Below are 44,660 nucleotides of genomic sequence, written 5' to 3'. Positions count from 1 at the left end.
CGCAGCTTCGGGATACGAAGCTCGACTGTGCCAGCACGTGTCTCCCAGTCCCGGTCGCGATAGCCGTTGCGCTGGGCTAGTCGGAAGCCATTCTTCTCGCCATAGCCCGCGCCGGTCTTCGTGCCGACCTCCAGCATCATCAACTTCTCGGCAGCAAAGCCGATCATCTCGCGCAGCAAATCGGCGTCGGCGCTCTTCTCAACGAGTGAGCGCAGGTTCATCATGTCGTCGGTCATCGGTGGTGTCCTTCAGGTTGGTCTTGAACAACCCGACCCTACCGGAAAACACTGGTGACCACCGCTACCCTGCTACACCACGCCCTGGGACACGATCCCGCCGACGCCCACTTCAGAACTTCAAATTCTCTTGCTGAAAGATGTGGAGCAGCCGGGCTTATGCCATGGGCGGCAAGAACCATCTTGTGAATGTGATAGGCAAGTATCTGAAAGTCTCCGACGTTCTCACGACAGAAGTCCTGCCATTCGGCGGCAGGAAGATCGGAGGTGAGGGACAGCAGCGCACGTTCGCCGTGCGTGCCGCGGATCGTCATCGTCAGGCCGCGGGCGCCGATGCCGAACTCCCGCGCTTCGCCGAACATTTGACGGGCCTTGGGGTGACGGACTTCCAGGCTGTCCCAGTTCACCGGCAGCAACGCGTTGGCCGTCGATGCCACCACAGGGTCCGTCGTTACGAAATCCAGCTCCTTGTAGTGATCTACCCAGCTTTCCGGGTAGGTCACGTAGACAAAGGGCCCCTCTCTGGTCAGCTGTGGCAGGTGCAGTCCGAGATAAGCAACCTGGGAGAACCCATAGCTCTCGGCTATTGCGTGCAACGGTTCGGCGGAAAACCGCCCTGCTCTGACATCTCCGATCTTGTCGATGAGACTACCGAGCCGATCCGGATCTGATAACATTCGTGCTTTCCAGGCTTTCCCGCATCGAACGTGCGTCGATGCCGCGGCGCTTCCTCAACTCAATTGCGGCATAGCCGATCATGTTTGCCAGGTCAGGCTGCTGCGCACTCAGCGCCCATTCGCAGAACTGAAGGACGCCAACGACATAGTCTGTAGAGTCGGGGTTGGGGGTGTTCAAGCGCATTTATACTCTCCATGCATTTGTCTGCATGAATGCTGCGCCACCTGATGCCGCTATGCCATACGTCCCAAACGACTGGCCAAAAGGGCATAGCCAGAACTTGCTAACCAGGCTCAGGAATGGCGTATTCCATACAACTGAAAGGCGCATATTTCCAGTATGATCGAATGCAGGAAGCGACGTTTTCATTCAATTTCAGGGCATTAGCGGCCGTGCGGGCGCCCGATGGCGGTAGGTAGCCGGTTGAGACCGTACCGCCGGCAGCGTCACCGACAGCGTCGCGGCAACGGTGTCGGATGCCGCCCGCGACGCCCGTGCATTTTGCCAGACCACCGGCCGGCAGTCGGCCGAGGTAAACCGTCTACAAATTATATTTGCAAATGCCTCACATTCTCATATGACGCCGAGGCTACATATTTGCGACTTCACTACGGGAGGAACCCTCCATGCGTCCCCTGGCGATCCGCAAGCAGCCCATGTGGTTTGTGGCCGTCCTGGCCTCGGCGCTTCTGGCCGGACCAGCCATGGCGGCGGAGAAGTTCAAGGCCGTGACCACCTTCACGGTGATCGCCGACATCGCCCGCAACGTCGCCGGCGACGCCGCCGTCGTCGAGTCGATCACCAAGCCGGGAGCGGAGATCCACGACTACCAGCCGACGCCCGGCGATATTCGCCGGGCGCAGGATGCCCGGCTCATCCTCTGGAACGGCCTCGATCTCGAGCGCTGGTTCGAGAAGTTCTTCGCCAACCTCCGGGATGTGCCGGGCGTCGTGGTGTCGGACGGCGTCGAGCCGATCGGCATCGCCGAAGGTCCCTACGCCGGCAAGCCCAACCCGCATGCCTGGATGTCGCCGACCTCGGCGCTGATCTACGTCGATAACATCCGCGACGCCCTGGCCAAATACGACCCGGCTAACGCCGCGACCTACCGGTCCAACGCCGAAGCCTACAAGGCGAAGATCGCCGCCGCCGTCGGTCCGATCAAGGCGGACCTCGACGCCGTTCCCCCCGGCCAGCGCTGACTGGTGACCAGCGAGGGCGCCTTTTCCTATCTGGCGCGCGATTTCGGCCTCAGGGAACTCTATCTCTGGCCGATCAACGCCGACAGCCAGGGCACGCCGCAGCAGGTGCGCAAGGTGATCGACGCGGTGCGCGAGCACGGCGTCGGCGTCGTCTTCTCCAAAAGCACGGTCTCGTCCAAGCCGGCCGAGCAGGTGGCGCGCGAGACCGGCGCCCGCTACGGCGGCGTCCTCTACGTCGATTCGCTGAGCGAGGCCGACGGCCCGGTGCCGACCTATCTCGACCTCCTGACGGTCACCTCGGCAACGATCGCCAAGGGCCTGGCGGCGGGAGCCGGGCAATGACGCTGCCCGCCCCGGCTCAGGGAATCCAGGTCGAACGGGCGACGGTGAGCTACCGCAACGGCCACACCGCCATGCGCGACGCCAGCTTCGAGGTGCCGGCCGGATCGATCACCGCGCTGGTCGGCGTCAACGGCTCGGGCAAGTCGACGCTGTTCAAGGCGATCATGGGCTTCGTCCGGCTGGCCCGCGGCGGCATCACCGTGTTCGGCCTGCTGTCTTCCGAGGCGCTCAGGCGCAACCTCGTCGCCTACGTGCCGCAGAGCGAGGAGGTCGACTGGAACTTCCCCGTTCTGGTCGACGACGTGGTGATGATGGGCCGCTACGGCCGCATGGGCTTCCTGCGCATCCCGCGTCCGGCCGACCGCGAGGCGGTGACGGCGGCGCTCGTCCGCGTCGGCATGGCCGACTTCCGCCGGCGCCAGATCGGCGAATTGTCCGGCGGCCAGCGCAAGCGGGTGTTCCCGGCGCGGGCGCTCGCCCAGGACAGCCGCGTCATCCTGCTCGACGAGCCGTTTACCGGCGTCGATCTCAAGACCGAGGCGGCCATCGTCGACCTGCTGAGGGATCTGCGCGACGAGGGCCGGCTGATGCTGGTCTCCACCCACGACCTCGGCAGCGTGCCGGAGTTCTGCGACCGCACGGTGCTGGTCAAGGGCACGGTGCTGGCCCACGGTCCGACCGCCGAGGTCTTCACCCAGGAAAACCTCGAAATCGCCTTCGGCGGCGCGCTCCGGCATTTCGTCCTCAGCGGGCCGCCGAACGGCGACGCGCAGACGCTCGGCGTCGTCACCGACGACGAACGGGCGCTGGTGCTGCGTGGCGGCAAGGCGACGCGCCTGCCTCCGGCGGAAAGGCGGGTCTGATGGCGGCGCTCCTCGAACCCTTCTCCTAAGGCTACATGGTCAATGCCATGTGGGTGTCGGCGCTGGTCGGCGGCGTCTGCGCCTTCCTGTCCTGCTACCTGATGCTGAAGGGCTGGTCGCTGATCGGCGACGCGCTGTCGCACGCCGTCTTTCCCGGCGTCGTCATCGCCTATATCGCCGGCCTGCCCCATGCGGTCGGCGCTTTCGCGGCCGGCATGGCCTCGGCGCTCGCCACCGGCTTCCTCAGGGACAACAGCCGCATCAAGCAGGACACGGTGATGGGCGTGGTGTTCTCCGGCATGTTCGGCCTCGGCCTCGTCCTCTACGTCAAGATCCGGTCCGAGGTGCATCTCGACCACATCCTGTTCGGCGACATGCTCGGCGTCTCCGGCCAGGACATCGCGCTGACCGGCGCCATCGCCGCGCTGACCGCCGGCATCATCGGCCTCAAGTGGAAGGACCTGCTGCTGCACGCTTTCGATCCCGCCCAGGCAAGGGCCTGCGGGCTGCCGGTCGGCCTGATGCACTACGGCCTGCTCGCCCTGATCTCGCTGACCATCGTCGGCGCCTTGCAGGCGGCCGGCATCATCCTGTCGGTCGCCATGCTGATCGCGCCGGGTGCCATCGCCTTCCTGGTCAGCCGGCGCTTCAGCAGCATGCTTGCGGTCGCCATGGCCATCGCCGTGGCGACCTCGTTCTCGGGCGTCTACCTGTCCTTCTTCCTCGACAGCGCGCCGGCCCCGACCATCGTCCTCCTGATGGCCCTCGCCTTCGTCGTCGCCTTCGTTCTGGCGGTGCGGCGGACGGCGAAGGCGGAAGCAACGGCCTGACCGTCGTCACGGCTTATTTCTCGTTCTGTCCAATGCGCGACAGACCGCCCCGCCCCGGCGCCGCACTCTCCTGACAAAGGCTTGGGAGGGTGGAGATGTCGGACCGGACGAGCGAAATCATCCGCGACTACTACGGCAACCAGCTGGCCGGACAGTCCGCCCTCAAGACCGGCGCCTGCTGCTCCAGCGAGGCGCTGCCCGCCCGGCAGCGGGCGATCCTCGACAGCATCCACCCCGAGGTGTCGAGCCGTTTCTACGGCTGCGGCTCGCCGATCCCCGACGACGTCGAGGGACTGACGGTGCTCGACCTCGGCTGCGGCACCGGGCGCGACGTGTTCCTCGTCTCGGCGCTGGTCGGCGAGGCCGGCCGGGTGATCGGCGTCGACATGACGCCCGAGCAACTTGCCGTCGGCAGGGCCCACCAGGCCGGGCAGGCACGCGTCTTCGGCCACACCGCCTCCAACGTCAGCTTCGTGGAAGGCCGCTTTGAAGACCTCGCGGCGCTCGGCATCGCCGACGCCTCGATCGACGTGGTGATCTCCAACTGCGCCCTCAACCTCTCCATCGACAAGCACCGGGTGTTCTCGGAGATCCACCGCGTGCTGAAGCCGGGCGGCGAGTTGCTGTTTTCCGATGTGTTCGCCAGCCGCCGCCTGCCGCCCGACGTGGCGGCCGATCCGCTCTTGATCGGCGAGTGCCTGGGCGGCGCGCTCTACGTCGAGGACTTCCGCCGGCTGATGCGCGATGTCGGCTGGCCCGACTACCGCATCCTCAGGCGGCAGAAAGTCGCCATCGGCCATCCCTATGCCGAGCTGCTGGTCGGTCCGACCGTCTTCTGGTCGATGAAGGTGCGCGCCCTCAAGGTCGGCGGCCTCGAGGACGCCTGCGAGGACTACGGCCAGGTGGCGACCTATCTCGGCAGCCTGCCCGACGCCCCCAACGCCTTCCTGCTCGACGACCACCACACCTTCATCACCGGCAAGCCGATGCTGGTCTGCGGCAACACGGCGGCGCTGGTCGGCGCCGGCCGCTTCGGCCGGCATTTCCGCGTCGACGGCAACCGCTCCACCCATTTCGGCACCTTCGATTGCTCGGGCGCGGCGCCGGCGACGACGGACGCCGGCGGTTGCTGCTGCTGAGCGGCCGCCCCCCAGCGAGGAGGCACTTCAAATGATTCCCTTCAAGGTGACCGACGGCATCGACTGTTTCAGGGCGATCGACTGGGACCGCGAACTGTTCGACGAACTGGTGCCGCTGCCCGAGGGCACCACCTACAACGCCTATCTGGTGACCGGCAGCGACAAGACGGCGCTGATCGACACCGTCTATCCGCCGAAGACCGACGAATTCATCGCGGCGCTCCGGAGGGCCGGCGTCAGGCGCATCGACTACATCGTCGCCAACCACGCCGAACAGGACCATTCGGGATCGATCCCGGCCGTCCTCGAGCTGTTTCCCGACGCCAGGGTGGTGACCAACGCCAAGTGCAAGCGGTTCATCATGGACACGCTGCCGGTGGCGCGCGACGCCTTCATCACCGTCGGCGAAGGACACAGCCTGCCGCTCGGCGGCCGGACGCTGCAATTCCTGATGACGCCCTGGGTGCACTGGCCGGACACCATGACCACCTGCGTTCCGGAAGCGAAGATCGCCTTCACCTGCGACTTCCTCGGCGCCCATCTTGCCACCACCGAGGCGTTCGCCGACGACGAGGCGCGGGTCGAGACGGCCGCCAAGCGCTACTATGCCGAGATCATGATGCCCTACCGCGGCTTCTCCAGGGAGGCGGTGGACAAGGTCGGCGCGCTCGATCTCGACTTCATCGCCCCCAGCCACGGACCGGTCTACGCCAGGCCATCGTTCATCCTCGATCTCTACCGCGCCTGGACGGCCGACGAGCCGAAGCCCTACGTGGTCATTCCCTACGTGTCGATGTACGAGAGCACCGCGCGGATGGTCGCCTACCTCACCGACCGCCTGATCGAGCGGGGGCTCGGCGTCCGGCCGATCAACGTCGTCGGCCTCGACACCGGCGACTACGCAATGAGCCTCGTCGATGCCTCGACGATTGTCTTCGCCTCGCCGACCGTGCTGTCGGGGCCGCATCCGGACGTCGCCTACGCGGCGCTGCTCGCCAACGTTCTCAATCCCAAGGCGAAATACGCCGCCGTCGTCGGCTCCTTCGGCTGGGAGGGCAACCTGCCGGAGATCGTCAGGGACATGCTGCCGAAGCTCGGCGCCCGCTTCTTCGAGCCGGTGATGGTCAAGGGCCTGCCGCGCGAGGCCGCCTTCGCCGATCTCGACCGGCTGGCCGACGACATCGCCGCGGCGCACGCCGCAGGGTGACGCCGGGACGGCTGTCACCCGGGCGACAGGCTTTTTCTGCGATTGAGTCCTCCATCGGACAGAATTGGTGCCGGTTGAGGCCGATCGTGGCAGGCGTGGAAGGCTCAACCCCATGCCCCCGAGGAGGAGAGGCCGCGGGCACGCCTTCCGGCAGCGCCGGAGGAGAGCATGGATATCTTCAAGGAAATCGTCCGCGAGCGTGATGCCGGCCGGCCGTCGGCGCTGGTTTCCATCATCACCCAGTCCGGCTCGACGCCCTCGGCGACCGCCGCCCGGATGCTGGTGCGCGCCGACGGCTCGATCGCCGGCACCGTCGGCGGCGGCGCCGCCGAGGGTCGGGCGATCATGGTGGCGCGCGAGGTGATCGCCACCGGCCAGTCGCAGATGCTGGCCATCGACCTGCACGAGAACCCGACGCTCGATCTCGGCATGATCTGCGGCGGCCATCTGCAGTTCCATATCGAGGCGATCATGCCCAACCGCACGGTCTACATCTTCGGCGGCGGCCATGTCGGCTTCGTCACCGAGCAGCTCTGCCGGACGCTGGGCCTCGAAACCGTGGTGATCGACGACCGGCCGGAGTTCGCCAACCCCGAGCGCTTCCCGGCCGCCGTTTCCACCCATGCCGGCCCGCTCAGCGAGGCGACGGCGCCGCTTTCGCCCAATGCGTCGTCGCTGGTGTTCATCGCCATGCGCGGCCATGCCCTCGATCAGGAGGCGCTCGCCTGGGCGCTCGGCACGCCGGCCGGCTACATCGGCATGATCGGCTCCAGGCGCAAGGTGCTGACCGTCTGCAAGAACCTCACCGCGATGGGCTTCGACGCCGAAGCCTTCGCCCGCGTCCGCGCGCCGGTCGGCCTCGATATCGGGGCGGAGGGGCCGGAGGAGATCGCCGTCGCGGTGACCGCCGAAATGATCGCCCACATCAGGGGCGCCGCCGTGAGAGTCCGGCCGCTCACCCGCATCATGGGCGAGGGCGAACAACCAAAGGAGGCGGCGCTCCGGGCGGCCGCCGGCTGAGCGTGGCGTGAGGAAACGGTACAATTCCAGGAGGAAGACATGAAACGCATTTCCCTCAACGTGAATGGCGTCCAGCGCTGGGTCGTCGCCGATCCCAGGCGGTCGCTCGCCGACGTGCTGCGCGAGCAGATGATGATGACCGGCTGCAAGGTCTGCTGCGAGGACGGCCAGTGCGGCTCCTGCACCGTGGTGATCGACGGCAAGCCGGTGCGCGCCTGCGTGACGCCGCTGGAAAAGCTCGCCGCCGACGCGAAGATCACCACCATCGAAGGCATCGGCACGCCCGACAACCTGCACCCGCTGCAGATCGCCTGGATGGCGCGCGGCGGCGCCCAGTGCGGCGTCTGCACGCCCGGTTTCATCATGTCGGCCAAGGCACTGCTCGACAGGACCCTCAGCCCGACCCGCGAGGAGGTGCGCGCCTGGTTCCATCGCAACCGCAACCTCTGCCGCTGCACCGGCTACAAGCCGCTGATCGACGCGGTGATGGACGCCGCCGCCGTCATGCGCGGCGACAAGACCGTCCACGACATCATGCCAAAGCCCAAGGACGACGGCTCGATCCTCGGCACCGAATACATCCGTCCGTCGGCCGTCGCCAAGGTGACCGGCGCCTGGGACTTCGGCGCCGACGTGGCGCTGAAGATGCCCGAGGGCACGCTGCGCCTCGCGCTGGTGCAGGCCGAAGTCAGCCACGCGCTGATCAAGGGCATCGACACCTCGGAAGCCGAGGCGATGCCGGGCGTCGAGAAGGTCATCACCTGGAAGGACGTCGGCGGCAAGAACGCCATCACCGGCCTGATCACCTTCCCGACCAACAAGGGCGACGGCTGGGACCGGCCGATCCTCTGCAAGGAGAAGATCTTCCAGTTCGGCGACGCCATCGCCATCATCGCCGCCGATACCGACGAGCATGCCCGCGCCGCCGCCAGGAAGGTCAAGGTCGAGCTGGACGTGCTGCCGGCCTACATGTCCGGCTTCGCGGCGCTGGCCCCCGATGCCATGGAGATCCATCCCGGCGTGCCCAACGCCTATTACGAGCAGGGCGTCGTCAAGGGCGCCGACACCGCGCCGCTGATGGCCAGCGCCGCCGCTGTCGTCGACATCACCACCTACTGCTCGCGCCAGCCGCACCTGCACCTCGAGCCGGACTGCGGCGAGGCCTTCGTCGACGACGACGGCGTGCTGACCATCCTGTCGAAGTCGATCGGCGTGCATCTCCACCACGCCATGATCTGCCCCGGCCTCGGCATCCCGCCCGAAAAGCTCCGGCTGATCCAGAACCCGGCCGGCGGCACCTTCGGCTACAAGTTCTCGCCGACCATGGAGGCGCTGCTCGGCGTCGCCGCGCTGGTGACCAGGAAGCCGGTATCGCTGGTCTACGACCAGTACCAGAACATCACCTACACGGGGAAACGCAGCCCGGCCAACATCAACATCCGCCTCGCCTGCGACAAGACCGGCAAGCTCACCGCCATGGAAACCGACTGGTGGCTCGATCACGGCCCCTATTCGGAATTCGGCGATCTCGTGACCTTGCGCCAGGCCCAGTTCACCGGCGCCGGCTACCATCTCGAAAACATCCGCGGCCACGGCCGGACGGTGGCGACCAACCATGCCTGGGGCTCGGCTTTCCGCGCCTACGGCTCGCCGCAGTCCTTCCTCGCCTCGGAAATCGCCATCGACATGCTGGCCGAGAAGATGGGCGAGGACCCGTTCGAGTTCCGCTACAAGAACCTCTACAACGAGACCTCGACCACGCCGACCGGCCAGAAGCCGGAGGTGCTGGTGCTGCCGCAGCTGTTCGACATGCTGCGTCCCAAGTACCAGGAGGCGAAGCAGCGCTGCGCCGACTTCAACGCCGCCAACACCGAGCGCAAGCGCGGCGTCGGCCTGTCGCTCGGCATCTACGGCTGCGGCCTCGACGGCCCCGACAGCTCGGAAGCCCGCGTCGAGATGACGCCGACCGGCTTCGTCGTGCATTCGGGCTGGGAGGACCACGGCCAGGGCGCCGACCTCGGCGCGAGGACCATGGCCCACGAGGTGCTGCGCGCCGCCGGCGCCAGGCCGGAGGACATCAGGCTGGTGATGGCCGACACCTTCGGCCCGAACAGCGGCCCGGCCGGCGGCAGCCGCTCCAACGTCTTCTCCGGCAACGCCATCCGCGTCTCCGCCGAGATGATGCTCGCCGCCATGAAGAAGCCGGACGGCAGCTACCGGACCTACCAGGAGATGGTCGACGGCAATATCCCGCTCGCCTACAACGGCAAGTGGGTGGCGGCGGCCTGCACCGACTGCTCGCCCGACACCGCCCAAGGCAACCCGTTCCCGGTCTACATGTACGAGGTGTTCATGCCGGAGGTCGAGGTCGAGCTGGAAACCGGCGAGACCAGGGTGGTGAAGTTCACGACGTCGGTCGACGTCGGCACCATCATCAACAAGGCGACGGTGGACGGCCAGATCTACGGCGGCCTCGCCCAGGGCATCGGCCTTGCCCTCACCGAGGACTTCGAGGACCTGGAGCTGCACACCACCCTCAAGGACTGCGGCATCCCCTATCCGCGCGACGTGCCGGACGACATCGAGATCCTCTATCTCGAAACGCCGCGCGAACTGGGGCCGTTCGGGGCGGCCGGCGTCGGCGAGGCGCCGCTCACCGCGCCGCATCCGGCCATCCTCAACGCCGTCTACAACGCCTGCGGCGTGCGGGTGTTCCGCGTGCCCGCCCTGCCGGAGGTGATCCGCATGGGGCTGGAGGCGAAGGCTGGCACGGCCGCCGCGGCCGAACTGCAGCATAGCTGAGGCCTGACAACCGGGGAGGCTAGCCCCCTCCCCGAAACTGCGGGCGACCCGAAGCTTTCGGGCCGCCCGCGTCCTTCCGCCGGGGCGTAGCGAGGCCGACATGGACGGCGACAAGATCAAGGCCTGGGAAGCGCTCTGCATCGAGGAGCAGCCGCCGGCCTGCGCCGCCGCCTGCCCCTTGCGCGTCGACGCCCGGGCCATGGCCGAGAAGATGGCGGCCGGCGATTTCGTCGCCGCCATGGCCGTCTACGCCCGTGCGGTTCCCTTTCCGGCCATCCTCGCCCACATCTGCGAGCACCCTTGCGAGGCCGTCTGCCGGCGGGCCGAGGCCGGCGGTGCCGTCCGCATCGGCGCGCTCGAACGGGCGCTGGTCGAGGAAGCCTATCCCTCCATCCGCCGCGCCGCCCAGCGGGCGCGCAAGCCGAAGACCATCGCGGTGGTCGGCGCCGGCCTCGCCGGGCTGACCGCCGCCTTCGACCTGGTGATGAAGGGCCATGCCGTCACCGTGTTCGAGGCGGACGCCCAGCCGCTCGACCGGCTCCATCGCGACTACCTGCCGGCGGTGCTGCCGCCCTCGGCGATCGCCGCCGACGTCGGCGCGCTGATGAAGCTCGGCGTCGACATCCGCTGCCGGCAGCGGATCGATCCGCCGTCGCTCGATGCGCTGATCGCCGGCCACGACGCCGTGCTGATGGCGGTCGGGCCGGGGCCGGCGGCCGCCTTTTCCGGCACGCTCCTGCTCAACGCCGCCGGCCGCATCGACGTCGACCGCCAGACGCGCGCCACCTCGCACCCCAAGGTGTTCGCCGGCGGCCTCCACGACGGCACGGAGGAAGCCTGGTCGGCAATCGGCTCGGCGGCGGATGGCCGCCGGGCGGCCGGCTCGATCGACCGCTTCCTGCAAGGCGCCTCGCTCACCGCCAGCCGCGGCGACGAGAGGGCGGGAACCTGCCTCTACGTCAACGTCGAAAGCCACACCGCCGTGCCGCCGGTCGAAGCGGCCGATCCGGCCGCCGGCTACGGCCACGCCGAGGCGACGGCCGAGGCGGCGCGCTGCTTCCCCTGCCACTGCCTCGAATGCGTCAGGGCCTGCCCCTATCTCGCCCATTACAACACCTACCCCAAGCGGGCGGTGCGGGAGATCTACAACAACGACTCGATCGTCATGGGCAACCGCAAGTCCAACCGGATGATCGACAGCTGCACCCTGTGCGGCCTCTGCACCGAGCTTTGCCCCAACGACCTCGCCATGGGCGAGGTCTGCCTCGAAGCGCGACAGTCGATGGTGGAGCGCGGCCACATGCCGGCCTCGCACCACGATTTCGCCTTGCGCGACATGGCCTTCAGCCGTTCCGACGAAGTGGCCTTCGCCCGCCACCAGCCGGGACACGAGCGCAGCGCCGTGCTGTTCTTCCCCGGCTGCCAGTTGGCGGCATCGGCCCCCGGTCAGGTGGCGGCGGTCTATCGCCATCTCACGGAGCGTATCGGCGGCGGCGTCGGCTTCATGCTCGACTGCTGCGCCGCGCCGGCCCACTGGTCGGGGCGGACGGCGCTGCACGGAGAGGCCGTGCACCGCATCCGCACCGTCTGGGAGGAGTTCGGCCGGCCGCGCCTCGTTACCGCCTGCTCGACCTGTCTCAAGCTATTCGGCGAGTTCCTGCCGGACGTGCCGACCAGTTCGCTGTGGACCGAGCTTGAGCGGATCGGCTTGCCGGACGGCGCCAAGCGGCCGGCGCCGAAAGGCCCGCTCGCCATCCACGATCCCTGCACGGCGCGCCACGCCGTCGACGTCCAGGCGGCGGTGCGGTCGATCGCCACGTCCCTCGGCGCCGAGGTCCGCGAACTCGGCGGCGCCGAGAAGACCACCTGCTGCGGCTATGGCGGCCTCGTCTCCTTCGCCCATCCCGAGGTCGGCAACGCCTTCGCCGACCGGCGGATCACCGAAAGCGACGACGACTATCTTGCCTATTGCGCCATGTGCCGCGACAATTTCGCCCGTCGCGGCAAGCGCGCCCTGCATCTGATGGACCTGATCTTCCCCGATGCCGACGATCCGGCGGCACGCCCGGATCCGGGGTTCTCCGGGCGACGCGACAACCGCCTGCGGCTGCGTCGGCGCCTGTTGCGCGAACTCTGGGGAGAAAGCATGAGCGATCCGGTTCCGCCCGTCACCCTCGTCATCGCCGACGCCGTGCGCGCCGACATCGAACGCAAGCTGCTGCTCGTCGACGACATCGCCGAGGTGATCGCCGAGGCCGAACGGACGGGGCGCAAGCTCAAGGACCGCACGACCGGCCGCCTCACCGCCTCCGGCCGCATCGGCACGGTCACCACCTGGGTGGAATACGAGGCGGGCGCCGCCGGCTTCGTCGTCCACCGCATCTACGGCCACCGCATGCAGGTGGAGGCCAAGCCGTGAGCACCCCGTTCGGCGACCCCGACGCCTCCGACCTCGTCTGCGCCCGCTGCGACCGGCCGCTGGAAATGCTGAAGGTCGAGGCGAGCTATCTCGGCCAGACCTTTCCGGTCGAGCTGCCCGCCTGCCCGACCTGCGGCTTCGTCTACGTCTCCGAGGAAATCGCCGCCGGCCGCATGCTGAAGGTCGAGCAGGCCCTGGAGGACAAGTGATGGCCTTGCACCCCCCCGCCGGGCTCGCCGGCTGCGGCCGCCTCACCGACGCGGCGGGCGAACCGCTCAGGCCGGGCGGCGGCGCCATCGTTGCCGAGCTGATCGGGCTGGCCGGCCTCAGGACTGGCGCCCGCGTGCTCGACGTCGGCTGCGGCGGCGGCGACAGCCTCGCCTGGCTGGAGCGGCGCGGCTTCATCGGCGTCGGCGTCGACCGCGACCGGACGAGCCTGGCGCTCGCCGCGTCGAAGTCGGCATCAACGCTGCTCACCGCCGACGCGGCGCGACTGCCGCTCCCCGACGGCGAGGTGGACGCGGTACTCGCCGAGTGCAGCCTGTCGCTGATGGCCGATCGCCGCGCGGCACTCGCCGAATGGCGGCGCGTGCTGAAGCCCGGCGGCCGGCTGCTGGTCGCCGACATCGACTGGCCGGCGCCTGGCGGCGATCCCTTCCGCGACGACGTCGCGGCGGCCGGCTTTGACATTCTTGACGAGGCGGACCGGTCGGAGGTGCTCGCCGGCTTCGCCGCCCGCTTCGTCTTCCAGCACGGCTCGCTCGACGCCCTGTGGGGCGGCGGCCGCCCGAAGCAGGGGGAAAAACCCCGCTACCGCCTGCTGATCGCCGCCCCGACCAGGAGTTCCTCGCCGTGACCGACGCCACCTTCCGCATCGCCGAACTGCTGATCGAAGGACACACCTGCGGCAACGTGCTGATGCAGCTCGCCCTCGATGCCCAGGGGCGAGAGGCCCCCGATCTCGTCCGCGCCATGTCGGGCCTCGCCAACGGCATGGGCCAGGGCTTCAACTGCGGCGCGCTGTCGGCCGGCTGCTGCGTCATCGGCTACTATGCCGGCCGCGGCACCGACGCCGAGAGCCTGCATCCGGCGTTCGGCGCCATGCTCGACGACTTCTCCGGCTGGTTCAACACCGCCATGACCGGCGATTACGGCGGCATCGACTGCGCCGCCATCATGCGGTTCGACGAGGGCCTGAAGCAACGGCGCTGCCCGGTGCTGATCGCCGCGAGCTGGGAGAAGATCCGGGAGACGCTGGAAGCGCACGGCGTCGACATCGCCGCCGAGGCGCCGGCGATGGCGGGAGACGAGCCATGACGGAGGCGCCCGGCCTTCATCCCGGCGAAGTGGCGGCGGTGGTGCTGGCCGCCGGCTGGTCGTCGCGCATGGGCGCCTTCAAGCCGCTGCTGCCGTTTGCCGGCGACACGGTGGTCGGGCGGGTGATCGCCAGCCTGACGGCGGCCGGCATCGGCCGCGTGCTGGTGGTGGCCGGCCACGAGGCGGCCCGCCTTGCGCCAGCCGTCGAAGCGCGCGGCGCCACGGTGGTCGTCAACCCGGATTTCGCCGAGGGCATGATCACCAGCGTCAGGGCCGGCATCGCCGCGCTGCCGGACAGCGTGGTGGCGGCGATGATCCTGCCGGTCGACATCCCGCTGGTCCGGCCGGAAACGCTCGCCCGGCTCGCCGGCCTGTCGGCAGCGGGCGACGCCGCCGTGCTGCGCCCGACCTTTGGCGGCCGGGCCGGCCATCCGCCCGTCATTTCCCGGCGGCTGTTCGCCGAAATTCTGGCAAGTCCTGCCGATGCCAGCCTGCGCGACATTCTCGCCGGCCACCGTCGCGAGACCGTCGAGGTGCCGGTGATCGACAGCGGCATCCTCACCGACATGGACTATCCCGAGGACTACCGCCGCCTCGCCGCGGCAACAGCCCGCCGCCATCATCCCGACGAGGCCGAATGCGAGGCCATGCTGGAGGCGGCCGGCACGCCCGAACCGGTGCGGCGGCATGCCCGCGCCGTGGCGCGGCTGGCCGTAGCCCTTGCCGGGCGGCTCGCCGAAAAGGGCGTCAGCCTCGATCCCGACCTCGTGCGAGCCGGCGCCCTCCTGCACGACATCGCCAAGGGCGAGGCCGACCATGCGGCGGCCGGTGCCCGCCATGTGGCCGGCTTCGGCTTTTCCGAGGCGGCGGTCGTCGTCGCCGGCCACATGGAAGCGACTTTTGCGCCTGATGATCGGATCGACGAGCGCCTCGTGGTGTTCCTGGCCGACAAGCTGATCGCCGGCGAGCGGCAGGTCGGCTTGGCCGAGCGCTTCGCGCCGGCCTTCGCCCGCTTCGCCGGTGATCCGCCGGCGCTGGCCGGCGCGCGGCGCAAGCACGCCACGGTCGCCGCCCTGCTCACTGATGTCGAGGCACTGATCGGGCCGGTCGGCTCGGACAAGGCGGTCCCGGCGCCGTCCGCCCCGCGCCTCGCTCTCGGCCGCACCCGCAGCGTCTGCCCGGAGTGCCTCGCCACCATTCCGGCCGAGCGCTATGCCGTCGGCGACACCGTCTATCTCGACAAGACCTGTCCCGAGCATGGCCGTTTCGTCGTGCCGGTCTGGCGCGGGCTCGAAAGCTACGAGATCTGGGCGAAGAGCCTCCGCAGCCAGGCCCGTCCGACCGTCATCGCCACCGCCGTGGACAAGGGCTGTCCCCATGACTGCGGCCTCTGCCCCGACCACCGCCAGCAGAGCTGCTGCGTGCTGATCGAGGTGACGTCGCGCTGCGATCTCGTCTGCCCGCTGTGCTTCGCTTCGGCCGGTCGTTCGGGCGAGGACGTGCCACTCGCCGACATCGCGGCGACGCTCGACGTCCTGCGGCGCGGCGGCAAGGCGCATATCCAGCTGTCCGGCGGCGAGCCGACGGTACGCGACGATCTGCCGGCCATCGTGGCGCTCGCCCGCGCCAAGGGCTTCGACTTCGTCCAGCTCAACACCAACGGCCTCCGCATCGGCCGCGAGCCCGGCTATCTCCTGGCGCTCCGCGACGCCGGGCTCGACTGTGTCTTCCTGCAATTCGACGGCGTCAGCGAGGCGGCCCACCGGGCCCTGCGCGGCCGCGACCTCAGGGCCGCCAAGCGCCGCGCCATCGACAGCGCCCGCGCCGCCGGCCTCGGCGTCGTGCTGGTGCCGACGCTGGTGCCCGGCGTCAACAGCCAGGAGATCGGCGCCATCGTCGATTTCGCCATCGCCGAGATGCCGACCGTCCGGGCCGTGCATTTCCAGCCGGTGTCCTATTTCGGCCGCCATCCCGAAGCGCCCGGTGACGCCGGCCGCCTCACGCTGCCGGAGGTGATGGCGGCGCTGATCGCCCATGGCGGCGGTTCGATCCGGCTCGCCGACTTCCGGCCCGGCTCGGCCGAGAACCCGTTCTGCTCGTTCAGCGGCCGGTTCGCTGTCGATGCATCGGGACGGCTGACCTCCGATCCGGACAAGGCAGCGAACTGCTGCGGCGGACTGCCCGACGACGGCAACTGCTGTTCCCCGGCCCCCACCTCGCCGGACGTCATCCGCGCCCAGCGCTACGTGGCCGGCCAGTGGACGCGCCCGGCCGACCCGGCGCCTGTGGCCGGCCTTGAGGCGTTCGACGCCTTCCTCGACCGGCAGGCGCGGCGGCTGAGCCTCTCCGGCATGGCCTTCCAGGATGCCTGGACGCTCGACCTTGACCGGCTGCGCCAGTGCTACATCCACGTCGCGCGAGGCGACGGCCGCGTCATTCCCTTCTGCGCCTTCAACCTCACCGACCGCCACGGCCGCTCGCTCTACCGGGATCCCGTGGCATGACGGGCGCCGGCACGCTCGACGCCTGGGCCGGCCGGCGGATGGCGCTCGGCCACGCGCCGAGCCGCGCCGAGGTCGAGACCTACCGGCTCGACCGACTCAACGCCGTCATCGCCGAGGCGCGGGCGAGGAGCCCGTTCTACCGGTCGCGGCGCGACTGGCCGGCCGACGACCGTCTCGCGACGCTGGCCGACCTCGGCCGCCTGCCGTTCACCTGCCCCGACGATCTCGGCCGGGCCGACCCGACGCTGACCGCCCTGCCGCTGCGCGATGCCGCCCGGCTGGTGACCATCCCGACCTCCGGCACTTCGGGCGCGCCGAAGCGCATCTTCTTCACCGAGGCGGACATCGAGGCGACCATCGACTATTTCCGCCGGGGCATGGCGACCCTGGTGCGGCCGGGCGAGACGGTGGCCGTCGCCTTTCCGACGCGGACGCCCGGCAGCGTCGGCGACCTCCTGATGCGCGGTCTCACCCGCCTCGACGCCGAGCCGCTGGCGCTGCCGGTCGACGGCACCATCGACGCCGTCGTCGCGGCGTTGCGCGCCGCCCGCCCGACGGCGATCGCCGGCATGCCGGTGACGCTCGGCGCGGCTGTCAGGCGCTCGGCGAGCGACGGCGGCTCGCCGCTCCGGATCGAGACGGCGCTGGTCAGCGCCGATACCATCTCGCCGAGCCTGCGGCTGGCGCTGGCCGACCTCTGGGGCTGCGAGGTGTTCGATCACTGGGGGATGACCGAAACCGGCTACGGCGGGGCGCTCGCCTGCCACGCCCACGACGGCCTGCACATCCGCGAAACCGATCTGCACGTCGAGATCGTCGATCCCCTGACCGGCCGGCCCGTCCTCGACGGAACGACAGGCGAGATCGTCCTCACCACGCTGACGCGGGCCGGACAGCCGCTCATCCGCTATCGCACCGGCGACCTCGCCGCCATCGATCCGCGGCCGTGCCGCTGCGGCTCGGTGCTGCGGCGGCTGAAAAACCTCAAGGGTCATGCCGCCGGGAAGATCGTGCTGAGATCTGGCCACAGCCTCGACATCGACATCATCGACGACGCCGTGTTCTCGGCGGCCGGCGTCATCGACTTCATGGCAACAGCGACTGCCGGACCGCCGGTGAGGCTGCGCCTCGACATCGTCGCCGGCGCTCCCTCGGCCGTGCCGAAGGTGCGGGCGGCCCTGGCCGGCCGGACGGACATCGCCGCGGCGCTCGCGGCGGGCGATCTCGTCCTCGACATCGCCGAGGCGGCCGGAGCGGCCTGGCCGATCTGCCGGAAACGGCGGCTTCGGGCGCCGGGCTCGCCCTCTCCCGACGGCCCGGAACCAACAAGACCGGCAGCGTTATATAGTTGAAGGTTATATCGACTGATGGATCATAACGATTTAGCCCCGCCGGTGCCTATGATCATTTTCATAACGGGCGAGGCCAACTCTGTCCGGTGTCCGGCCTTCATCCGGCGACTGCTCGGAAATCCGTCCCGCGCGATCCGTTTTGCCGCCTTTGCCATGTCGGCAGCCCGTGCACGCCCGCCCCGGATCACGGCGATCCGGGCCATGGGGCTATGCGCAATCTATCAAATCCGGGCACTGGGGAGGGCATGACGATGGTCCTGCCGCAGCGAATTGACAGCGAGCCCTGCGCCAACCTGATCGACGGGCAGGTTCATTGCGGCCATTGCCGGCATCTGCCGGGACGGCACGAGCGAACTGCGCACCGCGGCCCCCTGCCCAACCAGGACAACATCCTGGCCCTCAGATCGAAATTCATGTCGGACGGCACCGTACCGGACGGCATTCCCCTGCCCATCCTCAGGTCCTGGCAGCGCAGCGGCCAGCATGGTCTCGCCCACAGCCTGTCGCGGGTTCGCGACAGCCGGCTGGCGGAAACCGCCCTCAAGGAACTCCTGCAACGCAACGAGGAGCTGATCGTCGCGGCCTGGGGCGAAGTGGTGTCGCTCTGCCGGGAGACGCAGGGATTCAGCGGGGTGGTGGTTCTCACCGACCCCAACGGCGTCGTGCTGCTGAGACTCGGCGACAGCGCGTTCAGCGACGAGGCCGACAAGCTCGGCCTCACCGTCGGCGGCGACTGGTCGGAGCAGTCGATCGGCACCAACGCCATCGGCACCGCCCTGTCGGAGCGTTTCGCCCTGTCGGTGATCGGCGCCGAGCATTTCTGCAACCTCAACACCACCATCAGTTGCTCGGCCGTGCCGATCGTCGATCCCTGCGGCATTCTGGTCGGTGCCCTCGATCTGTCGACCTCGGTCACCGTCGGCCACGACTATTCGCTGCCGCTCCTGAAGCGGGCGGCCAGCGAGATCGAACGCCGCCTGTTCGAGCGGCGCTACGGCCGCTGCGAGCAGATGCACCTCCATTCCAATCCGCGTCTGCTCGGCAGCCCGCACGAGGGGCTGCTCGCCTTCGACAGCGACCGGCTGGTCGGCGCCAACCGCGCCGCCATCGAGCTGATCGGCCTCAGCTGGTCGGTGATCGGCGTCATGCATTTCCGGCAGCTGTTCTCAGTGCAGCACGCCACCGTCACGCGGCAGGCTTCGGCCGACGAATGCGTGGTGCAGTCGATGCAGGGCTCGACCTTCTTCGCGCGCCTGCAGATGCCGCCGAAGCCGCTGGCCGACAGCGAGGCGAAGAGGACGCTCGACGGCGAGGCGGCACGGCCGGCGGTCGCCGAGCCGGCCGGCGCCGAGGCGCTGCCGCATGTGGTGCTCGAGACGCTGCAAGGCGACGGCGGCCCGCGGCTGTCCCGGATGAAGGCCGGCCATCTGATCTACGGCGTCAATCTGATGGACGAGACGGGCGAGGCCATCTTCATCGCCGCCTCCGGCCAGTACCGCTGCTTCGCCTCGCACGAGGGCAAGGAGCTGACGCTGTTCATGCTCGGACCGGGCGATGCCGTGCCGCTCCAGCCGGAGATGGTCGTCGAGGTGCGCAAGGAGGGCGAGGCGGCGGTGATCCCGCGCACCGTCTTCCGCCGGCTCACCCGCACCCATCCCGAATTCAGCCTGTGCATCCTGCCGGCGGTCGAGAAGATGCTGAACCGGTCGCTGACCATGGTCGGCGAGATCGCCTTCCGCAGCGTCCGCTACCGGCTGATCCGCTATCTCTGCGAGATGGCTGAGCACGACGGCCGGCCGATGCCGGACGGCGTCGTCATCGAATCGGCGCCGCACGGCGACGATCTCGCCATGGCGATCGGCGCCGCCCGCCAGTCGGTGTCGACGGTGCTCGCCGAGCTGATCCGCTCGGGCGACATCCGCAAGCCGGCGCCGCGCACCTTCGTCATCCCGGACATCGACAGCCTCAGGGAGGAACTGCGGGTGCTGCGCTGACGGCCGCTCCCGCGACGATCATGACCGCTTCCCTGACCGACGGCTTCGGCCGTTCCATCCGCTATCTTCGCCTGTCGGTGACCGACCGCTGCAATCTGCGCTGCGGCTATTGCATGACCGACGACGTCACCTTCGTCTCCCGGAAAGACCTCCTGTCCTTCGAGGAACTCGACCGGCTGTCGTCGGCCTTCGTCGCCCGCGGCATCGACAAGATCCGCATCACCGGCGGCGAGCCGCTGGTGCGCAAGGATGTGCTGAGCCTGTTCCGCCGGCTGTCGCGCCACCTCGCCGGCGGCAGGCTGCGCGAGCTGACGCTGACCACCAACGGCATCCGGCTCGCCCGCTTCGCCGAGGATCTGGCGGCGGCCGGCGTCCGCCGCGTCAACGTGTCGCTCGATACGCTCGATACCGCCCGTTACGCCGGCATCACCCGTCATGGCGCGCTGTCCGACGTCCTCGACGGCATCGCCGCCGCCGCGGCGGCCGGCCTGAAGGTCAAGCTCAACGCCGTGGCGCTGAAGGGCGTCATCGAGCCGGAGGTCGACCGGCTGATCGCCTTCGCCCATGGCCGGGGCATGGACCTGACGCTGATCGAAACCATGCCGCTCGGCCGCCTCGACGTCGAGCGGGTCGACCAGTATCTGCCGCTCGATCAGTTGCGCCGCCACATCGAGCGGCGCTGGACGCTTCTCGACACCGCCGACCGCACCGGCGGGCCGGCCCGCTACGTGCGCGTCGCCGAAACGGGCGGCCGGATCGGTTTCATCACGCCGATGAGCCACAGCTTCTGCGACGGTTGCAACCGCGTCCGCGTCAGCGCCACCGGCCTGCTCTATACCTGCCTCGGCCAGGAGCGGGGTACCGACCTCCGGGCGGCCTTGCGGGGCTCGGCCGACGACGACGGCCTCAACGCGGCCATCGACAGGGCGATCTCCCGCAAGCCGAGGGGGCACGACTTCCGCATTGTCCGCGACCTCGGCCCGGCTCTCGAACGGCCGATGTCGGTGCTGGGCGGCTGATCCACCGGTCAGAGCCGGCCGGCCAGCAACAGGCCGATCAGCTTCCGCACGCTCTGGCCGCCCTCGCCGGACATCACCAGATCGGCGGCGGCCTTCAGCTGCGGCGCCGCGTTGCCGACGGCGACGCCGAGGCCGCCGAGCCCGAACAGCGCCAGATCGTTGGCCTCGTCGCCGACGACGATCACCTGATCGCCGCGCAGCCCGAGGCGTTCAAGGGCATGGGCAAGGCCGCTGCCCTTGTCGACGCCTTCCGGCAGAACCAGCACCCGCTCGCCGCAGCCGATGATGTCGAGCCGATAGCCGCCGCGCCCCATCGCCGCCCTGATCCGGTCGGCGTGTTCGGCGCCGGTCGCCAGCATCGAGCGTCCGGTGAACAGCTCCGCTTGAGGGATTTCGCGGCAGAGTTCGGCCAGGAAGCCGGCATCGAGCGGCGGGGCGATCAGTTCCTCCCTGCCGGTCGCCGGGCAGAAGGAAACGGCGCCGTTTTCAAGGATGATCTCGTCGAACAGGTCGAGCCGGCTGCACGCCGCCCTGATCCTTTCGAGCCGCCGGCCGGACACCAGGATCAGCCGATAGCCGGCGTGCCGCAGCGCGGCGAGCGCCGCCGCCGTCTCGGCGCTCATTCGGCCGCCGTCCGTGAGGGTGCCGTCATAGTCGAAGGCCACCGCCCGATAGTCGCCCGCGCCAGGCATGTCCGTGCTCCGGGCCGCCCGTCGCGGGGCGGCTCGCCGGACCATATCATGCGGCTCCGGCCCTTCCATCCGCGCAAAACGGCCGGGACTCAGCCGAGGCGCTGCGTCGTCTCGCGGTCGAACACGTGCAGCCGCTCGCCGTCGAGCATGATGTGGAGCGGCCCGCCGACGCGGGCGGCGGCGCGGTCGAGGGTGTAGATCTTCAGGTCTTCGCCGAGCAGGCGCACGTGCACGATGGTGCCGAAGCCGGTCGGTTCGACGAGGTCGACCCGCGCCGTGTGGCTGCCCGGCTCGGCCGCGCCGACGATGCGCACGTGCTCGGGCCGGACGCCCACCGTCACCGCCTGCCCCTCGGCGGCCTTGAGGCCGGCCGGCAGCGGAATGCGGCTGCCGTCATGGGGCTCGACGGCGCCGCCGCGGCAGGCGCCGTCGATGAAGTTCATGGCCGGCGAGCCGATGAAGCCGGCAACGAACAGGTTGGCCGGCCGGTCGTAGAGGTCGAGCGGGTCGCCGACCTGCTGGATGATGCCGCCGTGCATGGCGACGATGCGGTCGGCCAGCGTCATCGCCTCGATCTGGTCGTGGGTGACATAGACCGAGGTGGCGCCGATCGCCTTGTGCAGCCGCTTGATCTCGGCGCGCATCTGCTCGCGCAGGCGGGCGTCGAGGTTGGAGAGCGGCTCGTCGAACAGGAAGGCCTTGGGGTGGCGGACGATCGCCCGCCCCATGGCGACGCGCTGGCGCTGGCCGCCGGACAGCGCCCGCGGCCGCCGTTCGAGCAGCGGGTCGAGGCCGAGCTTGCCGGCCGCCGCCCGCACCGCCTCGGCGATCCTCTCCTTGGCGGTCTTCCGGAGGCGCAGGCTGTAGCTCATGTTGTCCGCGACGCTCATGTGCGGGTAGAGCGCGTAGGACTGGAACACCATGGCGATGTCGCGGTCCTTGGGCGCCACCTCGTTGACGCGCCGGCCGTCGATGCGGATCTCGCCGCCGGTGATGTCTTCGAGGCCGGCGATCATCCTGAGCAGCGTCGACTTGCCGCAGCCGGACGGGCCGACCAGCACCACGAACTCGCCGTCGGCGATGGAAAGGTCGATGTCGCGCAGCACCGACACGGCGCCAAACGACTTGCTGACCGACTGGATGGTGATCGAGGCCATTGAAACGCTCCTCAGCCCTTCACCGCGCCGGCCGTCAGGCCCTGCACGAGATAGCGCTGGATCAGAAGGAAGAACAGGCAGGCCGGGATCAGCGCCAGCACGCCGGCGGCCATCATCTGCCCGAAGTCGACGGAGAACTTGGAGACGAAGGACAGGAGCCCGACCGGGAAGGTGGTGGCCCGGTTGTCGGAGATCAGCATCAGCGCGAACAGCAGCTCGCTCCAGGCCGCCGTGAACACGAAGCCGAGCGTCGCGGCGATGCCGGGCAGCGTCAGCGGCAGGATGATCTGGCGGAAAGCGGTGAACCGCGTCGCGCCGTCGATCATCGCCGCCTCTTCGAGGTCCTTGGGGATGCCGTCGAAGAAGGACTGCATCAGGAAGGTGGCAAACGGCACGTTGAAGGCGACGTAGACGACGATGAGGCCGGAAAGGCTGTTGGTCAGCCCAAGCGGCGACAGCATCTTGAACATCGGCGCGATCAGCATGACCAGCGGGAACATCTGGGTCAGCAGCAACAGGCCGATGATCCAGTATTTGCCGCGAAAGATGAAGCGCGACATGGCGTAGCCGGCCAGCGAGGCGACGAGGGTGACGATCACCGCCGTCGACGCCGAGACGATGGTCGAGTTGAGGAAGAAGGTCGGGAAGCTCGAATGGGTCAGCACGAAGACATAGTGTTCGATGCTGGCCCGCGACGGCCACATCCGGATGCCCTCGGTGTAGAGGAGGCTGGTCGGCGTCACCGACACCTTCAGCAGCCAGAACAGCGGGAATAGCGCGAAGGCCACGTAGGCGAGGACGGCCAGCCGGTGCAGCACGGTGAGGAGGAGGCGCTTGCGGGTCATCGGTTACTGCCTCGACATCATGGTTTGGCGCAAGGCGACGATCAGCATCGAATAGGCGAGCAGCAGCACGAGAAGCACCAGGGCGATCGCCGAGGCGTAGCCGAAGTCGAGCCGGCGGAAGGCCTGGGTGAAGATGTAGCTGGCGACGATCTGGGTGCGGTCGGCCGGGCCGCCGTTGGTCATGACGATGATCAGGTCGGCGAAATTGGCGATCCAGACGGTGCGCAGCAGGATCGAGATGGCCATGGTCGGCGCCAGAAACGGCACGGTGATCGAGCGGAAGCGCTCGACCGGCCCGGCGCCGTCGATCTCGGCCGCCTCGTAGAGATCCTTGGGGATCGCCTGCAACGCCGCCAGCATGGTGATGGCGAAGAAGGGGATGCCCCACCAGACGTTGGCGGCGATCGGCCCCCACATGGCGACGTCGGGGTCGGCGAGGATGTTGGAAGGTTCGGCCATCAGGCCGAGCGCGGTGAGCCAGTGCGGGATGGGGCCGACCACCGGGTTGAACATCCAGGCCCAGTCGAGGCCGGACAGGAAGCTCGGCACCGCCCAGGGCAGGAAGCACAGCGCCTGCGCCAGCGCCCGGCCCCGGAACGGCCGGTTGAGCAGCAGCGCCAGGATCAGGCCGAACAGGAATTGCAGGATGACCGACGAGAAGGTCCACCACAGCGTGTTGACGAGCGCGCCGCGGAAGGCGCTGTCGGCGGCAAGCTCGCGGAAATGGGCGAGGCCGACGAAGCCGCCGCTGAACGGATTGAGCAGGCGGATGTCGCGGAAGGCATAGGAGACGCCGAGCGCCAGCGGCACCAGCATGATGGCGACGATCAGGATCAGCACCGGCGCCGAATAGAGCCACGGTTCGAGGGCCGCGGCGATCTTCTGCATCGCCGTCCGGCGGTCGCCGGCGGGCGGCGCAACCGAATTGTAAAGGGTCATCGGACTGGAACTCGCTTGGATAGCCGGCAAGGGCAGCCGCGTCGGCGGATCGGAAGCGCGTCCGGCGGACTTCATGCCCGCCGGACGACCGGGGCCGCCCCGTTACTTGCTGGCGAGGAACTTCTTCTGCGCGGCCGTCAGGTAGTCGGCCCACTGCTTGGCGAGGTCCTCGGGCGAGATCTCGCCGAGCAGCGCCTTCTGGCTGGTGTTGACCACCAGCGAATCCTTGAAGAAGGCGAATTCCTCAAGATGCATCGGCATCACGGTCGGCACGATGTCCGGATCGGCCAGTTCCTCGAACCAGCCCTTGAACTGGTCGCGGGCATAGAACGGGTCCTTCTCGGCCGCCGTATGGATCGGCAGCGCGCCGATGCGCTTGTTCCACTCGATGTTGCCGTCCGGCGCGTCGAGCGTGGCGATCAGCTTCCAGGCGAGGTCCTTGTGCTCGCTGCTGGCAAACATCGACCAGCCGCCGTAGCCGATGGTCGGGAAGGCCTTGCCGGCCGGCCCCTTGGGCATCGGAGCGACGCCGTAGTCCTCCGGCTGCATGCGCTCGGCGATGGAGATCAGGGCGTCCGGGTCCTGGTCGAGGAAGGCGCAGGTGCCCGAATAGAAGCCGCCGACGATCTCGTTGAAGCCCCAGTTGACGCTGTCCTTCGGAGCGAGACCGGACCTGTAGAGGTCGACGAGATAGGCGACGCCCTTGGTCCAGCCCTCGTCGGCGAAGGTCGAGGTGCCGTCTTCCTTGAAGAAGGCGTTGTCGCCGGCCATGGCGGCGCCGAACATCACCCAGCCGTTGAGGCCGCCGGGGCCGCCGCGCAGGCAGTAGCCCGACTTGCCGGGCAGCTTCGACACCTTCTCGGCCGCCGCGCGGAAGTCGTCGAGCGTCTTCGGCGGCTCGGCGACGCCGGCCTCGGACAACAGCTTCTTGTTGTAGAACATGGCGCGGAGATAGAAGCCGTAGGGCAGCATGTAGGCGGTGTTCTTCACCGAGCGGCCCATCTCCAGGGCGCGCGAGGTGAGGCCGGAGGTGTATTCCCACTTGTCGAGATAGGGTTCGAGGCTTTCGAGCGCGCCGTTGTTGGCGTAGAGGGCGAGCCAGGTGTCGGGCATCTCGACGACGTCGGGCGTCTCGCCGGCCGACACCATGGTGGCGAACTTCTCGAAGGCCTGGCTCCACGGCAGCGACACGATCTCCACCTTGGTGCCGGGGTTGGCGTCCTCGAAGGTCTTGACGATGCCCTTCAGCGTCTCGGTCCGCTCGGGGCTGGTGATCACCTCGACGAGCTTCAGCGTCGTATCGGCCAGCGCGGTGCCGGCCATGAGCAGCGTCGAGAGCGACGCGATGGCCAAAATCCTGGTCATGGGTTCCCCTTTCCTGGTCTGGTTTCCTCAACTGCCGGACGCCGACGGCGTTGGTGTCCCGCCTTGCATCCGTTCCCTGTCCGGCCGGACGATCCGGCCGCTACCGCTCCAGCGCTCCAGGCCGGAGCGGGATTCCTAAATCCGCGCCGCCTCGATGGCGCCGCCGAGGTCGGCCCACAGCGCCTCGGCGCCTTCGAGGCCGACATGCAGGCGCACCATGCGCGGGCTGATGCCGAAATCGACCGCCGAATTGGGGCCGGCAGCCTGGTTGTGGACGACGAGTGCCGGCACGACGAGGCTCTCGTGACCACCCCAGCTGACGCCGAGCTTGAACAGCCTGAGCCGGTCGGCGAATGTCGGAATGTCGACGTCCTCGGTGAAGGTGAAGGAGAACAGGCCCGAGGTGCCCGAGAGGCCGGGCGGCAGCGTGTTGCCGAGGCCGGGGTGCAGCACCGCCTCGACGAGCGGATGGGCGGCGAGCCTGCGGGCGATATGGAGCGCCGCCGCCTCGTGCGCCTTCATGCGGGCCGGCAGCGTCCTGAGGCCGCGGATCAGCAGCCAGGCGTCGAAGGGCGACAGCTTGCCGCCGAGATAGGGATAGGTGGTGGAGCGGACGCGGCCGACCAGCGCCTTCGAGCCGGTGACCACGCCGGCCACCACGTCGGAATGGCCGCCGATATACTTGGAGGCCGAATGCAGCACGAGGTCGACGCCGAGCGACAGCGGCTGCTGGAACACCGGCGACGCCCAACTGTTGTCGATGGCCGTGACGACGCCATGCTTGCGGGCCAGCGTGGCGAGGGAAGCGACGTCGAGCGCATCCATCGACCAGCTCGTCGGGCTCTCCAGATAGAACAGCGCGGCGCCGGGCAAGGCGCGCGCCACCGCCGCCTCGTCGCGGCCGTCGACGTAGACGGTCTCGACGCCGTAGGATTTCAGCAGCGTCTCGAACAGCCTGTAGGCGTCGGGATAGACGTGGCGGACGCAGACGAGCCTGTCGCCCGGCCGCACGAAGCTCATCACCGTCGAGGAGATGGCGGCCATGCCGGAGGCGAAGCCGAGCGCGTCCTCGCCGCCTTCCAGGCGGGCGATCATCTCCTCGAAGTGGCGGACGGTCGGGTTGAGGCCGCGCGTGTAGGTCGGCCGCACCCGGTTGCCCTTGTAGGTCTCGTTCATCTCCTCGTAGGAGGGGAAGGTGAACAGCGACGTCTGGGCGATCGGCGGCACCACGGCGTCGTAGGCATTGGCCCCGTCATGGGCCACGATCAGGCTCGCCCGGGCAATCGGGTCGGCATCCTCGTTCATCTCGACATGTCCCTGATATCCTCCTCGACGATGGCGAGGATCGCGTAGGTCTTCTCGCGGGCCAGCGCGAGGTCGCGGGCGACGATCGCCTCGAACAGCTCGCGGTGGAACGGGAAGGACCGGCGGGCGAAGTCCGGCCGGTCGAACGGCTGCTCGAAGAAGCTCTCGAAGGCCTCGCGCATCTGCTCGATCAGCCGCGAGAACAGCGGGTTGTGGGTGGAATCGTAGATCGACAGGTGAAAGGCGAGGTCTTCGCGGCCGGCGGTGCCCTTGTCGATGTGGACGCGCTCCATCTCGATCAGCGCCGCCTCCATGGCCGGCACGTCCTCGGGCGTGTGCCGGAGCGCCGCCACCGCCGACGCCTCCACCTCAAGGCCGCGCCGCACCTCCAGCGTCTGCAACAAGGCGTCCCTCAGGTGCGACATGTCGAGCGACAGCGGCATGTGGACGGTGGCGGGCGAGATCGTCCGGATCAGGAAGGTACCGGAGCCGACGCGCGGCTCGGCGACGCCGAGCGCCTGCAACTGCCGGATCACCTCGCGCACCGTCGACCGCCCGACGCCGAGCGCCAGCGACAGCTCGCGCTCGGTCGGCAGCTTGTCGCCGGGCTTCATGCCGGCGCGGTCGATGTGGTCGGCCAGCGCGTTCATGACGCTGCGGACGCGATCGACGCGCGGAATGCGCTCCAGGGAAGAGATGCCGTCGGCCATCTGTCCGCCGCCTGTCTGTCCGTCGCCGGCCCGTCCCAGACGATGCCGGGCAAATTGGTCTGACATCTGACATTACGGACGCCGGCCGAAAGCTGTCAAGCGGCCGGCATGCGTCTTTGGCAGGGGGTGGAACGGCGCGGATGGCGGAGCGGAGCGGCGACGGACCAGCAGCCCGTTCACCGTAGGAGCTGTCAGCACTGACGCGGTTGTCGGAAAGCTTCTTTATCACCCCATACGCCGGCCATAGCCCGCGTGGCACGTCTGGCAAAATGCCCGCGAAGCCCGACGGGACGCCGACCCATCGGGGCCAATGCCCGGCACCGGCAAGTCCCGCTCGGCAACCGTATCCGAGTCGGCATACAAGACATTGGGGCTTGGTGCAGGTTCCGGACGGTGGCGCCGCGCGATCCGGGCGGCAACGACAATATGGGATACGATAATGAAACTCTTTATGTTTCAGGTAGGCGGCAATTTCAGGAACTCGAACGTCGAGTTGCATGACATCCGCTTCGCGATCGGCGAGACGGTGGCGGACTGCTACGCTGACCTCCGGCGGCAATGGTGGGGCGATCCGGAGAGCCTGCATCTCGACTGCTGGGGCGCGGTCGAGCAGGCAGACGGCTACGACGTCTCGCTGGTCGCCGGCGGCGGCGAATCGGCAACCGATCAGCTGTTTCTCGTCAATCTCGGCGGCTACAGCCCAGCCGAATTCACTGAACTACACCGGAACGTGCTGATCGTCGCCGAAGACGCCGCCGCCGCCAAGGCCAAGGCGTTGAGCCTGATTCAGGACTGGAGCCTGCCGCACAAGGACAGGCTATTCGAAGTGGACAAGGCCGTCGATCTCTCCGCCATGCTGCAACGCGAGGGCTACGCGATCCGCCTGAGCAAGGCCGCGGCAATCAGGCCATTCGCCTTCACCTGCAACTACGTGCCGATCGCCTGACCGCACCGTCGCGACGGCCGGATGCCGGCGGGTCCGGGCGCGTCAGCGCGGCGGCGGCTCCAGCCCGCCTTCACGGATGATGAACTCCATCACCGCGTCCACGCCGGTGCCGGCGCGGCAGTTGGCGAAGACGAAGGGACGGTCGCGGCGCATGCGGCGCGTATCGCTTTCCATCACGTCGAGGCTGGCGCCGACCAGCGGTGCCAGGTCGATCTTGTTGATCACCAGGAGGTCGGAACGGGTGATGCCGGGGCCGCCCTTGCGCGGGATCTTCTCACCGCCGGCCACGTCGATGACATAGATGGTGAGGTCGGCCAGCTCCGGCGAGAAGGTGGCGGCGAGGTTGTCGCCGCCGCTCTCGATCAGGATCAGGTCGAGGTTCGGGAAGCGCCGCCGCATCTCGTCGACCGCCGCGAGGTTCAGCGAGCAATCCTCGCGGATCGCCGTGTGCGGGCAGCCGCCGGTCTCCACACCGAGGATGCGCTCCTCGTCGAGCGCGCCAGCCACCGTCAGCAGCCGGGCGTCTTCCTTGGTGTAGATGTCGTTGGTGATGGCGCAGAGGTCGAAATCGTCGCGCATGCGCTTGCAGAGCGCTTCCATCAGCGCCGTCTTGCCCGAGCCGACGGGACCGCCGATGCCGACGCGCAGGGGACCGTTGGTTGTGGTCATGATCGGAAAAGCCTCGTGTACTGGGTTTCGTGACGCATTGATGCGATGTCGGAGCGGAAGGCGGCGCCGCCGAGATCGTCCGGCCCGAGGCGGCCGGCGGCGGCCGCAACTTCCAGCACCACCGGGATCAGCGCCGAGAGGATGCGCTGTCCGTCGGTCTGGCCGATCGGCCCGAGCCGGATCGCCGAGGAGACGAGCGAAGCGACGAAGGCCGACAGGAACGCTTGCACCGTCGGTTCGAGCGGCAGGCCGCGCTGGGCCGCCGCCGCGCCGACCGCCACCGGATAGGCGACATCCTCGCCCGGCGGCCCGTCCCAGAAGCCGGGCAGCCAGGCGGCGCGGACGATCTTGACGAAGGCGTTGCCGAGCGAAGCCGTCTCCAGCCGCCGCTCGGCCGACGGCTGCATCGCCAGCGCCAGCTCGGCGACGTCGCGAAGAGCGGCGTCGTCGCCGGCCCGTGCCGCCCGCCAGGCCGAAGAAAGCAGGATCGCGTCGTCCCGGCCCGATCCGAAGCGCAGGAGGTCGCCGATCCACTGGCGGACGCCGGCTTCGTCGGCGAGGTCGCCGCATTCGACCGCCCATTCGAGCCCGTGCGAGAAGGCGAAGCCGCCGACCGGGAAGGCCGGCGACAGCCAGGCGGTGAGCGTCAGGAGGTCGGCGCCGCCGATGCCAGTTGGCTCAGCCATCGCCGCCGCCCTGTTCCGCCGGCTCGGAACGATCGTGGCGTCGATAGGCGCCGCCTTCCGGATGGAAGGGACGGACCACCGGCCGCGTCTCGCCGCCGAGACTAGCGATCATCTCTTCGAGGCCATCGTCGCGCTCGATGATGATGAAATCCGGACCGAGTTCGGCCGGCCTGTGCCGGTTACCGATGTTCCAGGCAAGGCGGAGCAGCGCGTCGAGGTCGGCCGTCCGCACCTCGACGAGGTTCCGTTCGGCGGCTTGATGGCGGACGTCAGCAATCACTCCCGGCATGGCGCGCCTCAGAACAGGAAGTAGCGCTGGGCGAGCGGCAGTTCGGTCGCCGGCTCGCACACCAGCAGTTCGCCGTCGGCGGTCACCGCATAGGTTTCCGGGTCGACGGTGATGTGCGGCGTCGCGTCGTTGTGGATCATCGATGCCTTGGAGATACCGCCGCGGACGTTTTCGACCGCCACGAAGTCCTTGGCCACACCCAGCCGGTCGCGCAGGCCCGAGGCCACGGCGGCGGCCGAGGTGAAGACCAGCGCCGATCGCTCGACCGACCGCCCGAAGGCGGCGAACATCGGCCGGTAGTGCACCGGCTGCGGCGTCGGGATGGAGGCGTTGGGATCGCCCATCGGCGCGGCGACGATCGAGCCGCCCTTGATCACCAGGCTCGGCTTGACGCCGAAGAAGGCCGGCGACCACAGCACGAGATCGGCGAGCTTGCCCGTCTCGACCGAGCCGATATGCCGCGCCACGCCGTGGGCGATGGCCGGGTTGATGGTGTACTTGGCGATGTAGCGCTTGACGCGGGCATTGTCGCTGTGGGCAGGGTCGCCCGGCAGGCTGCCGCGCTGGCGCTTCATCTTGTCGGCGGTCTGCCAGGTGCGGATGATCACCTCGCCGAGCCGGCCCATCGCCTGGCTGTCCGAGGACATCATCGACAGGGCGCCGAGGTCGTGCAGGATGTCTTCGGCGGCGATCGTCTCGCGGCGGATGCGGCTTTCGGCGAAGGCCAGATCCTCGGGAATGCTGGCGTCGAGGTGGTGGCAGACCATCAGCATGTCGAGATGCTCGTCGATGGTGTTGACGGTGAACGGCCGCGTCGGGTTGGTCGACGACGGCAGCACGTTGGCGGCGCCCGCCAGGCGGATGATGTCGGGCGCGTGGCCGCCGCCGGCCCCCTCGGTGTGGAAGGCATGGATCGTCCGCCCCTTGAAGGCGGCGATGGTGTCCTCGACGAAGCCCGATTCGTTCAGCGTGTCGGTGTGGATCATCACCTGCACGTCGTGGTCGTCGGCCACCGACAGGCAGGCGTCGATGGCGGCCGGCGTCGTGCCCCAGTCTTCGTGCAGCTTGAGCGCGCAGGCGCCGGCCTCGACCATCTCGATGAGGGCGTCGGGCCGCGACGCGTTGCCCTTGCCGGCGAAGCCGAGGTTGACCGGGAAGGCGTCGGCCGCCTGGATCATCCGCGCCAGATGGAACGGGCCGGGCGTGCAGGTGGTGGCATTGGTGCCCGCCGCCGGCCCGGTGCCGCCGCCCAGCATCGAGGTGACGCCGGACATCAACGCCTCCTCGATCTGCTGCGGGCAGATGAAGTGGATGTGCGTGTCGAAGCCGCCGGCCGTCAGGATCAGCCCTTCGCCGGCGATGATCTCGGTGCCGGGGCCGATGACGATGGTGACGCCCGGCTGGATGTCGGGATTGCCGGCCTTGCCGATGCCGGCGATCAGGCCGCCCTTCAGGCCGACGTCGGCCTTGACGATGCCCCAGTGGTCGACGATCAGCGCGTTGGTGATCACCGTGTCGGCGGCGCCGTCGGCGTTGGTCGCCTGCGACTGGCCCATGCCGTCGCGGATCACCTTGCCGCCGCCGAATTTTACCTCTTCGCCATAGATCGTGTAGTCGCGCTCGACCTCGATCACCAGCGTGGTGTCGGCGAGGCGGACGCGGTCGCCGGTCGTCGGTCCGAACATGTCCGCGTAGGCGGCGCGCGCAATGCTGTTGGCCATCCTGCCGTTCCCTTCGCTCAAAGTTCGCCCATGACGAGGCCGCGGAAGCCGTAGACCCGCCGCGTGCCGGAGAGCGGGATCAGCCGCACGTCGCGGCTCTGTCCCGGCTCGAAGCGGACGGCGGTGCCGGCCGGAATGTCCAGCCGCAGGCCGCGAGCGCGATCACGGTCGAAGGCCAGCGCCGCGTTGGTCTCGGCGAAATGATAGTGGGAGCCGACCTGGATCGGCCGGTCGCCGGTGTTGGCCACCGTCAGGGTGATCGCTTCGCGTCCCTCGTTGAGCACGAGGTCACCCGGCAGCGCGGTGACGGCGCCTGGCACCAGCTCGCCGCTGGCGCCGCGGATGGGATGGTGCACGGTGACCAGCTTGGTGCCGTCGGGAAAGGTCGCCTCCACCTGGACGTCGTGGATCATCTCGGCGATGCCGGGCATCACCTGGTCGGCCGACAGCACGGCGGCGCCGAGTTCCATCAGCTCGGCAACCGACCTGCCGTCGCGGGCGCCTTCCACCACGGTGTCGGTGATCAGCGCCACCGCCTCGGGGTGGTTGAGCTTCACGCCGCGCTCAAGGCGCCGGCGGGCCACCATCGCCGCCATGGCGACCAGGAGCTTGTCCTTCTCGCGGGGCATCAGATTCATGATGCGGTTTCCTCTCCCATTGCCAGTCCTCGTTTTGCCGGGCGGCTTGCCCCCGATCACAACCCCCAGACGCGGGGGATTTCCACATCGTCGAACACGGCCAGCGCCGCCGCCACGGCCCGCCGCGCCTCGGCCGGGTCCGCCGCCGAGAAGCGCGCCTTGATGAGGCCGTTCCAGGCGCTGGCGCCCCAGTCGAGATCGAGGTTCATGCCGCCGAGCCGCTCGCGCAGCGGTTCAAGGCGCGCGGCGGCATCCTCGGAGAAACAGGCGAGCGTGGCGATCGCCCGCGCATCGGCGCCGGTCGCCCGGCCAGCCAGAAGGCGCGTCGCGTCGCCGTCGATGCGGGTCGCCTCGGCATGGACCAGCCGGCCGGCACGGCGGACGCGCCACTGGTCATCGAGGTGAACGTCGGTCGGCCGCTCGCCCATGGCAATCCGGCCGAGCACCGCCATCTCGCACATCAGCAAACGGGCGGTGCCGGCAAGATCGATGTCGAAGCGCCGGACCAGTCTTGCGCCGTTGAACAGGATGGTTTCGAGCGGCAGCCAGGAGAGGCGTGCTCCGGCCCCGACGGCGAGCGCTATCCGGGTGCGGGCGGCGTCGCCGTCCGCCCGGTAGATCTTCTCCGCCGACTGGCTGGAGACGACGGCCTCGGTGCCGTCGCCGAAGGCGAGATCGACGTCGAGCCGGTCGCCACCGGCCACGCCGCCGGCCGTGTTGAGCAGCATGGCTTCGCAGCGCCGGCCGCGCGGAAACATCAGCCGGTAGCCGCCGCCTTCGGAAAGTCGCATCGCCCGCGTGCCAAGCGGCGTTGTCCGGAACTCGGCGGCGATCCGGCCGGCGGCGCGGATATAGCCCGGCAGGCGTTCGTCCGTCCGGGCGGCCGGGGCGGACGGCTGGTCGAGGCGAGGCGGGGAGGTCATCAAGTCGGTCATCCGGCACAAGCAAGCAACCACCATGCCAGCCTTGCGGCGGAACGGCCCGGCAGGGGTCAAACCGCGATGCGCGCCCGCACCGCCGCCTCGTCCATGGTCTCGCGCGTGCCGCTGATCACCACCTCGCCGCGATCCATGACCAGGAAATCGTCGGCGAGGTCGCGGGCGAAGTCGAAATACTGCTCGACGAGGATGATCGCCATCTCGCCCTGCCGGCGCAGAAAGACGATGGCGCGGCCGATATCCTTGATGATCGACGGCTGGATGCCCTCGGTCGGCTCGTCGAGCACCAGCAGCTTCGGCCGCGTCACCAGCGCCCGGCCGATGGCGAGCTGCTGCTGCTGGCCGCCGGAGAGATCGCCGCCGCGCCGGCGCAGCATGTCTTTGAGCACCGGAAACAGGTCGTAGACGGCGTCGGGGACGTAGCGGTCGGCCCGCTTCAGCGGCGCATAGCCGGTCATCAGGTTTTCCTCGACGGTGAGCTGCGGGAAGATCTCGCGGCCCTGCGGCACCACGGCGATGCCGGCCCGCGCCCGGTCGTAGGGCCTCAGCGCCGAGATGTCCCTGCCCCTCCACTCGATGGCGCCGCCGGAGATCGGCTGCTGGCCGGCGATGGCGCGCATCAGCGAGGTCTTGCCGACGCCGTTGCGCCCCATGACGCAGGTGACGCGGCCGGCGGCGGCCCGCAGCGACACGCCGCGCAGCGCCTGGGCGGCGCCGTAGTGGAGATCGACGTTGGCGACGTTCAGCATTCCGTCCTCGCAATGGGCGTCATCGCCCGAGATAGACCTCGACCACCCGCGGGTTGGCCGACACGGCGTCGAGCGAGCCCTCGGCCAGCACCGAGCCTTCGTGCAGCACGGTGACCTTGACGCCGAGCTGGCGCACGAAGGTCATGTCGTGCTCGACGACGATCACCGACTGCTTCTCGGCGATGCGCTTCAGCAGTTCGGCCGTTTCCGCCGTCTCGGCGTCGGTCATGCCGGCGGCCGGCTCGTCGACCAGCAAGAGGCGCGGCTCCTGGGCGAGCAGCATGCCGATCTCCAGCCATTGCTTCTGGCCGTGGCTGAGGCCGGCCGCCGGATGCGACCGCCGCGCCGTCAGGCGGATGGTGTCGAGGATTTCGTCGATGCGGCTCTGCTCGGCCGGCGTGCGGCGGTGGAACAGCGTCTGGAAAACGCCGCGCCCGGCCTTCAGCGCCAGCGCGACATTGTCCTCGACGGTATGGCTCTCGAACACCGTCGGCTTCTGGAACTTGCGGCCGATGCCGAGATTGGCGATGGCCGCCTCGTCGAGCCGCGTCAGGTCGATCGAGCCGTCGAACAGCACGTCGCCGGTATCGGGGCGGGTCTTGCCGGTGACGATGTCCATCATCGTCGTCTTGCCGGCGCCGTTGGGGCCGATGATCGCCCGCATCTCGCCCGGCTCCAGCACCAGCGACAGGTTGTTGATGGCCCTGAAGCCGTCGAAGGACACCGACACCTGGTCGAGATAGAGGATCGAGCCTTCCGCCACGCCGCTCATGGCGCCGCCTCCCCAGCCGGGATTCCGGCCGTCCGGCCGCCCGCGTCGCCGCGCCTCAGGCGGGCGAACAGGCCGACGATGCCGCGCGGCAGGAACAGCGTCACGCCGACGAACAGGCCGCCGAGCGCGAACAGCCAGACCTCGGGCAGCGCGCCGGTGAACCAGGTCTTGCCGAAGTTGACGACCACGGCGCCGACCAGCGCGCCGACCAGCGTGCCACGGCCGCCGACCGCCACCCAGATCACCGCCTCGATGGAGGCGGACGGATCGAACTCCGATGGATTGATGATGCCGACCTGCGGCACGTAGAGGGCGCCGGCCATGCCGGCCATGACGGCGGAGAGCGTCCAGACGAACAGCTTGTAGCGCTCGACGCGGTAGCCGATGAAGCGGGTGCGGCTCTCGGCGTCGCGCACGGCGACCAGCACCTTGCCGAGCTTGGAGGCGGTCACCGCCGAGGCGATCACATAGGCGAACGCCAGCGTCAGGGCCGAGGCGGCGAACAGGGCGGCGCGCGTCGCCGGCGCCTGGATCGGCAAGCCGAGGATGTCCTTGAAGTCGGTGAGGCCGTTGTTGCCGCCAAAACCCATGTCGTTGCGGAAGAAGGCCAGCAGCAGCGCGTAGGTCATCGCCTGGGTGATGATCGACAGGTAGACGCCGGTGACGCGGCTCCGGAAGGCGAACCAGCCGATGACGAAGGCGAGGATGCCCGGCACCAGCATCACCATCAACAGGGCGAACCAGGCCATGTCGAAGCCGTGCCAGAACCAGGGCAGTTCCTTCCAGCTGAGGAACACCATGAAGTCCGGCAGCAGCGGATCGGCGTAGACGCCACGCGCGCCGATCTGGCGCATCAGGTACATGCCCATGGCGTAGCCGCCGAGCGCGAAGAAGGCGCCGTGGCCGAGCGACAGGATGCCGCAATAGCCCCAGACGAGATCGACCGACAGCGCCAGCAGCGCGTAGGTGAGATACTTGCCGAACAGCGTCAACTGGTAGGTCGAGACGTGCAGGAGCGAATCCTCGGGCAGAAGGAGGTTCGAGGCCGGCACCAGCAGGGCGAGCGCCGCCAGCACCGCCACCGTCCAGCGGGCCCTGCGGTCGAAGCCGGAGAGGAGAAAGCCGGTGATCATTGTTCGACGGCCCTGCCTTTCAGCGCGAACAGCCCGCGCGGACGCTTCTGGATGAACAGGATGATGAAGACGAGCAGCAGGATCTTGCCGAGCACCGCGCCGGCATAGGGTTCGAGCAGCTTGTTGGCGATGCCCAGCGTCATGGCGCCGACGAAGGTTCCCCAGAGATTGCCGACGCCGCCGAACACCACGACCATGAAGCTGTCGATGATGTAGCCGCGGCCGAGGTTGGGCGAGACGTTGTCGATCTGGCTGAGCGCCACGCCGGCGAGGCCGGCGATGCCGGAGCCGAGGCCGAAGGTCAGCGCGTCGACCAGCGGCGTGCGGATGCCCATCGAGGCGGCCATGGCGCGGTTCTGCGTCACCGCCCGCATCTGAAGGCCGAGCGGCGTGTGCTTCAGCGCGGCGATCAGCGCCAGGAACACCGCAAGGGCGAAGACGATGATCCAGAGGCGCGGCCAGGTGACCTGCATCTGGCCGACGTCGAAGGAGCCGGCCATCCAGCCCGGCGTGCCGACCTCGCGGTTGTTGGCGCCGAACAGCGAGCGGACGGCCTGCTGGAGGATCAGCGACACGCCCCAGGTGGCGAGCAGCGTCTCCAGCGGCCGGCCGTAGAGCCAGCGGATGATCGACCGCTCGATCAGGATGCCGACGCCGCCGGCCACGACGAAGGCCACCGGCAGCGACAGCGGCAGCGCATAGTCGGCGAGCGACGGCGCATAGGCACGGATGGTCTCCTGCACCACGAAGGTCGAATAGGCGCCGATCATCACCATCTCGCCATGCGCCATGTTGATGACGCCCATGACGCCGAAGGTGATGGCGAGGCCGATGGCGGCGAGCAGCAGCACCGAGCCGAGCGACAGGCCGTACCAGACGTTCTGGGCGGCATCCCACAGCAGCATGGAGCGCTCGATGCCGGCCGCCGCCTTGCGCGCCGCGTCGCCGAGCGGGCCTTCGGCCGAGGCGTAGGGCGAGATCAGCGACAGCGCGTCGCGCGTTCCGAGACCGGCGATGGCCGACAGCGCCGCTTCCTTGTCGGCCTCGCCGGCGTCGGAGGCGAGCACCGCCGTGGCGCGGGCCACCTGCATGGTCGCCCTGACGTCGGCGACGGTCTCGGCGGCGATCGCCTTGTCGAGCACCGGCAGGACGGCCGGATCGGCGGATTTCAGCACCGCCTCGGCGGCGGCGCGGCGCGTTGCAGGGTCAGGGCTCATCAGCGTGAGATTGCCGACGGCCGAGGCAATGGCCCGCCTCAGCCGGTTGTTGACCTTGATCTTTTCGACGCCGGCCTTTGGCGCCGTTCCGGCGTCGGCGCCGGTCACCGGGTCGGCGAGCGCGACGTCCTTGCCGGCTTTCGCGGCGACGAACACGGCGCCGTCCGCCTTGCGCACCATGAGGTCGCCGGCGCCGAGCCGGTCGAGGATGCCGGCGACGCGCTCGTCGCCGGTGGCGGCCAGCGCCGCGACGGCCCGCTCCGTATCGTCGAAATCGCCCTGGCCGAGCGCCCGTACGAAGCCGGTCAGTTCACTGTCGGCGATGGTGGCGGCGGAGGCGGCGAGGACGGAGAGGAGACAGACGCAGACGGCGGCGATCAGGCGGATGGGTCGCATGGAACCTTTCCCGAGGTCGGCTTGTTCCGGCGCCGGGGAAGCCCTCCCCGGCGCCGTGGCGGTGGATGTCAGCCGCCGCACTTGCCCGTCTTGACGTTGAAGTTGCCGCAGGCGAGCGGCTTGCGCCAATCGGCGATCAGGTCCTTGGATCCCTCGAGATAGTCCGACCACTCGTCGCCGACCACCGGCGCCGTCTGCGACACGATGTCGAACTGGCCGTCCTCCTGGATCTCGCCGATCAGCACCGGCTTGGTCAGGTGGTGGTTCGGCATGATGGTGGCGTAGCCGCCCGACAGGTTGGGCACGGTGGTGCCGACCAGCGTGTCGATGACGGTGTCGACGTCGGTGGTGCCGGCCGCCTCCACCGCCTTCACCCAGGCGTTGAAGCCGATGTAGGTGGCTTCCATCGGGTCGTTGGTGGTGCGCTTGTCGTTCTTGATGAACGTGTGCCAGCCGTCGATGAAGGCGGCATTGGCGTCGCCCTCGACGCTCTCGAAGTAGTTCCAGGCGGCGAGATGGCCGACCAGCGGCTTGGTGTCGATGCCGGCCAGCTCCTCCTCGCCCACCGAGAAGGCGACGACCGGGATGTCCTCGGCCTTGATGCCCTGGTTGGAGAGTTCCTTGTAGAAGGGCACGTTGGCATCGCCGTTGATGGTCGAGACCACGGCGGTCTTCTTGCCGGCCGAGCCGAACTTCTTGATGTCGGAGACGATCGACTGCCAGTCGGAATGGCCGAACGGCGTGTAGTTGATCAGGATGTCCTCGTCCTTGACGCCCTTGGCCTTCAGGTAGGCTTCGAGGATCTTGTTGGTCGTGCGCGGGTAGACGTAATCGGTGCCGGCCAGCACCCAGCGCTCGACGCCCTCCTGCTTCATCAGGTAGTCGACGGCGGGAATGGCCTGCTGGTTGGGCGCGGCGCCGGTGTAGAACACATTGCGCTCGCTTTCCTCGCCCTCGTACTGGACGGGATAGAACAGGATCGAGTTGAGTTCCTTGAACACCGGCAGCACCGACTTGCGGCTGACCGACGTCCAGCAGCCGAACACCACCGACACCTTGTCCTGCGAAATCAGCTCGCGCGCCTTCTCGGCGAACAGCGGCCAGTTGGAGGCGGGATCGACCACCACCGGCTCCAGCTTCTTGCCGAGCAGGCCGCCCTTCTTGTTCTGCTCGTCGATCAGGTAGAGGACGGTGTCCTTCAGCGTCGTCTCGGAAATGGCCATGGTGCCGGACAGCGAATGCAGGACGCCGACCTTGATGGTGTCCTCGGCGCTGGCGAGCCCGGTCGAGGCGGAAAGGGCGCCGATGAGCGCGGCGAGACAAAGGCTTTTCGAGGCAAAGGTGTTCATGGTGTTCCCCGTCTTGTTGCAGGACGCGCCGGTATCGTTCGGCCGGCCTTGGCAGGACTGTCGGGGCGGTCCCGCCAAACGCCTATACGTCGATTGACGTAACGGCTGCCCAGCCTTGCGGCATGTCTGGAAAAGCGGCACGCGACATGCAGAAGCCGTCTCGGGATCGGACGGGATACTCACGACCGGCCGGCCGGGCGCGGCGTCGGGAGCCCGATCCACAGGCAATCCGCCTCGAAAACAGGCACGGGAACTGCACCGGGGACAGGCATGGCAGAGCGGCAGCGCATCATTCCGATCCGGCGCGACTACAATCGCTGGGTCGCCAACCAGACGCTGGAAGACTACGCGCTGCGCTTCACGGCCAAGTCGGCCCGGCGGTGGTCGTCGGACCGCATCGCCCAGACGGCGATCGGCGCCATCTCCTTCCTGGCGCTCGAAGCGATCGGCGGCGCCGTCACCCTCAGCTACGGCACCACCAACGCCTTCTGGGCCATCGTCTTCGCCAGCCTCGTGCTGCTCTTCCTCGGCTGGCCGATCGCCCGCACGGCGACGCGCCACGGCGTCGACATCGACCTGCTGACGCGCGGCGCCGGCTTCGGCTACATCGGCTCGACCGTCACCTCGCTGGTCTACGCCAGCTTCACCTTCATCCTGTTCGCCATCGAGGCGTCGATCATGTCGACGGCGCTGGAGATCGCCCTGGGCATTCCGCTCTGGCTGGCCTACATCGTGTCGACGGTGCTGGTGATCCCGCTGGTCACCCACGGCGTCACCTGGATCAGCCGCTTCCAGATCCTGACGCAGCCGTTCTGGATCGTCCTCAACATCCTGCCCTTCGCCTTCATCGCCTGGTCCGACTGGGGCTCGGTGGAGACGTGGCTCACCTTTGCCGGCCGCGACGGACCGGCGGTCGCGGCCGGCTTCGACCTTGCCGCCTTCGGCGCGGCCAGCGCGGTGATCCTGGCGCTGACCGCCCAGATCGGCGAGCAGGTCGACTTCCTGCGCTTCGTGCCGGCCCGCCGCGAGGACCCTCGCCGCCGCTGGCTGATCGCCCTGTTCCTCGCCGGCCCCGGCTGGGTGGTGCTCGGCGCGCCGAAGATGGTGGCCGGCTCGTTCCTCGCCGTGCTGGCGCTCGGCCACGGCGTGCCCATCGAGCACGCCGCCGAGCCGGCGCGCATGTATGCGGTCGCCTTCGGCTACGTGCTGCCGTCGGACATGGCCGCCTATCTCCTGACCGCCGCCTTCGTGGTCATCTCGCAGATGAAGATCAACGTGATGAACGCCTATGCCGGCTCGCTCGCCTGGTCGAACTTCTTCTCGCGCCTCACCCACAGCCATCCGGGGCGCGTCGTCTGGCTGGTGTTCAACGTCTCCATCGCCCTGCTCTTGATGGAGATCGGCATCTACCGGGCGCTCGAACAGACGCTCGGCGTGTTCGCCATCGTCGCCATGGCCTGGCTCGCCACCCTGTCGGCCGACCTCCTTGTCAACAAGCCGCTCGGCCTCAGCCCGCCCGGCATCGAGTTCAAGCGCGCCCATCTCTACGACGTCAATCCGGTCGGCGTCGGCGCCATGGCCGCCGCGGCGCTGCTCGGCCTTCTCGCCCACACCGGCCTCATCGGCGGTCTCGCCCAGGCCTTCGCGCCGGTCATCGCGCTTGCCACCGCCTTCGTCGCCGCGCCGCTGATCGCCATCGCCACCGGCGGCCGCTTCTATCTCGCCCGCAAGCCGCGCCGGGCATGGAGAAACGCGACGACCATCCGCTGCTCGGTCTGCCAGCACGATTTCGAGCCGGAGGACATGGCCTACTGCCCGGCCTACGCGGCGCCGGTCTGCTCGCTCTGCTGCTCGCTCGACGCCCGCTGCCACGACCGCTGCAAGCCGCACGCCCGCTTCGGCCGCCAGATCGCCGCCGCCGCCGAGCGGCTGCTGCCGGCCCCGGCCTTCGCGGCGACGCGCACCCGGCTCGGCCGCTACCTCATCGACCTGTCGCTGTGGGTGCTGGCGGTCGGCGCCATCGTGTTCGCGGTGTTCCGGGAGGCGACGAGCCGCCATCCGGCCGAGGCCGGCCTGATCGGCGGAACGCTGGCCGTGGTGTTCGTCGTCTTCTCGCTGGTGATCGGCATCGTCGTCTGGTTCTTCGTGCTTGCCCGCGATTCGCGGGCCGTCGCCGAGGAGGAGACGGCCCGCCAGACCACGGCGCTGTTCCAGGAGATCGCCGCCCACCGCAAGACCGACGCCGAGCTTCAGAAGGCCAAGGAACGGGCCGAGGCGGCCAACCACGCCAAGAGCCGCTATGTCGTCGGCCTCAGCCACGAACTCAGGACGCCGCTCAACGCCGTGCTCGGCTATGCCCAGATCCTGGACCGCGACCCCGGCATTCCCGACGAGCGGCGCAACGCGGTGCGCGTCATCCGGCGCTCGGCCGAGCACCTGTCGGGGCTGATCGACGGCCTCCTCGACATATCCCGCATCGAGGCCGGACGCTTCCAGATCCGCATGGGCGAGGTGCGCCTTCCCGAATTCTTCGACCAGATCGCCGGCATGTTCCGCTTGCAGGCCGAAGCCAAGGGCCTCGCCTTCCACCACACGCGCAGCCCGGCGCTGCCGGCGATCGCCCGGACGGACGAAAAGCGCCTGAGGCAGATCCTGGTCAACCTCCTGTCCAACGCCGTCAAGTTCACCGCCGAGGGCACCGTCGGCCTTGCCGTCGACTATCGCAACCAGGTGGCGACGATCACCGTGTCCGACACCGGCCCCGGCATTCCGCCCGAGGATCAGGCCCGCGTCTTCCAGGCGTTCGAGCGCGGCAGGGAGGCCGGCTCGACGCCCGGCCTCGGGCTCGGCCTGACCATCACCCGCCTGCTGGTGCAGACGCTCGGCGGCGACATCGGCCTCCGCTCCGAGCCCGGCCGCGGATCGACGTTCCACGTCCGCATGATGCTCGGCGCCACCGGCCGCAGCGCCGGCCTCGACGCCTCCCGGCCCGTCACCGGCTACGCCGGGCCGCGCCGGATGATCCTGGTGGTCGACGACAACGCCGACCATCGCGATCTCATGGGCGAGTTCCTGAAGCCGATCGGCTTCACTGTGCTGACGGCGACCGACGGCGCCAACTGTCTTGCCATGATCGAGGACGGCGTGCCCGATCTGGTCTTCGTCGACATCCTGATGCCGGGCATGACCGGCTGGCAGGTGGTAACCGCGCTGAGGCGGCGCGGCCTCGCCGTTCCAATCGTCATGCTCTCGGCCAACATCGGCGACGGCGCCATGCCGGCCGACGACCTCGGGCATGACGACGTGCTCGCCAAGCCGTTCTCGCTCGACGACCTGATCGACAGGATCGGCCGCCACCTGCATCTCGAATTCACCTGCGACCCGCCGGCCGGGGCGCCGCCCGCCGCCGAGCCGCCGGCCGCGCCGCTCCGCAATCCCGGGCCCGATCACATCGAGGACCTGAGGGCGCTGCTCGCCATCGGCTATGTCCGCGGCATCGACGCCAAGCTCGACGCCCTCGCCGCCGACCCGGCCAACCGGGGGCTGGTGGACAGCCTCCGGCAGCATGCGCGGGCGTTCGACTTTCCGGCCTTCGCGCGGCTGCTGGACGAGGTGGGGCAAGCATGACCCCGCGCCGCGATACCGTCCTCGTGGTCGACGACAGCCCGGAGACCCTGAGCTTCCTCACCGACGCGCTCGAAGGCACCGGCGTCGTCGTCCTGGTCGCCACCTCCGGCCTGCAGGCGCTCGCCATCGCCGGGCGGGCGACGCCGGACGTCATCCTGCTCGACGCGGTCATGCCGGAGATGGACGGCTTTGCCACCTGCCTCCGGCTGAAGGCCATGCCGTCCGTCGCCGACGTGCCGGTGATCTTCATGACCGGCCTTTCCGACACCGAGCACGTGGTGCGCGGCCTGACGTCGGGCGGCGTCGACTATCTCACCAAGCCGATCAACATCGACGAGCTTCAGGCGCGCATCCGCGTCCACCTCGCCAACGCCCGCGCCAGCCGCGGCGCGCGCATGGCGCTCGACGCGGCCGGACGGCACCTCTTGGCGGTCGATGCCAGCGGCGCGCTGGCCTGGGCGACGCCGGAGGCCGGCCGGCTCATCGAAGGACTGGTCGGCGAGCCGTCGGCGGCGCTGGCTTCGATGCTGGCCGCCTTCATCGCCGGACGCGGGCGGTCCGGCGCGCCGGCGACGGTCGACTTCAGCCCCGGCGACGACACGCCGATGCTGCAATTCAGCTATCTCGGCCTGTCGGACGCCGACGAATACCTGCTCCGCCTGTCCAGGGTCGAGGCCAGCGCCGCGCCCGAGGAGACGCTGAAATCGGCCTTCGGGCTGACCGGCCGCGAAGCCGAGGTGCTGCTCTGGATCAGCCGCGGCAAGACCAACAAGGACATCGGCGAAATCCTCGGCCTATCGCCGCGCACCGTCAACAAGCACCTCGAACAGGTGTTCGTCAAACTGGGCGTGGAGAACCGCGCCTCGGCCGCCATCAAGGCAACACGCCTGCTGCTTGACCCGGGTTGAGCTGACGGCGACCCGCGATCCTCAGCGATCCATCGCCGTCGTCATACGCCGACGTCACTGCATGCCGGGAATGACCGTATCTGCGGCATCTGCGATCCCTCAGCTTCCCGCTGCCGCCCTCCGATTCCCCAAGTCTCGGCAGCTTGAAGTCTGTCTCCTCGATCTTTTCCTCCCTGTCCGTCCTCCCCCCTCTCCGTCCTTCCCTCTCGCTTTCTCCCTTCCTCCCCTCCCTCTCCGTCCTTTTCTCCCCTTCCGTTTCCCTCCTCTCCATCCCCTTCCCTTTTTCCCTCTCCTTCTCGTCTGTCTCTTTTCGCTCTTCTGTATACCGTTCTACGTTTAGCTACCACAAAACCCCCGCGGATTGCTCAGCGGGGGCTTTGGATTGTTGGTAGTTGTCTGTGTTCTGGCATTGTTGTGAAGAGATATAGTCGTGTGTTTTGTTCGTGTTTGATCCCTTTATCTTGTCCTTTGCAGGCCTGGCGGCGACCTACTCTCCCGCGTCTTGAGACGGAGTACCATTGGCGCTGGGGAGTTTCACGGCCGAGTTCGGGATGGGATCGGGTGCATTTCTCCCCGCCATGACCACCAGGCCGGCGAAGGGCAAGAGCTCATGGCAGGCGTTGGCCTCGTCATGAGCTTTAAGGATCAGGTCTTTGGCGGCGGGCTTGTTGTCCCGCCGGATCGT

General features: G+C 68.8%; 38 protein-coding genes, 1 rRNA gene and 1 pseudogene. 18 read left to right on the top strand and 22 right to left on the bottom strand.

The features are described 5' to 3' along the window. From H512_RS0118275 to H512_RS27120, 3 genes are all read right to left on the bottom strand, one after another. Positions 1 to 236, bottom strand: a 236-nt coding sequence (locus tag H512_RS0118275) for a transposase (RefSeq protein ID WP_026784675.1), incomplete at its 3' end; no start/stop codon positions are given. Positions 237 to 274: 38 nt separating this feature from the next. Next, positions 275 to 913 carry an autoinducer binding domain-containing protein gene (locus H512_RS25995; protein ID WP_053240031.1) on the bottom strand — a complete coding sequence of 213 codons (639 nt, stop codon included), beginning with the start codon at positions 911 to 913 and terminating at the stop codon, positions 275 to 277. After that, positions 885 to 1,097 carry a hypothetical protein gene (locus tag H512_RS27120; RefSeq protein WP_156899561.1) on the bottom strand — a complete coding sequence of 71 codons (213 nt, stop codon included), beginning with the start codon at positions 1,095 to 1,097 and terminating at the stop codon, positions 885 to 887. Before H512_RS27120 ends, H512_RS25995 begins: the two co-directional genes overlap by 29 nt. A 473-nt stretch (positions 1,098 to 1,570) precedes the next feature. Here H512_RS27120 and H512_RS24800 point away from each other — a divergent pair. The 15 genes and pseudogenes from H512_RS24800 (at position 1,571) to moaA (ending at position 20,924) form a co-directional block, all read left to right on the top strand. Then, positions 1,571 to 2,458 (top strand): annotated as a pseudogene (locus tag H512_RS24800) (metal ABC transporter substrate-binding protein). Next, a complete protein-coding gene (locus tag H512_RS0118260; RefSeq protein ID WP_026784674.1) occupies positions 2,455 to 3,321 on the top strand; it encodes a manganese/iron ABC transporter ATP-binding protein in 867 nt (288 codons plus the stop codon). The pseudogene H512_RS24800 and the gene H512_RS0118260 overlap by 4 nt, the downstream one beginning before the upstream one ends. A 35-nt stretch (positions 3,322 to 3,356) precedes the next feature. Continuing rightward, on the top strand, positions 3,357 to 4,151 hold the full coding sequence (locus H512_RS24795) for a metal ABC transporter permease (protein WP_053240030.1): 795 nt from the start codon (positions 3,357 to 3,359) through the stop codon (positions 4,149 to 4,151). Positions 4,152 to 4,246: 95 nt separating this feature from the next. Next, complete coding sequence (locus H512_RS0118250; protein ID WP_026784673.1) at positions 4,247 to 5,290, top strand: methyltransferase domain-containing protein; 1,044 nt, start codon at positions 4,247 to 4,249, stop codon at positions 5,288 to 5,290. Between the two features lie 31 nt (positions 5,291 to 5,321). Then, complete coding sequence (locus H512_RS0118245) at positions 5,322 to 6,497, top strand: FprA family A-type flavoprotein (RefSeq protein WP_026784672.1); 1,176 nt, start codon at positions 5,322 to 5,324, stop codon at positions 6,495 to 6,497. Between the two features lie 168 nt (positions 6,498 to 6,665). After that, positions 6,666 to 7,517 (top strand): XdhC family protein, encoded by an 852-nt coding sequence (locus H512_RS0118240; protein ID WP_026784671.1) that lies wholly within the window; start codon positions 6,666 to 6,668, stop codon positions 7,515 to 7,517. A 39-nt stretch (positions 7,518 to 7,556) separates the two neighbouring features. Next, on the top strand, positions 7,557 to 10,319 hold the full coding sequence (locus tag H512_RS24790) for a molybdopterin-dependent aldehyde oxidoreductase (protein WP_036792550.1): 2,763 nt from the start codon (positions 7,557 to 7,559) through the stop codon (positions 10,317 to 10,319). A 100-nt stretch (positions 10,320 to 10,419) separates the two neighbouring features. Continuing rightward, the gene (locus tag H512_RS0118230; protein WP_026784670.1) at positions 10,420 to 12,738 is read left to right on the top strand and encodes a pyridine nucleotide-disulfide oxidoreductase/dicluster-binding protein; all 2,319 of its coding nucleotides are present in this window, start codon (positions 10,420 to 10,422) and stop codon (positions 12,736 to 12,738) included. Beyond that, entirely contained in the window at positions 12,735 to 12,947 is a 213-nt protein-coding gene (locus H512_RS0118225) for a DVU_1557 family redox protein (protein WP_026784669.1), read from the top strand. The genes H512_RS0118230 and H512_RS0118225 overlap by 4 nt, the downstream gene beginning before the upstream one ends. Then, positions 12,947 to 13,594 (top strand): DVU_1556 family methyltransferase, encoded by a 648-nt coding sequence (gene trsM / locus H512_RS25990; RefSeq protein ID WP_053240029.1) that lies wholly within the window; start codon positions 12,947 to 12,949, stop codon positions 13,592 to 13,594. The genes H512_RS0118225 and trsM overlap by 1 nt, the downstream gene beginning before the upstream one ends. Continuing rightward, the gene (locus tag H512_RS0118215; RefSeq protein WP_026784668.1) at positions 13,591 to 14,055 is read left to right on the top strand and encodes a DVU_1555 family C-GCAxxG-C-C protein; all 465 of its coding nucleotides are present in this window, start codon (positions 13,591 to 13,593) and stop codon (positions 14,053 to 14,055) included. The genes trsM and H512_RS0118215 overlap by 4 nt, the downstream gene beginning before the upstream one ends. Beyond that, on the top strand, positions 14,052 to 16,559 hold the full coding sequence (trsS, locus tag H512_RS26525; protein WP_084798596.1) for a radical SAM (seleno)protein TrsS: 2,508 nt from the start codon (positions 14,052 to 14,054) through the stop codon (positions 16,557 to 16,559). The genes H512_RS0118215 and trsS overlap by 4 nt, the downstream gene beginning before the upstream one ends. Next, on the top strand, positions 16,556 to 17,911 hold the full coding sequence (locus H512_RS24775; protein ID WP_053240028.1) for a DVU_1553 family AMP-dependent CoA ligase: 1,356 nt from the start codon (positions 16,556 to 16,558) through the stop codon (positions 17,909 to 17,911). The genes trsS and H512_RS24775 overlap by 4 nt, the downstream gene beginning before the upstream one ends. Positions 17,912 to 18,156: 245 nt before the next feature. Next, entirely contained in the window at positions 18,157 to 19,905 is a 1,749-nt protein-coding gene (locus tag H512_RS25985) for a helix-turn-helix domain-containing protein (RefSeq protein WP_169507174.1), read from the top strand. Between the two features lie 20 nt (positions 19,906 to 19,925). Next, complete coding sequence (moaA, locus tag H512_RS0118195) at positions 19,926 to 20,924, top strand: GTP 3',8-cyclase MoaA (RefSeq protein WP_053240026.1); 999 nt, start codon at positions 19,926 to 19,928, stop codon at positions 20,922 to 20,924. A gap of 8 nt (positions 20,925 to 20,932) precedes the next feature. Here the strand turns inward: moaA and H512_RS0118190 are convergent, their stop codons facing one another. From H512_RS0118190 to H512_RS0118160, 7 genes are all read right to left on the bottom strand, one after another. Continuing rightward, positions 20,933 to 21,616 carry an HAD family hydrolase gene (locus H512_RS0118190; protein ID WP_026784666.1) on the bottom strand — a complete coding sequence of 228 codons (684 nt, stop codon included), beginning with the start codon at positions 21,614 to 21,616 and terminating at the stop codon, positions 20,933 to 20,935. Between the two features lie 89 nt (positions 21,617 to 21,705). Continuing rightward, on the bottom strand, positions 21,706 to 22,773 hold the full coding sequence (locus tag H512_RS0118185) for an ABC transporter ATP-binding protein (protein ID WP_026784665.1): 1,068 nt from the start codon (positions 22,771 to 22,773) through the stop codon (positions 21,706 to 21,708). A gap of 11 nt (positions 22,774 to 22,784) precedes the next feature. Continuing rightward, positions 22,785 to 23,618, bottom strand: coding sequence for a carbohydrate ABC transporter permease (locus tag H512_RS0118180; protein ID WP_026784664.1), 834 nt, complete (start codon positions 23,616 to 23,618; stop codon positions 22,785 to 22,787). A gap of 3 nt (positions 23,619 to 23,621) precedes the next feature. After that, positions 23,622 to 24,506 (bottom strand): carbohydrate ABC transporter permease, encoded by an 885-nt coding sequence (locus H512_RS0118175; protein ID WP_425414188.1) that lies wholly within the window; start codon positions 24,504 to 24,506, stop codon positions 23,622 to 23,624. A gap of 153 nt (positions 24,507 to 24,659) precedes the next feature. Beyond that, positions 24,660 to 25,922 carry an ABC transporter substrate-binding protein gene (locus H512_RS0118170; protein ID WP_026784662.1) on the bottom strand — a complete coding sequence of 421 codons (1,263 nt, stop codon included), beginning with the start codon at positions 25,920 to 25,922 and terminating at the stop codon, positions 24,660 to 24,662. Positions 25,923 to 26,057: 135 nt separating this feature from the next. Beyond that, positions 26,058 to 27,227, bottom strand: a complete 1,170-nt coding sequence (locus tag H512_RS0118165; protein ID WP_026784661.1) for a PLP-dependent transferase — start codon at positions 27,225 to 27,227, stop codon at positions 26,058 to 26,060. Then, positions 27,224 to 27,937 carry a FadR/GntR family transcriptional regulator gene (locus tag H512_RS0118160; RefSeq protein WP_156899560.1) on the bottom strand — a complete coding sequence of 238 codons (714 nt, stop codon included), beginning with the start codon at positions 27,935 to 27,937 and terminating at the stop codon, positions 27,224 to 27,226. The genes H512_RS0118165 and H512_RS0118160 overlap by 4 nt, the downstream gene beginning before the upstream one ends. A 310-nt stretch (positions 27,938 to 28,247) precedes the next feature. Here H512_RS0118160 and H512_RS0118155 point away from each other — a divergent pair, with 310 nt between their 5' ends. Continuing rightward, a complete protein-coding gene (locus H512_RS0118155) occupies positions 28,248 to 28,883 on the top strand; it encodes a DUF1543 domain-containing protein (protein WP_245585450.1) in 636 nt (211 codons plus the stop codon). A gap of 42 nt (positions 28,884 to 28,925) precedes the next feature. On the opposite strand, the gene ureG is transcribed toward H512_RS0118155, so the two are convergent. The 11 genes from ureG to urtA all read right to left on the bottom strand — a co-directional run bounded on the left by ureG (position 28,926) and on the right by urtA (position 39,440). Further along, entirely contained in the window at positions 28,926 to 29,555 is a 630-nt protein-coding gene (ureG, locus tag H512_RS0118150) for an urease accessory protein UreG (protein WP_210162718.1), read from the bottom strand. Next, positions 29,549 to 30,238: an urease accessory protein UreF gene (locus tag H512_RS0118145; RefSeq protein WP_026784657.1), complete on the bottom strand. Its 690-nt coding sequence runs from the start codon at positions 30,236 to 30,238 to the stop codon at positions 29,549 to 29,551. Before H512_RS0118145 ends, ureG begins: the two co-directional genes overlap by 7 nt. Then, entirely contained in the window at positions 30,231 to 30,527 is a 297-nt protein-coding gene (locus tag H512_RS24765; RefSeq protein WP_053240025.1) for an urease accessory protein UreE C-terminal domain-containing protein, read from the bottom strand. Before H512_RS24765 ends, H512_RS0118145 begins: the two co-directional genes overlap by 8 nt. A gap of 8 nt (positions 30,528 to 30,535) precedes the next feature. Further along, positions 30,536 to 32,248, bottom strand: coding sequence for an urease subunit alpha (gene ureC / locus H512_RS0118135; protein WP_026784656.1), 1,713 nt, complete (start codon positions 32,246 to 32,248; stop codon positions 30,536 to 30,538). A gap of 17 nt (positions 32,249 to 32,265) precedes the next feature. Then, entirely contained in the window at positions 32,266 to 32,886 is a 621-nt protein-coding gene (locus H512_RS24760; RefSeq protein ID WP_036792557.1) for an urease subunit gamma, read from the bottom strand. 56 nt (positions 32,887 to 32,942) lie between these two features. Next, positions 32,943 to 33,809, bottom strand: a complete 867-nt coding sequence (locus tag H512_RS0118125; RefSeq protein ID WP_053240024.1) for an urease accessory protein UreD — start codon at positions 33,807 to 33,809, stop codon at positions 32,943 to 32,945. Positions 33,810 to 33,877: 68 nt separating this feature from the next. Continuing rightward, positions 33,878 to 34,573 carry an urea ABC transporter ATP-binding subunit UrtE gene (gene urtE / locus H512_RS0118120; protein WP_026784654.1) on the bottom strand — a complete coding sequence of 232 codons (696 nt, stop codon included), beginning with the start codon at positions 34,571 to 34,573 and terminating at the stop codon, positions 33,878 to 33,880. 19 nt (positions 34,574 to 34,592) lie between these two features. Next, positions 34,593 to 35,345 (bottom strand): urea ABC transporter ATP-binding protein UrtD, encoded by a 753-nt coding sequence (gene urtD / locus H512_RS0118115; RefSeq protein ID WP_026784653.1) that lies wholly within the window; start codon positions 35,343 to 35,345, stop codon positions 34,593 to 34,595. Beyond that, on the bottom strand, positions 35,342 to 36,478 hold the full coding sequence (urtC, locus tag H512_RS24755) for an urea ABC transporter permease subunit UrtC (RefSeq protein ID WP_053240023.1): 1,137 nt from the start codon (positions 36,476 to 36,478) through the stop codon (positions 35,342 to 35,344). Before urtC ends, urtD begins: the two co-directional genes overlap by 4 nt. Then, complete coding sequence (urtB, locus tag H512_RS0118105; protein ID WP_026784652.1) at positions 36,475 to 38,091, bottom strand: urea ABC transporter permease subunit UrtB; 1,617 nt, start codon at positions 38,089 to 38,091, stop codon at positions 36,475 to 36,477. Before urtB ends, urtC begins: the two co-directional genes overlap by 4 nt. 68 nt (positions 38,092 to 38,159) lie before the next feature. Further along, entirely contained in the window at positions 38,160 to 39,440 is a 1,281-nt protein-coding gene (urtA, locus tag H512_RS0118100) for an urea ABC transporter substrate-binding protein (RefSeq protein WP_026784651.1), read from the bottom strand. 270 nt (positions 39,441 to 39,710) lie between these two features. Between urtA and H512_RS0118095 the strand changes: the two genes are divergently transcribed. Together H512_RS0118095 and H512_RS0118090 are read left to right on the top strand one after the other, a co-directional pair. After that, positions 39,711 to 43,067, top strand: a complete 3,357-nt coding sequence (locus tag H512_RS0118095) for a hybrid sensor histidine kinase/response regulator (protein ID WP_026784650.1) — start codon at positions 39,711 to 39,713, stop codon at positions 43,065 to 43,067. After that, positions 43,064 to 43,975 carry a response regulator transcription factor gene (locus tag H512_RS0118090; protein WP_026784649.1) on the top strand — a complete coding sequence of 304 codons (912 nt, stop codon included), beginning with the start codon at positions 43,064 to 43,066 and terminating at the stop codon, positions 43,973 to 43,975. The genes H512_RS0118095 and H512_RS0118090 overlap by 4 nt, the downstream gene beginning before the upstream one ends. Before the next feature lie 474 nt (positions 43,976 to 44,449). On the opposite strand, the gene rrf is transcribed toward H512_RS0118090, so the two are convergent. Next, positions 44,450 to 44,565, bottom strand: a 5S ribosomal RNA gene (gene rrf, locus H512_RS0118085). Between the last annotated feature and the right edge of the window lie 95 nt (positions 44,566 to 44,660).

The organism is Pleomorphomonas koreensis DSM 23070 (assembly GCF_000425185.1).
Classification (GTDB): Bacteria; Pseudomonadota; Alphaproteobacteria; order Rhizobiales; family Pleomorphomonadaceae; genus Pleomorphomonas; species Pleomorphomonas koreensis.
The sequence above is the reverse complement of the archived record's forward strand: the minus strand, read 5'-3'. Positions and strand labels throughout refer to the sequence as shown.

What these genes read in the sequence shown, in the direction of transcription:
- H512_RS25995 (WP_053240031.1), bottom strand. Translation starts at nt 913, where the DNA reads ATGTTATCAGATCCGGATCGGCTCGGTAGTCTCATCGACAAGATCGGA.
- H512_RS27120 (WP_156899561.1), bottom strand. Translation starts at nt 1,097, where the DNA reads ATGCGCTTGAACACCCCCAACCCCGACTCTACAGACTATGTCGTTGGC.
- H512_RS0118260 (WP_026784674.1), top strand. Translation starts at nt 2,455, where the DNA reads ATGACGCTGCCCGCCCCGGCTCAGGGAATCCAGGTCGAACGGGCGACG.
- H512_RS24795 (WP_053240030.1), top strand. Translation starts at nt 3,357, where the DNA reads ATGGTCAATGCCATGTGGGTGTCGGCGCTGGTCGGCGGCGTCTGCGCC.
- H512_RS0118250 (WP_026784673.1), top strand. Translation starts at nt 4,247, where the DNA reads ATGTCGGACCGGACGAGCGAAATCATCCGCGACTACTACGGCAACCAG.
- H512_RS0118245 (WP_026784672.1), top strand. Translation starts at nt 5,322, where the DNA reads ATGATTCCCTTCAAGGTGACCGACGGCATCGACTGTTTCAGGGCGATC.
- H512_RS0118240 (WP_026784671.1), top strand. Translation starts at nt 6,666, where the DNA reads ATGGATATCTTCAAGGAAATCGTCCGCGAGCGTGATGCCGGCCGGCCG.
- H512_RS24790 (WP_036792550.1), top strand. Translation starts at nt 7,557, where the DNA reads ATGAAACGCATTTCCCTCAACGTGAATGGCGTCCAGCGCTGGGTCGTC.
- H512_RS0118230 (WP_026784670.1), top strand. Translation starts at nt 10,420, where the DNA reads ATGGACGGCGACAAGATCAAGGCCTGGGAAGCGCTCTGCATCGAGGAG.
- trsM (WP_053240029.1), top strand. Translation starts at nt 12,947, where the DNA reads ATGGCCTTGCACCCCCCCGCCGGGCTCGCCGGCTGCGGCCGCCTCACC.
- trsS (WP_084798596.1), top strand. Translation starts at nt 14,052, where the DNA reads ATGACGGAGGCGCCCGGCCTTCATCCCGGCGAAGTGGCGGCGGTGGTG.
- H512_RS24775 (WP_053240028.1), top strand. Translation starts at nt 16,556, where the DNA reads ATGACGGGCGCCGGCACGCTCGACGCCTGGGCCGGCCGGCGGATGGCG.
- H512_RS25985 (WP_169507174.1), top strand. Translation starts at nt 18,157, where the DNA reads ATGACGATGGTCCTGCCGCAGCGAATTGACAGCGAGCCCTGCGCCAAC.
- moaA (WP_053240026.1), top strand. Translation starts at nt 19,926, where the DNA reads ATGACCGCTTCCCTGACCGACGGCTTCGGCCGTTCCATCCGCTATCTT.
- H512_RS0118190 (WP_026784666.1), bottom strand. Translation starts at nt 21,616, where the DNA reads ATGCCTGGCGCGGGCGACTATCGGGCGGTGGCCTTCGACTATGACGGC.
- H512_RS0118185 (WP_026784665.1), bottom strand. Translation starts at nt 22,773, where the DNA reads ATGGCCTCGATCACCATCCAGTCGGTCAGCAAGTCGTTTGGCGCCGTG.
- H512_RS0118180 (WP_026784664.1), bottom strand. Translation starts at nt 23,618, where the DNA reads ATGACCCGCAAGCGCCTCCTCCTCACCGTGCTGCACCGGCTGGCCGTC.
- H512_RS0118175 (WP_425414188.1), bottom strand. Translation starts at nt 24,506, where the DNA reads ATGCAGAAGATCGCCGCGGCCCTCGAACCGTGGCTCTATTCGGCGCCG.
- H512_RS0118170 (WP_026784662.1), bottom strand. Translation starts at nt 25,922, where the DNA reads ATGACCAGGATTTTGGCCATCGCGTCGCTCTCGACGCTGCTCATGGCC.
- H512_RS0118165 (WP_026784661.1), bottom strand. Translation starts at nt 27,227, where the DNA reads ATGAACGAGGATGCCGACCCGATTGCCCGGGCGAGCCTGATCGTGGCC.
- H512_RS0118160 (WP_156899560.1), bottom strand. Translation starts at nt 27,937, where the DNA reads ATGGCCGACGGCATCTCTTCCCTGGAGCGCATTCCGCGCGTCGATCGC.
- H512_RS0118155 (WP_245585450.1), top strand. Translation starts at nt 28,248, where the DNA reads ATGCCCGGCACCGGCAAGTCCCGCTCGGCAACCGTATCCGAGTCGGCA.
- H512_RS0118145 (WP_026784657.1), bottom strand. Translation starts at nt 30,238, where the DNA reads ATGGCTGAGCCAACTGGCATCGGCGGCGCCGACCTCCTGACGCTCACC.
- H512_RS24765 (WP_053240025.1), bottom strand. Translation starts at nt 30,527, where the DNA reads ATGCCGGGAGTGATTGCTGACGTCCGCCATCAAGCCGCCGAACGGAAC.
- ureC (WP_026784656.1), bottom strand. Translation starts at nt 32,248, where the DNA reads ATGGCCAACAGCATTGCGCGCGCCGCCTACGCGGACATGTTCGGACCG.
- H512_RS24760 (WP_036792557.1), bottom strand. Translation starts at nt 32,886, where the DNA reads ATGAATCTGATGCCCCGCGAGAAGGACAAGCTCCTGGTCGCCATGGCG.
- H512_RS0118125 (WP_053240024.1), bottom strand. Translation starts at nt 33,809, where the DNA reads ATGACCTCCCCGCCTCGCCTCGACCAGCCGTCCGCCCCGGCCGCCCGG.
- urtE (WP_026784654.1), bottom strand. Translation starts at nt 34,573, where the DNA reads ATGCTGAACGTCGCCAACGTCGATCTCCACTACGGCGCCGCCCAGGCG.
- urtD (WP_026784653.1), bottom strand. Translation starts at nt 35,345, where the DNA reads ATGAGCGGCGTGGCGGAAGGCTCGATCCTCTATCTCGACCAGGTGTCG.
- urtC (WP_053240023.1), bottom strand. Translation starts at nt 36,478, where the DNA reads ATGATCACCGGCTTTCTCCTCTCCGGCTTCGACCGCAGGGCCCGCTGG.
- urtB (WP_026784652.1), bottom strand. Translation starts at nt 38,091, where the DNA reads ATGCGACCCATCCGCCTGATCGCCGCCGTCTGCGTCTGTCTCCTCTCC.
- urtA (WP_026784651.1), bottom strand. Translation starts at nt 39,440, where the DNA reads ATGAACACCTTTGCCTCGAAAAGCCTTTGTCTCGCCGCGCTCATCGGC.
- H512_RS0118095 (WP_026784650.1), top strand. Translation starts at nt 39,711, where the DNA reads ATGGCAGAGCGGCAGCGCATCATTCCGATCCGGCGCGACTACAATCGC.
- H512_RS0118090 (WP_026784649.1), top strand. Translation starts at nt 43,064, where the DNA reads ATGACCCCGCGCCGCGATACCGTCCTCGTGGTCGACGACAGCCCGGAG.